Origin of the sequence: Streptomyces sp. NPDC059718 (assembly GCF_042733315.1) — a bacterium.
Classification (GTDB): domain Bacteria; phylum Actinomycetota; class Actinomycetes; order Streptomycetales; family Streptomycetaceae; genus Actinacidiphila.
Genome location: NZ_JBHWGA010000030.1, coordinates 1 through 56863, shown reverse-complemented (window position 1 = coordinate 56863; position 56863 = coordinate 1). Strand labels below are relative to the sequence as shown.

Annotated in this window: 50 protein-coding genes and 1 pseudogene (1 of these 51 cut by a window edge); 23 read left to right on the top strand and 28 right to left on the bottom strand. The window is 69.5% G+C overall.

From position 1 onward, the window contains the following. Nucleotides 1–719, top strand: the final stretch of a protein-coding gene (locus ACFV3E_RS29810) for a helix-turn-helix transcriptional regulator (RefSeq protein ID WP_500537471.1). The gene continues 2098 nt to the left of window position 1, outside the view; 719 of the gene's 2817 nt are visible here — the last part of the coding sequence; the start codon falls outside the window, past its left edge; the stop codon is at nucleotides 717–719. Between the two features lie 129 nt (nucleotides 720–848). Next, nucleotides 849–1574 (top strand): sigma factor, encoded by a 726-nt coding sequence (locus ACFV3E_RS29805; protein WP_500537470.1) that lies wholly within the window; start codon nucleotides 849–851, stop codon nucleotides 1572–1574. Nucleotides 1575–1717: 143 nt separating this feature from the next. Here the strand turns inward: ACFV3E_RS29805 and ACFV3E_RS29800 are convergent. Beyond that, nucleotides 1718–2053 (bottom strand): annotated as a pseudogene (locus tag ACFV3E_RS29800) (sugar phosphate isomerase/epimerase and 4-hydroxyphenylpyruvate domain-containing protein); the annotation flags it as partial. On the opposite strand from ACFV3E_RS29800, the gene ACFV3E_RS29795 reads away from it, so the two are divergent. Further along, complete coding sequence (locus tag ACFV3E_RS29795; protein WP_500537532.1) at nucleotides 2051–2305, top strand: DUF4333 domain-containing protein; 255 nt, start codon at nucleotides 2051–2053, stop codon at nucleotides 2303–2305. The pseudogene ACFV3E_RS29800 and the gene ACFV3E_RS29795 overlap by 3 nt on opposite strands. A 461-nt stretch (nucleotides 2306–2766) precedes the next feature. Here ACFV3E_RS29795 and ACFV3E_RS29790 read toward each other — a convergent pair whose 3' ends face one another. Together ACFV3E_RS29790 and ACFV3E_RS29785 are read right to left on the bottom strand one after the other, a co-directional pair. Further along, complete coding sequence (locus ACFV3E_RS29790) at nucleotides 2767–3489, bottom strand: cation efflux transmembrane domain-containing protein (RefSeq protein ID WP_500537469.1); 723 nt, start codon at nucleotides 3487–3489, stop codon at nucleotides 2767–2769. A gap of 2 nt (nucleotides 3490–3491) precedes the next feature. Continuing rightward, entirely contained in the window at nucleotides 3492–3827 is a 336-nt protein-coding gene (locus tag ACFV3E_RS29785; protein ID WP_500537468.1) for an ArsR/SmtB family transcription factor, read from the bottom strand. Nucleotides 3828–4242: 415 nt separating this feature from the next. Between ACFV3E_RS29785 and ACFV3E_RS29780 the strand changes: the two genes are divergently transcribed. Both ACFV3E_RS29780 and ACFV3E_RS29775 read left to right on the top strand, forming a co-directional pair. Further along, nucleotides 4243–6972, top strand: coding sequence for a glycosyl hydrolase family 95 catalytic domain-containing protein (locus ACFV3E_RS29780; protein WP_500537467.1), 2730 nt, complete (start codon nucleotides 4243–4245; stop codon nucleotides 6970–6972). Nucleotides 6973–7122: 150 nt separating this feature from the next. Next, a complete protein-coding gene (locus ACFV3E_RS29775; protein WP_500537466.1) occupies nucleotides 7123–7548 on the top strand; it encodes a VOC family protein in 426 nt (141 codons plus the stop codon). A 33-nt stretch (nucleotides 7549–7581) separates the two neighbouring features. Here ACFV3E_RS29775 and ACFV3E_RS29770 read toward each other — a convergent pair whose 3' ends face one another. The 3 genes from ACFV3E_RS29770 to ACFV3E_RS29760 are packed head-to-tail and all read right to left on the bottom strand — an operon-like array spanning nucleotide 7582 to nucleotide 11515. Further along, on the bottom strand, nucleotides 7582–8376 hold the full coding sequence (locus ACFV3E_RS29770; protein WP_500537465.1) for a ferritin-like domain-containing protein: 795 nt from the start codon (nucleotides 8374–8376) through the stop codon (nucleotides 7582–7584). Beyond that, nucleotides 8376–10688, bottom strand: a complete 2313-nt coding sequence (locus ACFV3E_RS29765; RefSeq protein WP_500537531.1) for an SDR family oxidoreductase — start codon at nucleotides 10686–10688, stop codon at nucleotides 8376–8378. The genes ACFV3E_RS29770 and ACFV3E_RS29765 overlap by 1 nt, the downstream gene beginning before the upstream one ends. Beyond that, nucleotides 10688–11515 carry a hypothetical protein gene (locus tag ACFV3E_RS29760; protein ID WP_500537464.1) on the bottom strand — a complete coding sequence of 276 codons (828 nt, stop codon included), beginning with the start codon at nucleotides 11513–11515 and terminating at the stop codon, nucleotides 10688–10690. Before ACFV3E_RS29760 ends, ACFV3E_RS29765 begins: the two co-directional genes overlap by 1 nt. A 330-nt stretch (nucleotides 11516–11845) precedes the next feature. Here ACFV3E_RS29760 and ACFV3E_RS29755 point away from each other — a divergent pair, with 330 nt between their 5' ends. The 3 genes from ACFV3E_RS29755 to ACFV3E_RS29745 all read left to right on the top strand — a co-directional run bounded on the left by ACFV3E_RS29755 (nucleotide 11846) and on the right by ACFV3E_RS29745 (nucleotide 15220). Next, the gene (locus ACFV3E_RS29755; RefSeq protein WP_500537463.1) at nucleotides 11846–12760 is read left to right on the top strand and encodes an SDR family NAD(P)-dependent oxidoreductase; all 915 of its coding nucleotides are present in this window, start codon (nucleotides 11846–11848) and stop codon (nucleotides 12758–12760) included. Nucleotides 12761–12904: 144 nt separating this feature from the next. Then, a complete protein-coding gene (locus ACFV3E_RS29750) occupies nucleotides 12905–13507 on the top strand; it encodes a lysophospholipid acyltransferase family protein (protein ID WP_500537462.1) in 603 nt (200 codons plus the stop codon). A gap of 12 nt (nucleotides 13508–13519) precedes the next feature. Beyond that, a complete protein-coding gene (locus ACFV3E_RS29745) occupies nucleotides 13520–15220 on the top strand; it encodes an FAD-binding oxidoreductase (RefSeq protein WP_500537461.1) in 1701 nt (566 codons plus the stop codon). A gap of 95 nt (nucleotides 15221–15315) precedes the next feature. On the opposite strand, the gene ACFV3E_RS29740 is transcribed toward ACFV3E_RS29745, so the two are convergent. The 3 genes from ACFV3E_RS29740 to ACFV3E_RS29730 form a co-directional block, all read right to left on the bottom strand. After that, nucleotides 15316–15744 carry a cupin domain-containing protein gene (locus ACFV3E_RS29740; protein ID WP_500537460.1) on the bottom strand — a complete coding sequence of 143 codons (429 nt, stop codon included), beginning with the start codon at nucleotides 15742–15744 and terminating at the stop codon, nucleotides 15316–15318. 166 nt (nucleotides 15745–15910) lie between these two features. Beyond that, complete coding sequence (locus ACFV3E_RS29735; RefSeq protein ID WP_500537459.1) at nucleotides 15911–16381, bottom strand: winged helix-turn-helix transcriptional regulator; 471 nt, start codon at nucleotides 16379–16381, stop codon at nucleotides 15911–15913. Nucleotides 16382–16656: 275 nt separating this feature from the next. Next, nucleotides 16657–17556 carry a PIG-L deacetylase family protein gene (locus tag ACFV3E_RS29730; protein ID WP_500537458.1) on the bottom strand — a complete coding sequence of 300 codons (900 nt, stop codon included), beginning with the start codon at nucleotides 17554–17556 and terminating at the stop codon, nucleotides 16657–16659. A gap of 309 nt (nucleotides 17557–17865) precedes the next feature. Here ACFV3E_RS29730 and ACFV3E_RS29725 point away from each other — a divergent pair, with 309 nt between their 5' ends. Beyond that, nucleotides 17866–19314, top strand: a complete 1449-nt coding sequence (locus ACFV3E_RS29725; RefSeq protein WP_500537457.1) for an MFS transporter — start codon at nucleotides 17866–17868, stop codon at nucleotides 19312–19314. Nucleotides 19315–19479: 165 nt separating this feature from the next. Here ACFV3E_RS29725 and ACFV3E_RS29720 read toward each other — a convergent pair whose 3' ends face one another. Both ACFV3E_RS29720 and ACFV3E_RS29715 read right to left on the bottom strand, forming a co-directional pair. Further along, complete coding sequence (locus tag ACFV3E_RS29720; protein ID WP_500537456.1) at nucleotides 19480–20001, bottom strand: hypothetical protein; 522 nt, start codon at nucleotides 19999–20001, stop codon at nucleotides 19480–19482. A gap of 93 nt (nucleotides 20002–20094) precedes the next feature. Then, nucleotides 20095–20511 (bottom strand): VOC family protein, encoded by a 417-nt coding sequence (locus ACFV3E_RS29715; protein WP_500537455.1) that lies wholly within the window; start codon nucleotides 20509–20511, stop codon nucleotides 20095–20097. A 152-nt stretch (nucleotides 20512–20663) separates the two neighbouring features. On the opposite strand from ACFV3E_RS29715, the gene ACFV3E_RS29710 reads away from it, so the two are divergent. Beyond that, nucleotides 20664–21122 (top strand): winged helix-turn-helix transcriptional regulator, encoded by a 459-nt coding sequence (locus tag ACFV3E_RS29710; RefSeq protein WP_500537454.1) that lies wholly within the window; start codon nucleotides 20664–20666, stop codon nucleotides 21120–21122. A 68-nt stretch (nucleotides 21123–21190) separates the two neighbouring features. Here the strand turns inward: ACFV3E_RS29710 and ACFV3E_RS29705 are convergent, their stop codons facing one another. Genes ACFV3E_RS29705 through ACFV3E_RS29695 form a run of 3 tightly spaced genes read right to left on the bottom strand, consistent with a single transcriptional unit; the run spans nucleotide 21191 to nucleotide 23339 of the window. Next, a complete protein-coding gene (locus ACFV3E_RS29705) occupies nucleotides 21191–22258 on the bottom strand; it encodes an MBL fold metallo-hydrolase (RefSeq protein ID WP_500537453.1) in 1068 nt (355 codons plus the stop codon). Between the two features lie 39 nt (nucleotides 22259–22297). Beyond that, on the bottom strand, nucleotides 22298–22840 hold the full coding sequence (locus ACFV3E_RS29700) for a carbonic anhydrase (protein WP_500537452.1): 543 nt from the start codon (nucleotides 22838–22840) through the stop codon (nucleotides 22298–22300). Between the two features lie 55 nt (nucleotides 22841–22895). Then, on the bottom strand, nucleotides 22896–23339 hold the full coding sequence (locus tag ACFV3E_RS29695) for a carbonic anhydrase (RefSeq protein ID WP_500537451.1): 444 nt from the start codon (nucleotides 23337–23339) through the stop codon (nucleotides 22896–22898). Nucleotides 23340–23468: 129 nt separating this feature from the next. Between ACFV3E_RS29695 and ACFV3E_RS29690 the strand changes: the two genes are divergently transcribed. Next, nucleotides 23469–23894, top strand: a complete 426-nt coding sequence (locus ACFV3E_RS29690) for a winged helix-turn-helix transcriptional regulator (RefSeq protein WP_500537450.1) — start codon at nucleotides 23469–23471, stop codon at nucleotides 23892–23894. A 166-nt stretch (nucleotides 23895–24060) separates the two neighbouring features. On the opposite strand, the gene ACFV3E_RS29685 is transcribed toward ACFV3E_RS29690, so the two are convergent. Continuing rightward, nucleotides 24061–24564, bottom strand: a complete 504-nt coding sequence (locus tag ACFV3E_RS29685) for a GNAT family N-acetyltransferase (protein ID WP_500537449.1) — start codon at nucleotides 24562–24564, stop codon at nucleotides 24061–24063. Nucleotides 24565–25051: 487 nt separating this feature from the next. On the opposite strand from ACFV3E_RS29685, the gene ACFV3E_RS29680 reads away from it, so the two are divergent. Both ACFV3E_RS29680 and ACFV3E_RS29675 read left to right on the top strand, forming a co-directional pair. Continuing rightward, nucleotides 25052–25486, top strand: a complete 435-nt coding sequence (locus ACFV3E_RS29680) for a VOC family protein (RefSeq protein ID WP_500537448.1) — start codon at nucleotides 25052–25054, stop codon at nucleotides 25484–25486. A 136-nt stretch (nucleotides 25487–25622) separates the two neighbouring features. Then, nucleotides 25623–26357, top strand: a complete 735-nt coding sequence (locus tag ACFV3E_RS29675) for a translation initiation factor IF-2 (RefSeq protein WP_500537447.1) — start codon at nucleotides 25623–25625, stop codon at nucleotides 26355–26357. A 69-nt stretch (nucleotides 26358–26426) separates the two neighbouring features. Here the strand turns inward: ACFV3E_RS29675 and ACFV3E_RS29670 are convergent, their stop codons facing one another. From ACFV3E_RS29670 to ACFV3E_RS29655, 4 genes are read right to left on the bottom strand one after another with little or no spacing between them, the layout of a single operon-like run. Beyond that, complete coding sequence (locus tag ACFV3E_RS29670; protein WP_500537446.1) at nucleotides 26427–27335, bottom strand: fatty acid desaturase family protein; 909 nt, start codon at nucleotides 27333–27335, stop codon at nucleotides 26427–26429. Between the two features lie 25 nt (nucleotides 27336–27360). Next, complete coding sequence (locus ACFV3E_RS29665) at nucleotides 27361–28275, bottom strand: pyridoxal-phosphate dependent enzyme (RefSeq protein WP_500537445.1); 915 nt, start codon at nucleotides 28273–28275, stop codon at nucleotides 27361–27363. A gap of 9 nt (nucleotides 28276–28284) precedes the next feature. Next, nucleotides 28285–30774: an MFS transporter gene (locus ACFV3E_RS29660; RefSeq protein WP_500537444.1), complete on the bottom strand. Its 2490-nt coding sequence runs from the start codon at nucleotides 30772–30774 to the stop codon at nucleotides 28285–28287. Further along, nucleotides 30719–35404, bottom strand: coding sequence for an amino acid adenylation domain-containing protein (locus tag ACFV3E_RS29655; protein ID WP_500537443.1), 4686 nt, complete (start codon nucleotides 35402–35404; stop codon nucleotides 30719–30721). Before ACFV3E_RS29655 ends, ACFV3E_RS29660 begins: the two co-directional genes overlap by 56 nt. 432 nt (nucleotides 35405–35836) lie before the next feature. On the opposite strand from ACFV3E_RS29655, the gene ACFV3E_RS29650 reads away from it, so the two are divergent. Then, a complete protein-coding gene (locus ACFV3E_RS29650) occupies nucleotides 35837–36589 on the top strand; it encodes an aspartyl/asparaginyl beta-hydroxylase domain-containing protein (RefSeq protein WP_500537442.1) in 753 nt (250 codons plus the stop codon). A 34-nt stretch (nucleotides 36590–36623) separates the two neighbouring features. Here the strand turns inward: ACFV3E_RS29650 and ACFV3E_RS29645 are convergent, their stop codons facing one another. Further along, nucleotides 36624–37529 (bottom strand): RNA polymerase sigma-70 factor, encoded by a 906-nt coding sequence (locus ACFV3E_RS29645; RefSeq protein ID WP_500537441.1) that lies wholly within the window; start codon nucleotides 37527–37529, stop codon nucleotides 36624–36626. A 352-nt stretch (nucleotides 37530–37881) separates the two neighbouring features. Here ACFV3E_RS29645 and ACFV3E_RS29640 point away from each other — a divergent pair, with 352 nt between their 5' ends. Beyond that, the gene (locus ACFV3E_RS29640) at nucleotides 37882–38637 is read left to right on the top strand and encodes an SDR family NAD(P)-dependent oxidoreductase (protein ID WP_500537440.1); all 756 of its coding nucleotides are present in this window, start codon (nucleotides 37882–37884) and stop codon (nucleotides 38635–38637) included. A 4-nt stretch (nucleotides 38638–38641) separates the two neighbouring features. Here ACFV3E_RS29640 and ACFV3E_RS29635 read toward each other — a convergent pair whose 3' ends face one another. Next, entirely contained in the window at nucleotides 38642–39493 is an 852-nt protein-coding gene (locus tag ACFV3E_RS29635; protein WP_500537439.1) for a helix-turn-helix transcriptional regulator, read from the bottom strand. Nucleotides 39494–39580: 87 nt separating this feature from the next. Here ACFV3E_RS29635 and ACFV3E_RS29630 point away from each other — a divergent pair, with 87 nt between their 5' ends. Then, nucleotides 39581–40381 (top strand): SDR family NAD(P)-dependent oxidoreductase, encoded by an 801-nt coding sequence (locus ACFV3E_RS29630; protein ID WP_500537438.1) that lies wholly within the window; start codon nucleotides 39581–39583, stop codon nucleotides 40379–40381. 92 nt (nucleotides 40382–40473) lie between these two features. On the opposite strand, the gene ACFV3E_RS29625 is transcribed toward ACFV3E_RS29630, so the two are convergent. Then, complete coding sequence (locus tag ACFV3E_RS29625; protein ID WP_500537437.1) at nucleotides 40474–41025, bottom strand: TetR/AcrR family transcriptional regulator; 552 nt, start codon at nucleotides 41023–41025, stop codon at nucleotides 40474–40476. 119 nt (nucleotides 41026–41144) lie between these two features. Here ACFV3E_RS29625 and ACFV3E_RS29620 point away from each other — a divergent pair, with 119 nt between their 5' ends. Next, nucleotides 41145–42191: an aldo/keto reductase gene (locus ACFV3E_RS29620; protein WP_500537436.1), complete on the top strand. Its 1047-nt coding sequence runs from the start codon at nucleotides 41145–41147 to the stop codon at nucleotides 42189–42191. A gap of 226 nt (nucleotides 42192–42417) precedes the next feature. Here the strand turns inward: ACFV3E_RS29620 and ACFV3E_RS29615 are convergent, their stop codons facing one another. Beyond that, nucleotides 42418–42753, bottom strand: a complete 336-nt coding sequence (locus ACFV3E_RS29615; protein ID WP_500537435.1) for a hypothetical protein — start codon at nucleotides 42751–42753, stop codon at nucleotides 42418–42420. A 334-nt stretch (nucleotides 42754–43087) separates the two neighbouring features. Further along, the gene (locus ACFV3E_RS29610; protein WP_500537434.1) at nucleotides 43088–46327 is read right to left on the bottom strand and encodes a family 78 glycoside hydrolase catalytic domain; all 3240 of its coding nucleotides are present in this window, start codon (nucleotides 46325–46327) and stop codon (nucleotides 43088–43090) included. 1268 nt (nucleotides 46328–47595) lie between these two features. Here ACFV3E_RS29610 and ACFV3E_RS29605 point away from each other — a divergent pair. Next, entirely contained in the window at nucleotides 47596–48609 is a 1014-nt protein-coding gene (locus tag ACFV3E_RS29605; RefSeq protein ID WP_500537433.1) for an aldo/keto reductase, read from the top strand. A gap of 12 nt (nucleotides 48610–48621) precedes the next feature. Here ACFV3E_RS29605 and ACFV3E_RS29600 read toward each other — a convergent pair whose 3' ends face one another. Next, complete coding sequence (locus ACFV3E_RS29600) at nucleotides 48622–48756, bottom strand: hypothetical protein (protein WP_500537533.1); 135 nt, start codon at nucleotides 48754–48756, stop codon at nucleotides 48622–48624. On the opposite strand from ACFV3E_RS29600, the gene ACFV3E_RS29595 reads away from it, so the two are divergent. Continuing rightward, nucleotides 48713–49075: an SRPBCC family protein gene (locus ACFV3E_RS29595; RefSeq protein ID WP_500537530.1), complete on the top strand. Its 363-nt coding sequence runs from the start codon at nucleotides 48713–48715 to the stop codon at nucleotides 49073–49075. The genes ACFV3E_RS29600 and ACFV3E_RS29595 overlap by 44 nt on opposite strands. 124 nt (nucleotides 49076–49199) lie before the next feature. Here ACFV3E_RS29595 and ACFV3E_RS29590 read toward each other — a convergent pair whose 3' ends face one another. Next, nucleotides 49200–49961 (bottom strand): SDR family oxidoreductase, encoded by a 762-nt coding sequence (locus ACFV3E_RS29590; RefSeq protein ID WP_500537432.1) that lies wholly within the window; start codon nucleotides 49959–49961, stop codon nucleotides 49200–49202. 191 nt (nucleotides 49962–50152) lie between these two features. On the opposite strand from ACFV3E_RS29590, the gene ACFV3E_RS29585 reads away from it, so the two are divergent. The 3 genes from ACFV3E_RS29585 to ACFV3E_RS29575 all read left to right on the top strand — a co-directional run bounded on the left by ACFV3E_RS29585 (nucleotide 50153) and on the right by ACFV3E_RS29575 (nucleotide 53109). Continuing rightward, nucleotides 50153–51016: a helix-turn-helix transcriptional regulator gene (locus tag ACFV3E_RS29585; RefSeq protein ID WP_500537431.1), complete on the top strand. Its 864-nt coding sequence runs from the start codon at nucleotides 50153–50155 to the stop codon at nucleotides 51014–51016. A gap of 340 nt (nucleotides 51017–51356) precedes the next feature. Beyond that, a complete protein-coding gene (locus ACFV3E_RS29580; RefSeq protein ID WP_500537430.1) occupies nucleotides 51357–51920 on the top strand; it encodes a TetR/AcrR family transcriptional regulator in 564 nt (187 codons plus the stop codon). A 301-nt stretch (nucleotides 51921–52221) separates the two neighbouring features. Next, a complete protein-coding gene (locus ACFV3E_RS29575; RefSeq protein ID WP_500537429.1) occupies nucleotides 52222–53109 on the top strand; it encodes an NmrA family NAD(P)-binding protein in 888 nt (295 codons plus the stop codon). 53 nt (nucleotides 53110–53162) lie between these two features. On the opposite strand, the gene ACFV3E_RS29570 is transcribed toward ACFV3E_RS29575, so the two are convergent. Both ACFV3E_RS29570 and ACFV3E_RS29565 read right to left on the bottom strand, forming a co-directional pair. After that, nucleotides 53163–54257, bottom strand: coding sequence for a PP2C family protein-serine/threonine phosphatase (locus tag ACFV3E_RS29570; protein WP_500537428.1), 1095 nt, complete (start codon nucleotides 54255–54257; stop codon nucleotides 53163–53165). Between the two features lie 387 nt (nucleotides 54258–54644). Further along, on the bottom strand, nucleotides 54645–55610 hold the full coding sequence (locus tag ACFV3E_RS29565; protein ID WP_500537427.1) for an SMP-30/gluconolactonase/LRE family protein: 966 nt from the start codon (nucleotides 55608–55610) through the stop codon (nucleotides 54645–54647). Nucleotides 55611–55746: 136 nt separating this feature from the next. On the opposite strand from ACFV3E_RS29565, the gene ACFV3E_RS29560 reads away from it, so the two are divergent. Beyond that, on the top strand, nucleotides 55747–56757 hold the full coding sequence (locus ACFV3E_RS29560; RefSeq protein ID WP_500537426.1) for a winged helix-turn-helix domain-containing protein: 1011 nt from the start codon (nucleotides 55747–55749) through the stop codon (nucleotides 56755–56757). The last annotated feature ends 106 nt before the right edge of the window (nucleotides 56758–56863 follow it).

Below are 56863 nucleotides of genomic sequence, written 5' to 3'. Positions count from 1 at the left end.
ACGGCCTGGCACGCTACGACCAGGCCCTGGTGGCCGCTCGTTCGGGCATCGAGCACGACGGGTTCAACTTCACCGGCCTGTCGCTGGTCGAACACGTCGAGGCCGCCACCCGGTGCGGCGAGCTCGGCCAGGCCCGGGCCTCGCTCGCCCGGCTGGTCGACCTCACCCGCGCCGCCGATTCCGGCTGGGCCCGTGGCGTCACCGCGCGCAGCCAAGCTCTCCTCACCGACGGCGACGAGGCCGACGGCCTGTACCGGACCGCGATAGAGGAACTCGGCCGCGACCGCGTGGTCGTGGCCGTGGAGGTGGCACGCACCCACCTGCTGTACGGCGAGTGGCTGCGCCGGAACCGTCGCCGTTCGCTGGCCCGGGAGCACCTTCGCACGGCCCACCAGATGTTCGACGGAATGGGGGCGAAGGCGTTCGCCGAGCGAGCCCGCCGCGAGCTGCTCGCCACCGGCGAGCACGTCCGGGTGAGGGAATCCCAGCCGGAGAGCGCCCTGACCCCGCAGGAGTCGCAGATCGCGACCCTCGCCGCCGCCGGCATGACGAACCCGAAGATCGGTGCGGAGCTGTTCATCAGCCCGCACACCGTGGAGTGGCACCTGCGGAAGGTGTACACGAAGCTCGGGATCAGCTCACGCCGTGCGCTGCCAGGCGCCTTCACGAAGGCCCCGGCCACGGACACCAAGGGCGCGGGCACGGTGCGATCCGGCTGAGATCCGGTGCGGGACCCCCGGGATCCCCACGGACTCGACCACGGACTTCCAGGGCGCGGTGAGCGGGCCTGCGAACCGAGGGTGGAGGCATCGCCCTCGATGGGCGCTGTCCACGAAGAGGAGTCCTCAATGTCCGCGCCCAGCCTGGAGACGACCACGCCGACCGAACCCCCGGTCGCCCGGTCGGCCCCGGACGACCTGGACGACCTGGACGTCGCACTCGACATTTACCTGGCCCAGCGGACGCGACTGTTTCGTCTTGCCTACCACGTTCTCGGCGACGTCTCAGGAGCCGAAGACGTGGTCCAGGAGATATGGCTGCGCTGGCAGCGCACCCAGCGCACGAAGATCGAGAATCCGGCCGCGTTCCTGACCGCGGCCACGACCCGTCTGGCGATCAACGTCATCCAGTCCGCACGACACCGCCATGAAACCCCGACCGAGTGGCAGTTGGTCGACCGCGTCGACCGGGCCGCCCAGGATCCCCTGCTGCGTGCCGAGCAAGCCGCGGCGATCAAGGAGGCCTTGGCCCTGCTCATGGCGAAGCTGACGCCGGACGCACTGGCCGCCTACGTGCTGCGCAAGGGCTTCGACTACACCTACGCCGAGCTTGCGGGGGTGCTCCGGACCAACGCCCCGAACGCACGGCAACTGGTCCACCGCGCGCAGGCCCGCCTGCGGAGTGACCGCGAGCGGCCGGTCCCCACCGACTCACACCGTCGCCTCGTCGCCGCCTTCCAGACCGCGGCTGTCACCGGCGACCTCGAAGATCTCACGCAGCTGCTCGCCCCCGACGGCCATGTGCACCGCTTGCCGTCGCCTGGGTCGCCTCGTCTGGGCCACCGGCCGGGCTGAAGGCGCTCCGGTGGGAACCAGCTGATCACAGCCGTGTCGCCTGCCGGCGTCCGACAGCCTTCGTCTCCTCACGGGTCTGGCACCAGGCCACCCACAGAGATTCGTACTCTCCCCCATGTGCAGGCAGTGCGCAGTCGTCGGAGTCAGCTCGCGGGCAGATGGCGGCCCGCGTGTTGCGCGGCGAGGCGCATGGGGGCGTTGGGAGCGCCGTAGCCGCGGTAGGCGTCGCGTTGGACGATCTCGAAGAAGACGCGTCCCACCGTTTCGGTGTAGCAGTGCAGGAAGGTGCCGTTTGCGTCGCGGTCGTAGAGGATGCCCAGTTCGCGGTGGGTCGCCAGTTCGTCGGGGGAGAGGCCGAAGCGGGCCGTGAGGTCGTCGTAGTAGTTCGCGGGCACGGCCTGGAGGCGGCCGCCCGCAGTGCGGATGTGGTGGGCGGTGGCGAGCAGGTCGTCCGTGCCGAGGGCGATGTGCTGGGCATGGTGACCTCGAGCCCCATCTCCGTCGAACCACCGCGCGTGCTGGATCAGACAGCGCTGGAGAAGCGGCTGGCGGGTGAAGTCGGCGGCCTGAAGAAGGACAACTCGGGGGATTACGTGGCCTGCCCTCTGTCCGTCGTGGTCAAGGAAGGCACCAAGTTCGACTGCCGTGTCTACGGAGACACCAACCCTGAGACGGTGTACGTCGAGATCACCAGTGATCAAGGAGACGTCTCAGTGTCGTCCAACGGCTAGCAGAGGCCGCGTAGCGGAATCGGCCCGCCACCGCCCTCGCCTTCGCTTGAGCCCTGCAGCGCGCAAAGCGCCCGCCTCCACCGCTGGGACGGGCGCTTCGATGCGCCGGGCCCGCTCCGTGCCGGGCCGATGGCGCGCAGCACGACCGATCACCGTGCTGGCGCGGACTGCCCTGTCATGCAGCCTGCGCCAGCTGAGACCGGACGGCCCGCCGATGTGTGACAACCGGCCGTGAAAGCAGGCGATCTGACGGCGATTTCATCATCTGGGGCCCTATCCGACGCTCACTGCTTCCGGGGAGAACCGTGAGGCCGTGCACCCGCCTGCGCGAGGCCGTCGAGAGCGCGGTCCCGCTGTCCGCCCACGACACGTTCGACGAGCCGAGCGCAACCTGTACCTGAGTACCGGTTACAAGGGACGAAGGGGTTGCGTGCTCAACCCGGCACACGCTGCGGGGGAAGTCAGTTGCAGCAGTCGCAGCCGGGGCGGCAGCCGCACGCGTCCGGCTCGACTGCGCCCGGCCGGAGAGCCCCGGCGGCGGTGGGCGGGCAGCATCCCTTGCCCTGCCAGGCGTCGCGGCCTTCCTTGACGGCGATGGCGGCGATGACGAGGGCGGCGATCGGGTCGGCCCAGGACCAGCCGAGGGTGGCGTTGAGGACCAGGCCGGCCAGGAGCACCGCGGACAGGTAGGTGCACAACAGGGTCTGCTTGGAGTCGGCGACCGCCGAGGCGGAGCCGAGTTCGCGACCGGCGCGACGTTGGGCGGCGGACAGGAACGGCATGACGGCCAGGGACAGGGCGGCGATGACGATGCCGGGGATGGAGCGTTCGGCTTCGCCGGTGCCGGTCAGGGCGCGGACGGCGTCGATGGTGACGTATGCGGCGAGCGCGAAGAAGGAGACGGCGATGATCCGCAGGGTGGTCTTCTCGCGTGCCTCACGTGCGGCGTGGTCGCGGGCGGAGAACTGCCAGGCGACCGCGGCGGCGGAGGACACCTCGATGATCGAGTCCAGGCCGAAGCCGACCAGGGCGGTGGAGGAGGCCAGGGTGCCGGCGGTGAGGGCGACGATCGCCTCGATGACGTTGTAGGTGATGGTCGCGGTGACCAGCAGCCGTATCCGGCGGGTGAGCGCGTCCCGGCGGGCCGGGCTGGGGCCGGGCGTGAGGGATGTCGGGATGGTCATGGTCAGCAGCACCCCTTGGCGTCGGCGTCCGCGCAGGTGCGGTCGGTCTCGACGGCGACCACGGCGGTGCGCAGATCATCGAGCGCGTGGCCGAGGCGTTCGTCGGCGAGCTCGTAGCGGATGCGGCGCCCGTCCGGCACGGTGACGACCAGGCCGCAGTCGCGCAGGCACGCCAGGTGGTTCGACAACCGGGTGCGGGAGACGCTCAGGGCATCGGCGAGGGCGGCCGGGTAGGCGGGGGCCAGGCGGAGCGCGAGCAGGATGCGGCAGCGGATCGGGTCGGCGAGCGCGCGGCCGAATCGGGCCAGCACTTCTATGTCGGAGGCAACGGTCAGCACCTGTTGAGAGTACAAGGAATCCTGAATTCACGGAAACCTGAATCGTTGGCGACGCCCCGCCCGCCTTATCGGCCGACGTTTTGCGCTGAGTGTTGACCGACCAAGACATCCGATGTTCACTTCATTTGACGCGGCCATGCCGATGTCGTGCCGCACCCGTACGCCGTACCTCCGCTTGCCGTAGGCGCTTCGAAGGCGACCAGCCGTCGTGCACCTTGCTTTGGGTATTCGATTACATGTCCTGCTCGGCGCGCCGCTTCCCCGTGCCCTCATGCGGCACGGGAAGCGAGTGCGCCGAAGAGGTAGTCCCGGCCAAGTCATCCGATCAATGGAGCTCCACGTCGACCGGTCTCACTCCAGCCCCGCGCTGTCCGGCACCGGTCGTCGCCCCCATGACCAGCAGGGAGGGCAATCGATGAGACTGCGCAGACTCGTGCGAGCCGCGCTCGCAGCCGTCTGCATCATGACCGCGACCGCCGTCGGCCTCTCGGCCCCGGCTGCTGCGGCACCGACGGACGCCGCGTTCGACTCCGCCACCGGAGCCCTGAACGTGGATCGCGCCGCCTACCTGTCCAAGCACGACCTCGTCTACAACCGGCCCACCACCAACCCGCTGCACGGGTTAACCGTCGGCAACGGCCGTACGGGTGCGATGGCCTGGCAGAGCAACGGGCTGACCATGCAGGTGTCCGGTGTGGACACCTCGCAGCAGACGGCGTTCGGCGCGGGACTGCTCAACCTGTCCACGACCCCGGCGCTCGAGAGCGGCTACAGCACCTATCAGCAACGCCTGTCGCTCTACGACGGCACCCTGACCACCACGTACGACGCCAATCGCACGGTGACGGTGATGGGCGTACCCAATTCCGAGGTCATGGGCGTGCACGTCGAGGACTCGCGCTCCGGGGTCTCCGCGGTCAACCTCGACCTGAGCCTGTGGGACACCTCCCAGCTGGGCAACAGCGGAGACGTGCCCGACCTCAACACCTGGAAGACGGTCTCGACGTACGCCGACTCCACGGGCGCCGGACTCAGCCGCGGCCAGTCCGACGCGCAGAACTTCGGCTACACCCTGGCGGCCACCGTGGAGGGAGCGGCCTACAACGCACGGGTCGTCGACGGCCGGACCGTCCGGCTCTCGATCACCCCGTCACGCAGCTACACCGTCTGGTTCACCGCGAGCAGCCGGCTCAACGCGCCCTCCCACGACTCGGTGACCGAGGCGAAGCGCGCGCTGGCGTCGGCCAAGAGCCGCGGCTACAGCGCGACGCTCGGCGACTTCCGGTCCTGGTGGCACGACTTCTGGGGCAAGTCGTTCGTGCAGTACTCGGGGCTGTCCGGGGACGCGGACTACCTGGAGAACGTCTACTACCTGAGCACGTACATGATCGCTGCCGGTGGATACGGCACCAATCCGTTCCACTTCATCAACGGCGTGTTCCGGGCCACCGGTGACCAGACCAAGTGGAGCAACGCCTACTGGTTCTGGAACCAGCGCGACGTCTACAACTCCTTCCTCGCCTCCAACCACGTCGACCTGCTGGCCGGCTTCAACCGCCTCTACAGCCGGAACGCGGCCGCGCTGAAGGCGTACACCCGGACCCGCTACAACGTGGACGGGCTGTGGGTGCCGGAGACCATGGGCTGGGACGGCAACGCCCGGGGCACCGTCAACAGCGACTTCACGAAGAACATCTGGTCGACGGGCACCGAGGCCGCGTACAACATGTACCTCCAGTACGCGTACACCAACGACGCCGCCTACCTGCGGAACACCGCCTATCCCTTCATGCGGGACGTGGTGAAGTTCTACGCGGCGAAGCTGTCCTACGACTCCGCCTCCGGCACGTACTACGTCGCGAGTTCGCACGCGCACGAGACGTACTGGAACGTGCCGAACGCGATCACCGACCTCGCGGCGGTGCGCACCCTGTTCCCCCTCGCGATCCGCGCGTCCCAGTCCCTGGGTCTGGACGCCGACCTGCGGCCGCAGTGGCAGCGGATCGTGGACAACCTGATCGCCTACCCCTCCACCGCGGACGCCTACCTGCCGCACACCCCGCCGCTCGCACAGACCCGCAACGGGGAGAACGTCGCGGCCGAGATCATCTGGCCCTACGACCGGACCGGCATCGGCTACCCGGACCAGCAGAAGGCCGTGAACATCTTCAACGCACGTCCCTTCCCGTACGGCAACGTCTGGGCCAACGACGCCGTGCAGGCGGCCCGGTTGGGGCTGGGCGACCAGGCGTACCAGGGCATGAAGACGATGCTCCGCAAGTACCAGACCTATCCCAACGGAATGACCGACAACACCAACGGCGTCTTCGAATACCTCGGGGTGCACCTGGCCGCCCTCAACGAGTCGCTGCTCCAGTCCTACAACGACAAGATCCGGGTCTTCCCCGCGGCGCCGAGCGACTCCTCGTTCACGGGACGATTCACCCTGCTGGCCAAGGGCGGATTCACGGTCAGTTCGGAGCGTGAGGCCGGCGAGGTGAAGTACATCGGCATCAAGAGCCTGTACGGCAACACCACGCGCATCGTGAACCCGTGGGGGAGCCAGCAGGTGAGGGTCCGCGACGTCTCCGGCGGCACGACCGTGCTCACCACGAGCGCCGCCGAGTTCGACCTCCCCACGGTCGCCGGAAGGGTGTACGTGGTGGAGCGCACCGCCAAGCCGCTGTCCTCCTACACCCCCGTACGCCTCACCGGATCCGCGAACCAGGGGGAGAAGGCCCTGAGCGGCACCACCTCCACCCTGGGCATGGCCCAGACCCCCAACCCCATGGTCAACAACACCCAGTTGACCTACGACAGCAACTGGTACGCGACCAGCGGGCGAGGCTACGGCGACTACAACGACGACACCCACCACAGCACGACGGTGAACGCCGTGGCCCAGTACACCTTCACCGGTACGGGAGTCGCCTACATCTCCGAACGCAACGGCGACATGGGACCGGTCGACGTCTATCTCGACGGCGCCCTCCAGGCGACGGTGGACCTGCGCGTCTCCGGCGCGCGGCAGGTGCAGCAGACCGTCTGGCAGCGCAGCGGCCTGACCCGGGGAACGCACACCATCCGCATCGTCAACGGCAGCACCTCGGTGGGGATGGTGGACGCCCTGCGCATCACACCGTAGGACGCCCGTGGACCGAGGGCCGGACGCGCCCCCGGTCGGGTTCCATGGGCTCGGCTGATGTCCGGCCGGGCCCATGGAACCGCAGGGAGCGTCCTGGAATCGCCGACGTCCGCTGATGCGTCCGCCGGGCGCCGCCGGTACGGTCGCCCCATGTCGGCCTTCCGGACGCCTCAAGTGATTCTGTTCAGTGATGATCTCCCGCGGGCCGTTGCCTTCTACGTCCGGCTGGGATTCACCGAGACGTTCCGCGTGCCCACGGAGGGCGAGCCGATTCACGTCGACCTCATGCTGGACGGATACAAGATCGGCATCGCCTCCGCTGCTTCCACCCGCGATGACCACGGCCTGGACCCGCTCGTCCACGGCCAGCGCGCGGCCGTCATCCTCTGGACGGACGATACGACCGCGGCCTACGACGCTCTCGTCGCGGACGGAGCACCCGCCCTCGCGCCCCCGCATGCCTGGCTCGATCGGCTGCTGATCGCCTGGACAGCCGACCCCGACGGCAACCCCATACAGATCGTGCAGTCCATGGCGCGACCGGCCGCAGGTCAGAACCCGGACGGGCCTTCTTGATGCAGCGCCGCCTGGGGCGTGGCGTCCGCGGACTCAGGCGGCGATGCCGCGCTTGTCCATGGAGTCCTCGACTATGCGCAGCCCTTCCAAGCCCGGCAGCTTCGCGATGTGCGAGTCGACGTCGCGGACGAGTCGGCGGCCCTCGGCGCCTGCGAAGAGGTGGGTCATGACGTGTGTGACCTCGCTTTCGGGCATGACGCCCGAGCCGACCGGGCCCCAGGCCTTCTCGAGCGCGAACCTGGCGACCACACGGGCCTTCTTGCTCGCCGCGAGCCGGTCACGGGCCTGCGAGGCGTAGAACGCGACGTGCTTCGTCTCCTGCTGCGCGATCCGCTTCAGCAGCGGCACCAGAACCGGGTGGCTCTCCAGCGCCGCGAGCCGGTGGTACGCGGCGTGCGCCGACCACTCGTTCGCCGCGCCCCACGCCATGTGCACCGCGACGAAGTCATGTCCGATGAGGCGGCTCATCGCCGTCTGCTTCACCGTCCCCAAGCGGTCCTTCCAGCCGAGCTTCAGGCGGGTCGCCTTGAGCTCGTCGAAGTCGACGCGGACGCCGTGGCGCTCCAGCACGGCCGCGAGCGCTTCGCCGTGCCAGAACTCCTCGCGGTTCCACATCGTCATGAAAGTGCCCACCGCGGGCTCGTTGTGGGACGGGGTCGTCAGCAGATCACGCATGTAGCAGACCGTGTGGTACTCGATGTCGCACATGTAGCGCAGCGTGCGCAGCGTCCCCTCGGGGAGCGGGTCGCGCTCGAACTTGTCGAAGTCGAGGTCGGACCACTGCACCGCGGTGGAGTTCTTCGCGTACTTGTCCATGTCGAAAGCCATCAGGCACTCTCCTCTTCGGTCCGCGCCGGAATCGTCACCCGTGCGGCGATGACCTCGCCGCGCACACCCGAACCGCCGCTCTTCCAGCGGTGGATGTCCCAGTTCCTCTTGTGCGACTCGCGCGCCAGTTCGGCGTCGGGGTTGATCGCCGAAGGCTTGCCCAGCAGGGACAGCCACGCCAGGTCGGAGTGGCTGTCGCCGTAGCCGTAGGAGGCGGCGAGGTCGTAGCCGCCCTCCTCGGCGTACCGCAGAAGCCATGCGGCCCTCGCCTCGTCGACGAGCGGCGGCTTCGCGAGGTAGCCGGTGAGCACACCGTCCTTCGCGTGCATGGAGCTTCCGACGACCTCGTCGAACAGGCCGGCGAGCGGAGCGGCGAGCAGGCCGATGGAGCCGGTCACCAGGACGGTGCGGTGACCCGCCGCACGGTGCTCGCGGATGCGTGCCAGGGCGTCCGCGCTCGTGTGCCGCAGCATCGTGTCGGCGTAGCCGCGCCGCACGACCTCCTCCAGACGAGCGACGGGCAGGCCGCGGTAGCGGCGCAGGAACGCACGGATGAACTCGCCGCGGTCGCGCTTCTCGGCGCGGAGGTAGCCGGGCAGCGAGGCGAGCAGGTCCGCGACCTCCTTCGGCCAGGCCGCCTTGCGGAAGCCCGAGGTACGCACCCAGAGGTACTGCTCGACGATGTTGGAGTCGACGACGGTCCGTTCGAGGTCGAAGACGGCGAGCACGTCGGTACGCTCCGGCAGCGCGGGTCTCGGGCGGGCGCTCTCCGGCCGGGCGGCCGCGGCCTTCCGGCGACGGTGGGCCGCTGTCAGCTCGCTCAGGGAGGGGAGGTGCACCTTCTGCAGGTACTCCTCCCAGTCGATCCGCTCCACATCGAAGCCACGGTCCTCGCGCACCTCGGCCGGAAGGGCGTTGTTCAGCGCGCGGGCGTTGCGGTCGTCGAAGATGATCTCGGTCTGCACATAGGCGCGGTAGAGGTCGGTGAAGTTGCTCAGGGTGGCGATGCCGGCGCGCAGCTTGGCGTTCTGGGCCGTGAGGGCGCGCTTGCGCTCGTCGTTCGGCATCAGCCGCAGACCGGCGTCCCACAGGTCGGCCTTCTTCTTCGCCAGCAGAAGGCGTCGGTTGAACTTGCGCTCGCCCGCGAACTTCCAGGTCGGCACCTTGACGAAACCGTCGTCCTTGGGCAGCGGGTGCTGCAGGTAGTAGTCGCGTACGTTCTCGTACATGCGGTGGAACGGCAGCGGATTCGACGCGCCCGAGGCGATGTGGAAGTACTCCGGCTGGTCGACGGGGGTCGGGTTGGCCGCCGCGGCGAGGATGGCGTTGACGACGAAGTCGACGGGGATGACGTCGAGGATCGAGTCGGGCAGCCCCGGGAAGTCAGGGAGCTGGCCGCGGCCGTAGGCGAAGATCAGCGGATCGGCGACCTTGAAGCCGTCGATCCAGCCGGGGAACGGATGCTCCAGGGCGCTCTCGATGATCGCGGGCCGGACCACCGAGAGCCGGTGTCCGGCCTCGCCCCACAGGTCTTCCGCGGCACGTTCCGCGAGTGCCTTCGTCAGTGTGTAGACGTCGGTCCACCCCAGGCTCTGGGCGCGCCGCCGGCCGGCGTCGACGAGGTGGGAACGCACCCACTCGCGCCGGGCGTCCTCGCTCGCGCGGGCCGCCGCGATCGGGCCCTCCTTGCCGTGGTCGCCGCGGGCGCGGGACATGAACCGCTCGAGCCGCGCCGGTTCCCGTGAGGTGAGCTCGGTGCGCTCGTGGGCCTGTGTCGCAGAGCGCCACTCGGCGCGCCAGTCGACGTCGTGCTCGAGCCTGGCCTCGGGCACCACACCGCGGCGGAGTCCCCCGACGTAGCAGGTCGACACATGGACGACGTGCGGGTCCGATCCGGAGGCGATCAGGGCCTGGTAGAGGCTCACGGCACCGTTGACGTTCGTGTCGAACGCCTCGTGGATGGGCGGGTCGAACGAGACGGTCGATGCCGAGTGGATCACGACGTCAAGGTCGGAAGGCAGCTGGGGAATGCTGGTCATACTGCCGTCGAGCACGGTGATCCGCTCACGGACGATGCGTTCGGCCTCTTCGGCCCCCACGGCGTCCCGCCAGCGCCCGAACACGGGTTTGCGCAGCAGCCGCCGGAGCCGGTCCTGCCCGGTCTGTGTGCCCTTCCCGCGCACGAGGAGCGAGATGTGGGTGGCGGGGTGATCGGCGAGCAGCCGCTCGAGGACGGCTTGCCCGACGAAGCCGGTCGCGCCGGTGAGCAGGACGTGCGCGTTGCCGAGTTCGGTCTTCGCGCTGTGCGGCATCACGGAAGGAGCCTCGATTCCACGGTGGATGCGACACCGGGACCGATGCCGGGGAGCGCGGCGAGCATCGCGCGGATCCGGCCCGCCTCGGCCCTTCCGCGCTGGTCGCCGAAGACATGGCGTTCGAAGAAGGTGCGCTCGTGCCGGGAGCGATCGACCGAGCCGAGGGGCCAGGCGGAGTGCCGGAGGGCGCGACGGGTGATGCGCTGGGCGCGGACCGAGCGTCCGAGCCGCAGTTCCGCTTCCTCGGCGAGGAAGCGGATGTGGCGCTGCTTGATCTCCACGATGGGGTCGATGATCGACGCCATGGCGGGCGACACACCGGCCAGACGCCGGTGGGCCGCTTGTGTGATCCATTCGTCCACGAGGCTCGTCGTCACGTGTTCGGCGACGATCTGCGTGCCGGTGATGTTGGCGATGAGGGAGCGACGGATCGGGCCACGGCGCTCGCGCCGCTCCGCCAGTACCCACCGTGCCCGTCCGGCGCTCGAAGGGAGGCCGCGGCCGGCAGGGGAGGCATCCAGGACGGCGTCGAGGGCGTCGGCGATCCAGAATCGCTCGAACATCCACGTGGTGAGGAACGCGGTGACCCGGGCGTCCTTGTGCGTCGCCGTCACGAGGAGGTCGCGCACGCGGGGCAGCGTCGCACGTTCCATGTCGCGCAGTGCGCGAACGAGCCGGACGGATTCGGCGTCGAGCGGCTCTTCGGCGAGCGACCCGAGGTCGAGCCTTCCGCGGTGGCTGCCGTGTGCCGTGCGGGCGAACTCACGCATGTCGAAGCCCGCTGTCCCGGGCGGCGCGGTCGTCGCCTCGTCGTTTGAGTTCATGCGCGGGCTTTCTGGGGCCGGAGGAGGGGGCAACTCTGTAGCGGCCCCGGGACGTGCGAAAGGCTGTCGGGGGCTATGACGTCCGACCGGGAACCATGCGTATGTGTGACACGTGGTGTGGTTCCGCTTGCAGGCGGCTGGTGCGGCCGCAGGGATGATTCAGGGCAAATCATCAGATCGTAACGGATGACTGCTTGCCCGGTGTCGATGATCGGTGGGCGGTGACGCAGGGATCCTGCGGCCCTCTGAGTCCGCATGAGCATGTGCGGAAAGTTCGTGTCACACGGTTGATGCGTGCCCGGTCGTACGTAATGAGCCGGGAAAAGAAGGGTGCGTCAGGCGCGAGGAGTCAGCCATCGGCTGCTGCCGTGCCCGACGGCGCGGACCCGCTCGCCACCCATGGGAAAGCTACGAGCGGGGAGTTCGGATGCCGAGCAGATGGCATGGGAAACCGTGCTGAGCCCGACGGGAGTCGCACTTGTCACCGGTGCGACGTCGGGCATCGGAGCGGCGTTCGCGCGCGCTCTGGCAGACCGCGGATGGGACCTCGTCCTGGTGGCGCGCGACAGGGAGCGGCTCGGCCGGATGGCAGTCGAGCTGGAATCCCGGGGCCGTGCCGTCGAGGTGCTGCCCGCCGACCTGTCCGGTCGCGCCGACGTCGAACGTGTCGTCGCCCGGCTGGAGGACCCCGCCCGTCCGGTGGACATGCTCGTGAACAACGCCGGTTTTGGCGTGCACGCATCGATCACCTCGGCCGACACCGCGCCGCACGACCGGGCGATCGAGGTCATGGGACGCGCGGTGCTGGTGCTCGCCGGAGCCGCCGGGCGGGCCATGCGCGAACGCGGACACGGTGCGATCGTCAATGTGTCGAGCACGGCCGGATTCGTCACGATGGGGAGCTATTCGGCCGTCAAGGCCTTCGTGACCTCGCTCACCGAGGGCCTGGCGAACGAACTGCACGGAACGGGCGTCACCGTGACGGCGCTCTGTCCCGGCTGGGTCCGCACGGAATTCCACGCCCGGGCCGGAATCCGGGCATCGAGCATTCCGGACTTCCTCTGGCTCGACGCCGATCGACTCGTGGAGACGAGTCTGCGCGACGTGCGGCGCGGACGGGTGATCTCCCTGCCGAGCCTCCGGTACCGGCTGCTCATCTGGTTCACACGTCATCTTCCGCGCCACACCGTGCGGTGGATCTCGCGACGGATCTCGTCCAGCCGCAACGACAGTCCCACCCACTGAAAGAAGCAGTGCGGGCGAGCCCGCACCGGAAGGAAGCGGATGCCCGCGACGATGCGCGACCGTTTCACCTCACGCTCTCACGCCGCGGCGCGTTTCGTCGCGCAGCGGGGGCTGCTGAAGCCCGTCGTGTGGAGTGTGACCAGCGTGACGGTACTTGGGCGCGAGTGCCTGGAAAGGGTCGAGGACGCCTATGTGGTCGTCGCCAACCACACGTCCCACCTCGACACGCCACTCATCATGGGTGCGCTGCCCCGCCGATTGGCGCGTTACCTCGCGGTGGGCGCCGCCGCAGACTACTTCTTCGACGTGTGGCGGCGGCGCGGTCTCACGGCTCTCTTCTTCAACGCCTTCCCGGTCGACCGCACCGGAGCGAGCGCGCGCAGAGTGAGCGCCAGGGCTCTGCTGAACCGGGGAGTGCCGCTCCTGATCTTCCCCGAGGGCACCCGCTCGCGCGACGGATCGCTGGGGGCGTTCAAGCCCGGGGCGGCGGCGCTCGCCTCGTCGGCCGAGGTGCCGGTGCTCCCCGTCGCGGTCATCGGGGCGTACGCGGCGCACCCCCGCGGATCGAATTGGCCGAAACCGGGCCGCCTGCCGGTCGGGGTGGTCTTCGGCGAACCGCTCACGGCCCTTCCCGGGGAGTCGGTGGACGAGTTCACCGCACGCATCCGCTCGGCGATCGTCAGCCTGACCGAGGAGAACTCCGACCGGATCCTCGGCGCCCATGCCACCTCACGTCGTCCTATCTGAAGGAGACCGTCCGTGACCGAACCCACCTCCCGCACCGACGCAATGAGCATCGGCGATGTGAGGCACATGAAGTGGTGGGGCTGGGGCGTGGAAGGCGTCGGCTTCCATCACGAGGACAAACCCGGTTTCGCGCCGTTCGTGCACAAGGCCGTCGGTCTCGATCTCCGGGCGGGCGAGCGCACCGAACAGCCCGACTTCTCGCAGTTGAAGGTGCCGGCCTCGACGGCGCCGGAGGAGTTCGTCGCAGTCCTGAGCGGGATCGTCGGGCCCGGGAACGCCGTCGTCGACGACCTGTCCCGGGTCGTCCACACGTACGGCAAGAGCTTGCGTGACCTGGTCCGCCTCCGAGCCGGTGAGATCGCGCGTACTCCCGACGTGGTCGTCTACCCGGCCGACGAGACGCAGGTGCAGAGCGTCGTCGACGCGGCCCTCGAGACGGACGCCGTGATCATTCCCTTCGGGGGCGGCAGCAACATCGCGGGCAGCCTCGAGCCGCACCCGGACGAGTCGCGGGTGGTCGTCTCGCTCGACCTCGGCCGCCTGGGCCGCGTGCTGGAGATCGACACCGACTCCGGCCTGGCGCGCATCCAAGCCGGGGCGCTGGGCCCTGATCTCGAGGCCCAACTCAACCGGCGCGGCTGGACGATGGGGCACTTCCCCGACTCGTTCACCCACTCCTCGGTCGGCGGGTGGGTCGCCACGCGCTCGTCCGGCATGCAGTCGGACAAGTACGGCGACATCGCGGACATCGTCAAGGGACTGCGTGTCGTGCGGGCCGGCGGGGTCCTCGTGATCCGTGCCGTTCCGAGCGCGTCGACCGGGCCGAGCGTGCGGGAGATGGTGGTGGGCTCGGAGGGGCGGCTCGGCGTCATCACCGAGGTCACGGTGCAGGTGCACCGGCTCCCCGAGAGGCGTGGCATCTACGCCTACTTCTTCAAGAACTTCGACCACGGCCTCGCCGCGATGCAGGAGATCGCCGAGAGCGACGCCTCGCCCTCGGTCACCCGTATCTCGGACGCGCACGAGACGGGCTTCTCGCTCGCGACGACCAAGGAGTCGAAGGGCGTCGCCAAGAAGGCGCAGGCCGGCCTCATGGCGTATCTCAAGCGGCGTGGTTGGGACCTCGACGAAATCTGTCTCTCATTCATCGGCTTCGAAGGAGGCACGGCGCACGCGAAGCGTCAGAAGTCGATCGTCGACCGGATCGTGCGCAAGCACCACGGCATCGGCGTCGGCAAGGGACCCGGTGCGCTCTACGACCAGAAGAAGTTCGACACGCCGTACATCCGGGACTTCCTGCTCGACCACGGTGCCGCCGGCGATGTGAGCGAGACCGCCGGTCCGTGGTCGAAGCTCCGTGGCATCCATGCGGCGGTCTACGACGCGGCCGACAGCGCCTACGAAAAGCTCGGCCGCAAGGGCTGGACGATGTGCCACATGTCGCACTCGTACCACTCCGGCGCCTGCCTCTACTTCACCTTCGCCTTCGTGTTCGGCGACGACCCGCTCGGCGAGTACGACACGGTCAAGCGCGCGATCCAGCAGGCGTTCGTCGACGCCGGCGGCACGATCTCGCACCACCACGGGGTGGGCCTGGAGCACGCGCCCTGGCTGGAGGAGGACATCTCGGCGCAGGGCGTCGCGGTCATGTCGGGCCTCTTCGACGCTGTGGACCCGGGTGGCAACTTCAACCCGCGCAAGATCGTGGTCTGAGCCCCGCGGTCCCTGCTGCCCGATCCCGGGGGAGCTGCTTACCAAGTGTCATGGCGCTGAAGCTCTTCGCGATCGCCGAACTGTCGTCCCGCGTGTCAGCCCGCGGCGGGGCGCGGAGCACGCAGATGGGCGCGCTGGGCCAGCTCATCCTCATCGACCACGGTGAGCATCGGCTGGCCCGGCGCGCAGAGCATGGTCACGAGGAATTCGGTTCGCTCGTCTTCCAGGGCATTGCCGTCCTGGTAGTGGATCACGTCCCCGCCCGGCTCCCAGAACGTCTCACCGGCCTTGATCACGCGCTCCGGCTCGCCCTCCAGCTCAAAACGCACCGCACCCTCGGTGACGTAGCCGAAAGCCGGTCCCGAGTGCCGGTGCGGAGGAGCGCCGGGGTCGCCGGGCTCCCGCCAGACGATGATGGTCATGGATGTGGCGCCCTCCGGGACGAAAGGCGGCTTGACGTCTTGCAGCGTCTTCAACTGCGACTTCCACAGCTCCGAGCGGGGCTGCTCATCGGTCCTGTCCACTGATGTCTCCTCCGACACGGTGCTGCACCTCCGTGTATCACCATGCGCCGCCCGTGCCACTGCGCGGCGGCCGTACCCGTTTCCAGGTTCACACCCATCCTTCGAGTGCACGACCGGGGTGGCCGCCAGGCCGAATCGGTGAGGGGGTTGCTTCCGGCCCGAGTGGTCAGCACCCCTCGGGTGCGTGGTGGACCGAGAACTCCCCCGACCGGATCGGCTTGCCGCATGCCCGGCAGCAGACCTCTGCGACGAACACTTCGCCGCAGACGTCGTGGATGAAGTCGATCCGGGGCACGGCGTCCTCGCCATGGGTGTCGCCCCAGCGCTTGAGCACCAGGATCACCTGTCCGAGGTCCCGCCCTTTCTGGGTGAGCTCGTACCCCGCCAGTCGCCCCTTTTCGGGCGAGTGGGGCTGGAGAATGCCGGACTCGGTGAGTTTTCGGAGCCGGGAGGACAGGACGTCCCTGGGAGCTCCGACGTCTCGGAGGATGTCCGTGTAGCGCGAGGCGCCGAAAGCCACGGCCCGCACGATGTGCAGGGACCATCGATCGCTGATCGCGTCCAGGGCGACCGCGAGGGAGTCTCTTGTTGGTTTGGTTTCCAAACCACGACGTGTATGCTGCGTTTGGTTTGACATTCAAACCACCCTAGTCGAGAGCTCCGCGAGCGCGGTGGTCAGGAGCCGATCCCGAGTGCCCTGCCTGCGGACCAGGGCCACTCTGTGCAGGCCCACTGAATTCGTCCGGCCGTGTGACCCAGCGAACGCCGCAGGGTCACACGGCCGGACGGCCCGACGGTGTTGTGGTCGAGGTGATGGGAGGAATGCGCCGTGACGTCGTCGCCAGGAAGGACGTCCGCGGCGGGCCCGCCGCCCCGCCCGCGTCGAGGAACCGACGCTACGGGGAGCGGGGCTCAACGGCCCCCGAGTGTGCCCTGGAACAGGTCGCTTTCCAGTTCGCCGTCGGTCCGCGGGGGATCGGCGAGGATGTACTCCTCAACGGGGTTCTCATGACCGGCCACGCTCAGCACTCGGTGCAGGGCGGAGGCATCCCCCTGACTGGCGTGTGCCGCAAGCGCCTGCAACTTGTGGGTCCAGAATCCGGATATGTCCACGACCGTGGTGAGGCTGTCATCGGTGACGCCGATTTCCAGCGGAGGAGTCCAGGTGCCAGGCCCCAGGATCGCTTCCGTCCGGGTTCGTGCCGCCCTGAGACGTGAGACGGAGAGGGCGATGTAGTAGAGCTTCGGCATGCGCCGGTACGGAGCCGTGCCACCCTCGCGCTGAACCGGAAATCCGCCGCCCTCCCGGATACGGCTGTGCGCGGCGACCGTCAGCTGATGCGTACGGATGTGATCGGGATGGTTCGAGAGCCCGTTGGGCGGATAGGTCACGACCACGTCCGGCTGGTACTTCCGCATGAGCGCTTCGACTTGCCGGATCATCGGCTCGCCTTCGAGTCTGCTGAACGCGCGAGGATCGATGTCGTTCACCGATTCGGGCATTCCCGAGTCAGGATGGCCCAGTTGGACCACGTCGCTGATGCCCAGCGCACGTGCCGACTTCGCCAGCTCGTCGGACCGCCGCGCGGCGACCTGCTCCGGCCGATGGTCACGGTGGCCCGGCTTACAACCACCGACCCCGTCACCCTGCCCACCGTCGGTGCAGGTGACGAGAACCGTTCGATACCCCGCCGCCGCATATCGGGCAAGCGTGCCGCCCGTCTGGCTGGCCTCGTCGTCCGGGTGCGCGTGAATGACCATCAGCGTCGGTCGCCGGATCTCCGATGTGTTCAACTGCACGAGCCCTTTCATCTGAAGCGGCAGAAGCGGATTGCCGCCTGACCGCTTTGCTTACGGTAGTCACTGATCGTGCGGTGAAGTGCCTGAGTGGACGCGACAGCAACGCCTGATCCGCGATGCGACAAAACCCGGCCCCGGGCTGGTTTCAGGGCTGCGGGTGGGGCGTATTCCCGACGTCCACGAACTCGAACCGGCTATGCACCCTGAACCTCTCATCGCCGCTGCATCCGTTGACCATGCATGGTTTGAGTTTCAAACCATGCGCTGCTACCGTACCCGAGCAAGCTGCACATCACAACAGCACACTAGGAGTGGTGCACCATGACCAATGCACAGCGCGCCTCTGTCAAAGAGAGTTCAAGACCCCCTGACGGCAACTCTCAAGGTGGGGCGTATGAAGTCAATCGGCGGGCCGGTTGGGTGCTCGCTCTGGGAAGCCTCGGTGCCTTCGTTGTCTTTCTGGACACCACGATCGTCAACATAGCTTTCGAGACCATCAGTCATAGCTTCAACACCACAGCCGGACACCTCGCTTGGGTCCTCAACGCCTACAGCCTGGTGTTCGCGGCCATGCTCATCCCGGCAGGCCGACTCGCCGACCGGTACGGGCGCAAGAACGTATTCATCATCGGCATCGCTGGATTCGCGCTGATGAGCGCCCTGTGCGGCCTGGCTCCGGGCGCCGGAGTGCTGATCACCGCGCGTGCCCTGCAAGCGGTCTTCGCTGCACTCGTCGTGCCGTCCTCGCTGGCGCTGGTCCTTCACGAGTTCCCTGCCGCTCGCCGGCACGTCGCGATAGGCGTCTGGGGTGCCATGGCCGCCGCTGCGGCAGCTGTCGGCCCCACGCTCGGGGCGCTTCTGACCGAATACGCCTCATGGCGATGGATATTCCTGGTCAACATTCCGATCGCAGCAGTCATCGTGGGATTCGGCAAACCTCTCCTGCACGAGTCCCGCGACCCGCGTGCTTCCGGGATACCCGACCCCATCGGGGCACTCCTTGTGGCTGCGATCCCCGCACTTCTCAGCTTCTCCATCATCGAGGGACCGTCACGAGGATGGTCTGATCCATGGGTGGTGGCCGGGTTCATCGGAGCTGCCGTCGCACTTCCCGTCTTCCTGTGGCGCACCTCGAAGGCCACACGGCCGGTGATGGACCTCACTCTCTTCAAGGAGCGTCAGTTCAGGGAGATAAATGTCGCAACGTTGCTGTTCTCGACCGCATTCTTTGGTCTCCTTCTTGCCAACTTGATATTCCTGCAGACCGTGTGGCACTACTCGGTACTGCGTGCGGCGCTCGCAAGCTCCGCGGGACCGGTTGTCGTCACCGTCATCGCGCGTTCCACCACGAAGCTCGCCACGGTCGTCGGACACCGACGCGTGCTGGTCGCCGGCGCCGTCACTTGGGCCCTCGGCTGCCTCGGGTTCGCCTTGTTCGTCGACGGCTCGCCGCACTGGGTCGCTCATTGGCTCCCCTGGACGCTGCTCACCGGCCTGGGTATCGGTTTGACCCTGCCGGTCCAGTCCGGCGCCGCCGTCGCAAAACTTCCCCCGGCTCAGTTCGCCGTTGGCTCCGCGATCAACTCCAGTTTCAGGCAACTTGGCGCGGTCTTGGGAGTGAGCATCTTCGTCGCCCTCCTGGGAACCTCGAGGACGGGCCCGGGGGTCGACAACTTCCAGCACATCTGGTGGGTCTTCGCCACCCTTGGCCTTGCCGCGGGTGTCGTCCAAGCCCTGCCCCGTCTGAGAGCGGGATCCGACCCTCGATGAACTGAGGGCCGACCATCCCCACCGGGCCATCCCCGGCAGGGGCCCTCGCGGCTCGGACGTCGAGTGGCTCGCTACGGCACGGCCGTTGACGTATCGAGCCACTCGGCATGAGCGGTGAGTACCGCATGGGCCGCCGCTCCAGGACTGCGAGAGACGAGGGCGGCCTCACTTGCTTGGACGCCACCGGAACCAGTGGTCGACCCCGTCGACTCGGTAGCGGTCGCCATCGTCGAACCGCACCTCACCCACGAGCCGTCGAGCACCGTCCGGTGCCTGACGATGAGGCGCGAGCAGCACATCCAGTTCGTCATAACGGGCATCGACCCCGCCGAGGGCTGGATGACTCTCCGTCTCGACCATCCCGGCGGCTTCATGCCGCTCGTTCCACCTGACGAAGATCGCCCACTGCTCGCGCTCCATCGCCACTGCCGCTTCGCTCGCGGGCCATACGTAGTACTCGTCGGCCTCGTCTGCGTGGTCGTAGTCGCGACCCTCGTAATAGTGCGGAAGGCCATCGATGTCTGCGAGCCCCTTGCGGGGCCCGTCGTACCACTCCAAATCGACGTGCGTACGCTCGAAACCGTCCGCGATCAATTGCTGCTCGTCCCAGGTCTCGGCCACGTCGCCAGAGTAGTGACCAGTGGTCTCGCCATCCATGATCGCGATCTGCGGCTGGAGGGGAACCACGGTCCACTCATCACGCTCAAGCCCTCTTGCCCGAGATCTTTCCTTACGGCTCGGGCAAGAGGGCTGAGGTGCGCGGCACCGCTGATGGTGAGTTCAGGCGGTGGCCGGGGCAGTCACGTTGACCAGCCAGGCTGTCCCGAACTTGTCGACGCACTGGCCATGCAGTGCACCCCAGGCAGACCTGGCGAAGGGCACTGAGACGGTCCCGCCCTCGGTGAGCCTGGACCAGTACCTGGTGAGGTCCGCCTGGTCACCGCCAAGGGCCACGGAGAAGGAACCGTGGGGCTTGTGGTCCTCCGGGGCCGGGGTGTCCGATGCCATGAGGGTGACGCCGGCGTCACCCTTCAGCATCGAGTGAGCGACCAGGTTCCGCTGGCCGGCGTCCTGGGCACTGTGGAAATCCTCGAACGTGGTGATGTCCAGTGCACCGCCGAAGACCGACTGGTAGAACTCCATCGCTTCGCGCGCATTGCCGCCAAAATTGAGGTAGGGGGTGACTCGAGCAGTCATGGACCGTCCTCCATATGGTTTGGTTTTCAAACCATAACAGCGTGAGTGGGGTGCCTCCAAGTCAAGCCCGCGACTGTCCAACGGGCCTGAAGTCGAGATCAAGCCGACGGCCGACGGTTTGATGGGCAAACCATGGATTGTTATGCTGAGACATGCCCGAATTTCCCGTAGTCCCCGGAAGGCCTTGCGCAGCCGCGGCCACGCTCGAACTCGTCGGCGACCGCTGGTCGTTGCTGGTGGCTCGCGAGATCATGTTCGGCAATCGGCGGTTCAGCCAGATCGCCCGCAACACCGGTGCGCCGCGCGACCGGCTGGCAGCGCGGCTCAAATCCCTCGTGGCCAGCGGCATCCTCGAAAAGCACGAATACCAGGCGACCCGATTCGAATACCACCTCACCGAGGCCGGCAAGGAGCTCTTCCCCTTGCTCATCAGTCTCCTGGCCTGGGGCGATCGCTGGGCGGTCAGCGAGCCTCCCATGATCGTGGAACACCATGGTCACCGTGTTCAGCCGACCACCGTGTGCGGCGTCTGCGGGGAAGGCATCGACGGCCGAGGGCTTCACTGGACACCCAATGCACCCGGCTGGTCGATAGCAGGGCCCGACGCCTGAGCGTCCCCACCGGCGCGGCCCAGGGCAGCCGATGCCTCACCACTGGATGGCCTCCCGCACGGCAGGGCTCAAAGAACGGACGCCTGAGAAGTGAGGCGGTGTGTGGTGCCGCTGCTGCCGGCGGCCCACGCGTCCGGCATGGCCGCTGCCAGGGCGTGCTGGGCCCGCCAGCCGGTGCAGTGCCCCGGGGCGATGAGATGTGGGGCGAAGTCCGTGAGTGCGCTGACCGTGGGAGCGATGACGGGTTCGAAGGCGGGGCCTGTCAGATGGAAGCCGCCCAGCAGGGCGTGGAGGGACCGTACGCCGGTCAGCCGCTGTGCGTGGCGGACGATGTTGATGACTCCCGCGTGACCGCAGCCGGTCAGTACGACCAGGCCGCGGCCCTTGAGATGCACCACCAGAGCCTGATCGTCGACGACGTGCGGATCGTGCTCCCAGTGGTCACCGCGCCACGCCTGGTGTGCGGCCGGCATGCCGTGCTCGAAATCGGTGGTGCGGTCCACCTCCCCGGTGATGAGCACGCTTCGGTCGACGAGGAGGGAGGGCTGACTGCGTTCGACGACCTCGAATCCCTCCGCGTTGAGCGCCCTTTTGCTGAGGGTGGGCATGTCGAAGGTGCTCTGCGGGGTGTGGAGACGGCGTCGGGTCCAGGCATGAGGGTGGACGACCATCGGCATCCTGGCGGCGCCGAGCCTGCGGGCGAGGCCGCCGAGGCCTCCCGCGTGGTCGAAGTGGCCGTGGCTGAGGACCACGCCCTGCAGGTTCCTCAGTCCGATTCCGAGCCGGTCGGCGTTGGTGACCAGACCTGACGGCGACAGACCCGCGTCGAACAGCAGCATGGTCTCGCGGTCGTCGCGGCGGACCGTGACCAGGGCGGAGAAGCCGTGCTCGGCCAGCAGGCCCACTGCCGTGTGGCCCGTTTCGAATTGGCCGGCCGCGGTGGTCGCGGGGCCGAATCCGGTCCTGGTGGTGTGTTCGTCGCCGACCAGCAGGGCGTCGAAGGTGTTGTCCATCAAGACCGTGACGCGGACCTCGTCGACGGGCTGGAGGGTGATCGGGTCCACGGCGCTGCCTGGGACCGGTCGCGGGGCGGACAGTTCCGCGTCGCGCGCGGAGGCGTGGGTGGTGTCGCACATGGCGGTCCGATGTCCGTTCGTGCTGCAGGGAGGCCGGGATCAGGCCGTCGGGACGGCGGTGGGCGGGACGACGACCTCGACCGTTCCGGAGGAGACGTCGTACACGAGGCCGGAGACCAGGAAGTCGGGCCTGCTGACCTCCCGTTGGATGACGTCGACGTCCACACGTACGGAACCGTAGGGGTCGCTGACGGACTTGGCGGCCAGTTCGGCGGGGGAGACCTCGAAGTACTCGGCGAGGAGGTCGCCGAAGGGTGCCAGGTCGGTCATGCCGCAGTCGGTGTGATGGAGGATCACCAGGTTCCAGGGCCCGCCGGCCTTGCCAGTGGGGTTGGCCTGGCCGACTTTGCCGAGCATCGTCATGGTGCGCAGCGTCGCCGGCGTGATGCGGCCTCCGACGTTGCGGATCACGGCCGCCTCGCCGCGCTTGAGGCCCAGGACGTACGACGGGTCCACCCGCGGGTCGACGCATCCGACGACCATCATGTTGCCGGTGGGGTTGATGGTCAGACTCGGCCCGGTCGGAAACTCTTCGGCGACGAAGTCGGCATTGCGCCGCACCAGCTCGTCAACGTCGGTCATGACAACTCCAGGCGCTTGATCGCGGGGGGTGACGGACCCGGCCCTGTCGGCGGGCCTACGGGGCGACGACGGTCTCGACCTCGCCGGTGGACACGTCGTACAGGAGACCCGAGACACGCACCCCCTCCAGGCGGGCCTCCGCGCGAAGGGCGGCGACGTCGTGGGCGATGGCCGCATGCGGATCACTGACCGCCTGCTCGGCCAGCCCCGCCTCATCGGTCGCGAAGTAGGGGGTGAGCAGTTCGGGCTGGTCCTCCAGCAGGATGATGCCGCAGTTCGTGTGCTGCAGGACGATCAGTTCCCACCCCGGACCGAGATCGGCGCCGGCCGCCTGCGTCACCCTGCGCAGCATCACCAATTCTTCCAGCGTCCGCTTCGTGACGCGGCCGCCCACGTTGCGGATGACCGCGATCTCCCCCTGCTGCGCACCGAGAACCGCCTCGGGGTCGACACGGGGGTCCACACAGCCGATGACGATCGTCTTGAGGGCCGGCATCATGCGCAGCCCCTCGGTGAACCGCGTCTTGGTGACGTGCCCCTTCAGCTGGCGAGTCCATTTTTTGTACTCACTGACGTGTACCGTAACAGTGTGAGTCCGGAATCGATACCAACCCCGCGGGAATGCTCGATGAGCGACGCACTCGAGATCCTCGGTGACCGCTACTCGCTGCCCGTGCTGCGCGAGCTCCTCTACGGTTTCCACCGTTTCTCCGACCTCGTGAAACTCACCGGCGCCCCCCGCACCCTGCTGACCGGCCGCCTGCGACGCCTCGAAGAGGCCGGAGTCATCGTGCGGCAGCAGTACTCCGAGCGCCCCGCCCGCTTCGAGTACCACCTCACCCAGGCCGGGGTGGACCTCATCCCCGTGATACTCACGCTCAAGGAGTGGGGCGAGCGCCACACCGGCGACAGCGAGCCCAAGGCCGTGTTCCGGCACAGTTGCGGCGCCGAACTGCACCCGCTGACGACGTGCAGCCACTGCCGCGAGGAAATCCGCCCCGGAGAATTCGACGTCGCAGGCGGCACACATCCCCCGGTGCTACAGGGTTGGTAGGCCGGCCGCAGATCATGATCTTGCCGGTAAAGGCCGTGCAGACATGGGTGCGCCGCCGTTGATCATCGGTATGCGAGGACAGACGATCACGTGGCCGCTGGTCACAGCGCAGACCCTGGCCGGTTCACGCGGGTCGAACCCCGACGCCGGATCCGGCGGTTGGCACTCACGGCAACGAGCGGGTGAGCCACACCACTTCGCCGTTGTCCTCCATGGAAACGTGATCCCGCTCGAACCCGAGCTTCTCGAGGACACGCAACGAGGCTGTGTTCCACGTACCGACGGTCGACCAGAGTCGTTTCCGCCCGGTCGCTGTTGCGGCGTCGAGTACCGCGCGGGCCGCCTCGGTGGCGTAACCGTGCCCATGCGCGCGCTGGAACAACTCATAGGCGATTTCAGGTTCGTCCAAGGTGGAGCGGCCGATGATCAGCCCGCAATAGCCGATGAAGTCGCCTCCATCGCGACGCTGGATGGGCAGCAGGGCGATCCCCGTGCTCTCCGTCGCGGTGAGCAGCTCCGCGATGGCCGTCCGGATGCGCTCGACCGTGGGCGTGCCGTTGCCGCGTTCGGAGAGGAGGGCGCTGAACTCAGCGGCGTCCGACCCGGCCCACGGCCGCAGTATCGGCCGCTCGGTCTCAAGGTGGAACGACATCGTCTCGTACGTAGACATGCCCCTACTCTGCCCCACGGCTCATCACGCACTGCGGCTGGAGTACCGGACGCACCGCCGGCGCCCGCACAGCCGCACCCGGAGGCGCAGGGGACCCCCACCGCTGCCCTCCCCCCTCTGTGATGCCGTGGACCCACGAGAAGGGGGACGGGAAGCGGCGTGCGAACAGCCGCGCGAATCGGGCAGTCTGGTGCACCGGGTGGAGCGGGCGGGACCTTGCTCGGGCAGGCCGTCTGCCGTTGGGCGCTGGCCCTCGGTGATGCCGACCCCGGCGCCACGGACCGACCCGCACCTACCCCTTCCGACCGCCTACGGCCACCAACTCTTGGCAGCCGTCATCTAGAAGAACCAGTAGCCGTTGCCGCTGTTCAGCCTCCACAACAGCAGGTCCCGGGTGATCTGCCCGTACACCCCCTCGACGACCGGTGCGGATCCGTCTGGGGAAATGAGCGGCGGAGTCCGCGAGTCCGCCTGCTATGGTGCGCCGATGTCAGCGATCAAGAAGTTCCAAGTCACCTTTGACTGCGCGGAACCTGAGCGCCTCGCTCGTTTCTGGTGCGAGGTGCTGGGGTATGTCGTACCGCCGCCACCGGAGGGGTTCGCCACCTGGGAGGATTTCAACGGCACCCTGCCTCCTGCGGAGCAGGGTTCATGGTTCGCCTGCAGTGATCCCTCAGGCGTGGGCCCGCGCCTGTACTTCCAGCGCGTCCCCGAAGGCAAGATCGTCAAGAATCGGGTGCATCTCGACGTCCGGGTCGGCACCGGGCTCGTGGGGGACGAGCGCCTCGCCACGCTCGAAGCTGAGTGCGCACGACTGGTCGCGCTCGGCGCCACCCATGTGCAGACGCTCTATGCCGATGAGGAAAACGAGTCGTGCATCCCCATGCTGGACATCGAGGGCAACGAATTCTGTATTGACTGAGCATTCTCACGCGCGCCGCCGGAACCTCACGGGGTGCGCCCACGTCTGATCGCCGCACCGGCTGAGTACGATCGCCCACGCCGGTCTGAGTACGCGAACCGTTACCCGCCGCGTGCGGTGCCGAAAGGGTGGACGCATGCGCCGACTACTGCTGCTCGCCCCACTGTTGCTGTTCACCGTCGGTTGCGGGGTGGTGCAGTCCTCCGAGGACGAGGCGACGGACGCCGCACGGGAGGTGGCCAGGAATGCGGGTGAGCGGCTCTACGGCCAGCGTCCGCGCACGGCCGAGGAGGTCGGGCGAGCCGCTTCCGGCATCGACGGCGTGGAGGTGATGCGGGTGACGGGTACCTCGACACACGATGGGGACGGTGTCGACGTGGTCGTCCGCACGTCCGGATCGGCGTACAACGGATGGTTCGACCCCGAGGAAGTCGTCGTGCGGCGCTGCTTTGCGGTGCGGGTGTCGCCCAGGTCGGAGTGGCGTGAGGATCCCCGTGACGTGGAGTGCCCGGATGGCCCTCCGCTGACCTTCGCCCCACCACCCGAACCGCCACGGTTGCCCTACGAGGAGCTCCGCGCGAAACTTCCCCGGGTACCTGAGGGCGGCCGGGTGGACGAAGCCGAGGTGCGCCGTACGCTCGCCGCCCTGGACCTGGATCCGGCGATCCGTACTGAAGTGAAGGCGGACGGCGGCCTGGTCGGCGTTCTCCTGTCGGTGAAGGGCAACGGCTTTGACGCGCAGGACTGCCTTCTTGCCCGCGTGGGCCCCGGCGCCACCGAGGTGTGGGTGCCGCCCCGGATCCAGCGGATGCCCGGAGAGGGCGGCTGCACCGTCGGCAACGCCCTGGACCCGGCACCGCCACCGCACTGAACGGGTTGCTGCCAAAGGCGGATAGCTGGGTGGTGGCAGCCGGAGGACGCACCTTCGGCTGCCTCCGGTTCAGCGCCGTACCGCCTGCCACAGGGCGCGGTAGAAATCGAGGTAGGTCCGTTCCACGTGCACGGCGTACCGGACGGTTTCCGCGTGGCGGGTGGGAAGCCGGTTGATCGGGACGCTCATCGCCGCGTGGTGCTCGATGTGCAGGTTGTTGCCGTTGGTGAACCAGGTGCTGAACCAGCTCCCGCGGATGGAACGGGTGTTACGAAGGACATCCGCGGTGTCGGTGTCGCAGAGGATGTGTTCCGGCAGTTCCACGAGGAAGTGCATCGGCACTGCGAGCACCAGGGGCAGCAGCCACAAGAGCAGCACCTCCTCGTGGTAGCCGGCGGCGGTGAGGACGCCCACCAGGGCGATGACGCCGCCGAGGACGAGGTGCTCGGTGATCACCCGGCGGCGCATCTTCCGGCTGATGTCGCCGAGTTCGTACTGCCAGCGACCGGTTGCCGCGCGGGCGACGTCGCGGACGACCACCGCGAGCCGCCGGTAGTCGAACAGTCCGCGCAGGAGCATCGCCTTCGTCAGGGGTTCACGGGTGTCGAAGCCGAAGAACTCGGTGTCCTGCGGCGTACCGAGGTAGCGGTGGTGCTGCAGGTGCCGGACCCGGTAGTGGCTGTAGACCACGAGCATCGGGATGCCGAGCGGCACTCCGACGAGGCGGTGCGGCCATGCACTCCGGAAGGCCGAGTGGTGCAGGGCCTGGTGCTGCAGCTCGACGGCGTGGGTGTACATGGCGGCCAGGAGCACCACGCCGATGACCACGGCCGGCGGCTCGGACCGCAGTGCGAGGATGGCGCCGAGCGTGGTCAGCGCGGCCAGCAGGGCCAGTTTGGCAAGGAAGATCCGTTCGTCCCGCGCGGCCGTTCGCGTCCGGGCGAACAGCAACGTGGGGGACGGTGCCACGTGGGTCATCGAACATCCTCCGTGAGAGGTTCACTCAGCGTCCGCTGAGCAGCACGACGTGGGTTCCGGCAAGGGCGGTGGTCCGGGCATGGCCGAGGAGTCCCGCCAGGGCGACCGATCCGGCGGCGGTGGGGCGGGCACCCCGGGCGGCGAGCACCGCCGCGGCGGCGCGCAGCTGGTCGTCGTCGACTCCGTGGACGGCACCGCCGGAGTCGGCGACCGCCGCCATCGCCTCGGGCCCCTGCAGCGCGTGCCAATTGACCAGGGGCTGGTTGTGGTCGGTGGTGACGACGCCCTCGGGCGGCAGGGTCCGGTACTCCCCGGGCCAGCTGGTGACGACGGGGTTGTTGGCGGCGGAGCCGACCCCGTGGATGGGCACCGACCAGCCGAGAGCCCGAAGCTGCCGATGCACGGCGATGATCGTGGTGCCGTTGCCGACGGGGATCCACAGCGCCGCCGGGGGCTCGCCGAGTTCCCGGTGCAGCGCGTGGGCGACGACGCCGTGTCCGGCGAGGACCGCGTCGACGTAGGGGCCGTCGACGTTGCCGTCGACCGATCCGTCGAGGAGTGCGAGCCGGCGTGATGCGTCGACGGCGTCCTCGTAGGTGCCCGGGACCGGGTGCACGTCCGCGCCGGCGGCGCGCATGAAGGCGCCGCCGTCGCTCCAGCCTTCCGGCAGCACCACGGTGCAGGCCATTCCGGCTGCGGCGCTGGCCATGGCCATGGCCCGGCCGTAGTTGCCGCAGGTGGCGATCACGATCCGGTGGTAGCCGTCGGCAGCGGCGCGCTCCACGACGGCCCGGGCCGCGGGTTCCTTGTGGCTGCCGGAGGCGTACCGGGTCTCGTCCTTGATCAGGACCCGGGTGCCGGGCACCAGTTCCCCGGCGTCGATGAGCGGAGTGCCGTAGGCGTCGACGGGTGCGTCAGAGGACAGTTCGTACAGGGACAAGGGGATTCCTTACCGGGTGAGCAGGGCGTCGGCTTCGCGCTGCAGGTCGTCGCGGGAGCCGATCTCGGCGGGCGGGACGGCGTTGGGCAGGTGGTCCTCGAGCAGCCGCAGCCGGCGGTTGAACCACCCGCGCACCGCCCACGCCAGCTGGAGGAGGCCGCTGATGACGACGAGCAGTGCCAGACCGCGGCCGGGTCCGGTACCGAGCAGGTGCCCGACGGTGCCGGCGAGCGCGCCGCCGGGTTCGAGCAGGGGCTGTACGTAGCGTTCGGCGAGTGGTCCGACCACGAGGTAGCCGAGCGGCATCGTCAGCAGCATCACCGTGATGAAGATCGACAGGACCCGGCCCTGGAGCTCGAAGCCGACCTTGCTCTGCACCAGGGCGATCCAGTGGCCCTCGGCGAGGGATTCACCGAAAGCCACCAGGAACATGCCGGTCATCACGAGGGCGGGTGCCGTTCCGGCGCCGACGACCGCCATCGCCAGACTGCCGACGCCCATGAAGATGATCAGCCCGTTCGCGCGCCGTGCGGTGCCGCCCCACAGGCCCATCAGCAGGCTGCCGGCCAGCCCGCCGAGGCCGCCCGCCGCCAGCGCGAGGCCCAGGACCGCGGGGCTCTGTTCGATCAGCAGCATCGGCGTGATGACGGCGAAGCCGAGGGTGTAGAAGGCGTGGTCGATGACGAAGAAGCGCAGCGCCGCGCGCAGCCCCGGTCGCCGGGCGATGTAGCGCCAGCCCGCGGTGACCTCGGTGCGGAAGGGCTCTTCGCGGCGGCGGAACATCAGGTCCGGGAAGCGGACCGGCAGCAGGGTGAGCACGCCGACGGCGAAGGTGAGCATGTCGATGACGAGTACGCCGGGCACGCCGATCAGGCCCACGAGGCCGGCACCGAGCATGGGGGCGAAGACCAGTCCGACGTTGATGCCGAGCTGGGTGACGCCGCTGACGTGCCCGAGGTACCGCTTCGGCACGAGTTGGGCGACGGCGGCGAGGTAGGCGGGCCGTTGGAACGCTCCCGCGAGCGAGGTCACCGACACGGCGAGGTAGACGTGCCACAGGTGCATCCCGCCGGTGAACATGAGGGCGCCGAGGGTGCCGATGGCCGCCGCGGCGGCACCGTCGCAGGCGAGCATGATCGTGCGGCGGTCCCAGCGGTCGGCGACGACTCCGGCCAGTGGTCCGGCGAGGATGCCGGGCAGCAGTCCGATCGCGTTGACGGTGGCGAAGTCGGTGAGGGATCCGGTCTGCTGGAACACCCAGATGCCGAGGACCAGCGCGCTGAGCCCACTGCCGATCATGGACACGAACTGGCCGAACGCCACCAGCGCGAACCGTTTCAGGCTCGGTTCGAGCAAGCGGCTCCGCCGCATGCCGAGACCCGCGGGGGAGGGGCGATCCGGTTCAGGAGCATGATCCCCCTGAGGCGTGCGGTCTCCCTCAGACGTACGGTCCCCGCGAGACGGGCGGTCCGGCCGGGGCTCGCGGTCGGGGCCCGGTACGTGGTCCGCCGCCTGCGGTTCCTGCGGTGCCGGCGTGGAGCGTCCGGCGAACGAGACCAGTTCCCGCGCCAGTGGCTCCGCATGGCTCTTGACGAAGAAGTGACCGGCTTTCGGAAGGACGGCCAGGTCGACGTCGGCGGAGAAGTGCCGCCACTCCTGGTGGCGTTCCTGGTAGTGCTCGGTGACCCGGTCGCGGGCGCCGACGACAGCCAGCACCGGCGCGCTCAGGGGCTCCGTGCGGGTCCCGTACGCCGCGGTGAAGTACTCCTCGGCATCGCGGGCGTCGTGGCGCACGTTGCGCAGCACCAACGCCTCCTGCTCCGGGTCGTCCAAGTCCGTGAAGCCGCCACGCCCGCGCAGGTAGGCGAGGTACTCGCGGTCGGAGGTGAACCGGTCGGTGGGTACCAGGCGGTAGAACCAGTCGAAGAACCGGCCGGGCAGCCGGGCCGTGGGGAAGCCGGCGCCGAGCCCCACGCCGACCAGGGGCAGGCCTGCCTCCTCCGCCCGCCGGGCCAGCTCGACGGTCACCGCGACGCCGAGGCAGTGGCCGTACAGCAGAACCGGTCCCTCGATCGCCTTCATCTCGGTCAGGACCAGTTCCGCCACCTCGGCCGCGGGCAGCAGCGCGTCGTCGGGCCGGGTCAGGTCGTGGCCCGGCAACTCGACGGCGTGCAGGGCCCAGCCGTCCGGGAGGGCGGCGGCGAGCGGCTGGTACGCGATGGCGCTGCCCCCGGAGTACGGGACGGCCACGACGGTGATCCCGCCGGTGGACGGGTCGGCGTCGGCGGGCGTCAGCCGGTGCAGCAGCCTGTGTTCCCCGGCCACCGCGGGATCACGCGCTTCCAGCAGGGCGGCGAGCCGGCGTACGGTCGGGTGCTGGTACAGCTCGACCAGGGTCGGTGCGGGCTCGATGCGCCTGATGAGCCGGAGGGCACCGAACGAGTCACCGCCGAGGGCGAAGAAGCTGTCGTCGATGCCGACCCCGTCGATGCCGAGCACCTCGCTCCACGCGGCCGCGATCCGCCCCTCCAGCGGCGTGCGGGGGCGCCGTGCCGGACGCCTTGCCGCCGTCGTCGCCGGGCGGCGGCAGCTTGCGGCGGTCGAGCTTGCCGTTCGGCGTCAGCGGCAGTGCCCGCAGGCCCATCAGCCGGGCCGGAACCATGTGCACGGGCAGCGTGGCGGTGAGCGCGTCGCGGATCAGCGTCTCGTCCGGCGGCTGGGCGGAGTGGGTGACGACGTACCCGACGAGCTGGGCGATGCCGGAGGGCAGCGGATGGACCGCGACCGCGCACGCGACGACGTCCGGGAGCGCGCCGAGCGCGGCTTCGACCTCACCGAGCTCCACCCGGTAGCCGTTCACCTTGACCTGGTCGTCGAGACGCCCGAGGAAGTCGACGTCGCCGCCGAGGTGGTAGCGGGCGGAGTCGCCGGTGCGGTACATGCGGGCGCCGGGTTCGGGAGCGTACGGATCGGGCACGAAGCGGTCGGCCGTCAGCTCGGGGCGGTCGTGGTATCCGGCCGCCACGCCCAGACCGCCGAGGTAGAGCTCGCCGACCACGCCCGGGGGCACCGGCCGGCCGTGCGTGTCGAGGACGTAGACCCGGTTGTTCGGGAACGGCCGGCCGATCGGCAGCGGGGCCTCGTCGGCGAGGTGGTGCACCGGGCCGTCGAAGTACACGTTGTCGACCGTCGCTTCGGTGACCCCGTACGCGTTCACGACCCGGTTTCCGGGTCCGCCCAGCCGCCGGGCCAGTTCGTACTCCCGGACGTGCCACTTCTCGCCGCCACCGATGAGCAGGCGCACGAAGTCCAGGCTCCGCCCGGACCGCTGGACGTGCGCGAGCAGGTTGCGCAGCACCGCCGGGACCAGTTCCGTGCACTGGACGTCCTCGGCGCGCATCAGGTCGTACAGCTCGGCCGGGTCCAGGAGGGTCTCCCGGGGGACGACGACCAGCCGGCCGCCGGTGCACAGGGCCCGCAGGGTCTCCCCGACGAACATGTCGAAGGAGAAGCTGGCCGCCTGCTGGTACGTCCAACCGGCTTCGAGGCGGTAGGCGTGCTGCCACATGGCGACGGCGTGCACGAGGTTGCCGTGGTTGACGACGACGCCCTTGGACTTGCCCGTCGAACCGGAGGTGTAGATCACGTACGCCGCGTCGGAGCCGCTGTTCACCAGCGTGAGGTCGCCGCGGTCGGACGGGAGCGGTCCCCGGAGGTACTCGGTGTCGACAAGCACCTTCGACCGGCTGTCCCGCAGCATGTGGTCGAGGCGGTCCTGCGGATAGGCCGGGTCGAGCGGTACGTACGCCGCGCCGGACTTGAGCACGGCCCACATGGCGACGAACAGGTCGACGCCACGGTCCAGGCTGATGGCGACCCGGTCGCCGGGGCCCACGCCCTCGGCCCGCAGCCTGCGGGCCACCTGGTTCGCGCGGCCGTTGAGCTCGCCGTAGCTGATGGTCGCCGAGCGGAAGGTCACGGCGGGTGCGTCCGGAGAGACCGCGGCATGGCGCTCGAAGAGCTGGTGCAACGCGGTCGCGTCCGGAAGGGCGATGGCGCTGTCGTTCCAGTCGTGCAGGATCCGCTGCTGCTCGTCCGCGCGGAGCAGGGGCAGACGGGCGACCGGTGCTCCAGGGTCGGCGGCAGCCGCTTCGAGCAGGGTCAGCAGGTGCCCGAGCAGCGCCTCGATGCGGGCGGCGTCGAACAGTTCGGTGGCGTAGTCGACGCTGAGCTGCGGCCCGCCGGCGGGGAAGTCCAGGCTGACGGAGAGGTCCACCAAGGTCGCGGCCGGAGCGACCTCGCCGACGTAGCGCACGGCCTGCTGCCGCGGCGCGGGCGTGTTGTGGACCGTGAGTACGACCGGGCTGAGGCGGTTGCGGTTTCCGCTGCCGGGCTGCCCCAGCGTGCCGACCAGGTCGGGCAGGGCGAGGGCCTGGTGATCGAGATCGCGCAGCGTGGCGTCGCGGACCCGGCCGAGGAGCTCGGCGAAGGAGGGGTCACCCGCCACGTCACCCCGCAGCGGCAGGATGTTGAGCAGGGGCCCGACCACGGCCTCCAGGTCGGGGCTGCTGCGGCCGGCCACCGGCGACAGGACCGTGATGTCGGTACGCCCGGTGTAGCGGGCCAGCAGGGCCTGCAGGCCGGTGAGCACCACCATGAACAGGCTGGCGCCATGGGCCTTGCCGCAGTCGGTGAGCCGCTCGAGGAGCTCCGGGTCGAGCCGTCGGCCGATGCGGGCCGAGGCGAAGGAGCGGGCCGCGGGCCTCGGCCGGTCCGCCGGCAACTCCAGTTCCAGGTCGGCGCCGTCGAAGCGTTCCCTCCAGTACGCCGCGAGGCCGGCGTCCTCCCTGGCGGTGGCGGAACGGGCGGCCAGGTCGGGCACGGCGACGGGCGCGGGCAGCCCCGCGGCCGAACTGAGTCCGTCGACGGCCCGGGGGTGGCTCAGCGCCGCATCGTAGAGCGCGGCCAGCTCGTCGCACAGGACCGCCCCGGACCAGCCGTCGTACACCAGGTGGTGGATGAGCAGCACGAGTTCGTCGTCGTTGTCGCCGCGGACGACGAAGGCCCGCGCCAATGGCCCGCCGACGAGGTCGGTCTTGTCGACCGTGACGGCGCCGTCCGCCCCGGAACGCTCGGTGAGCGGAATGCGCCCGTGCTCGCCGATGACCATCCGCGGCTCGGTCCCGTCGTCGGGAAAGCGCGCGCGGAGCAGCGGATGCCGCCGGACGAGTGCGTCGAGGCTCCTGGTCATCGCCGCCATGTCGATGCGGCCGTTCCACCGGAACCGCACGCCGAGGGTGTGCGCGGGCAGGTCGGCGCAGATGCGTTCGGCCACCCAGAAGTCGCGTTGCAGCGGGGTCAGTGCCAGGTCCACCCCCTCGGGCAGGCCGTCGGCCTGGCTCTCCTCGACCTCGGCAGGTCCGGTGATCAGCTCGGCGACCGCCGCCAGCGTCGGCGCTGCGAACAGCCGGCTCAGCGTCAACTCCACTCCGTACCGCTGCCGCAGGGCGCCGATGAGCCGGACCGCCGCGAGGGAGTTGCCTCCGAGTGCCAGGAAGTCGTCGTCCGGCCGTATCTCACCGACGCCGAGCAGGGCGCCCCACAGTTCGGCGATCTCGGCCTGCGCCGGCGTCAGGCCCTGGGAGGACGCGGGTGCCTCGTCGGTCACCTCCGACAGAGCCTGCCGGTCGATCTTGCCCTGCGGGGTGAGCGGGAACGACGTATGCCCGGTCAGCACGGCGGGGACCATGTACGGCGGCAGGCGGCGGCCGAGCCCGGTGCGCACCGCTGCGAGGTCGGTCCCCGGGAGTGCGACGACATGGCCGACCAGGCGTTGCTGCCCGGCGCGTTCCTCCACCAGGACGACGGCGTCGGCCACGGTGCCGTCCGCGCGCAGCGCGGCCTCGACCTCGCCCGGTTCGACACGGAAGCCGCGGATCTTCACCTGGTCGTCGAGCCGGCCGAGGAACACCAGGCTGCCGTCGGACGCACGCCTGACCCGGTCACCGGTCCAGTACTCCCGGCCGCCGTCGGGTCCGGGGCGGAACCGGTCCGAGGTGAGGTCGGGCCGGTGCAGGTAGCCCGTGGCCACGCCGGCGCCGCCGATCACCAGTTCCCCGGTGTCCGCCGGCCCGCCCTCGGCGTCGACGACACGGCAGGTGACGCCCGGCAGCGGGTGACCGATCGGCACCTGGTCGCCGTTCCACCGGGTCAGTTCGGCGACGGTGGCCACCACGGTGGCCTCGGTCGGCCCGTAGGTGTTGAGCAACTGCACGGAGGTGCCGACCGCTTCCTGCCAGCCGCGGACCTGGTCGGCGCGGGCCGCCTCGCCACCGATGATCACCAGCCGGACCGTCGCCGCGAGGGTGGCCTCACCGCGGACCAGGGCCGTCACGAGCTCGTGCCAGTAGGCGGTCGGCAGGTCGAGGACCGTGACCGCGAGGTCCGCGCAGCGGTTCAGGAACAGATCCGGTCGGCTGATCATGTCCTCGTCGCGCAGCACGATCGCGGCGCCGCTGACGAGCGCGGGGAAGATCTCCTCGATGCTGGCGTCGAAGCTCAGGGACGCGAACTGCAGCACGCGATCGCGGTCGTCGAGGCCGTACCGGTCCACCGCGGCGCGGCAGAAAGCGTCGAGGGCGGTCCGCGGTACCGCGACGCCCTTGGGCCGGCCCGTCGAGCCCGACGTGAAGATGACGTACGCCGTGCCCGGCTGTCCGGGCCCAGGCCCGGTCCCGGCGGGCCCGTACCCGGAGATCCCGTCCTCGTCGACGACGACGCGGGGACGGGTGTCCTCGAGCATCATCCGCGTGCGCTCCGCCGGATACGCGGGATCCAAGGGCACGTATGCGGCCCCTGCCCGCAGGACCGCCAGCATCGCGACGATCGCCCGGCGGCCACGTGGCAGGCGGATCCCGACCAGATCCCCGGCCCGCACCCCGGCGCCGTCGAGTTCCGCCGCAAGGGCCGTGACCTGCTCGGCCAACTCCGCGTACGTCGTCACGTCCGCCTGCTCGGCGATCGCCACCGCCTCAGGAGCACGACGTGCCCGCGCGGCGACGGCCGCCCAGATGTCGACCGGACCATCGTGCTCCGGTGCGGCCGCACGACCGACGACTGCCTCGCTCACGGAACTCCTTCACTGATTCAGGTGATCGGATTCCGCGCAACCATAGAGGTGATCTTGACCAACACGGTGTGACACCGAAAGAAACATGTAATGTCGGGGCGCGTCGCAGTGGTTGGGGAAGTGTTCACGGACCCGGCCATGGACATCCCGAGCGTCACGCACTTCCGAAGGAAACAGGGCAGCCGCGACGGCCGCCTCCCCCCGGCGTTCATCCCCCATCTCCCGTGCACGCGAGCGCTGTTCATGCCCCGGCCTCACGCATGCAGAGGATGAGTGCATCAAGCGCGCGATCAACTGACGTGGAAGTACCGGGGCTTGCGGTGCGCCCCTGCCCACGGCTTCCCGAGCGCGACGATTCCCGCATGGTGTGCACCTCGAGGCGAGGTGACACGCATGGCGAACGCGGTGACGAACAGCCCCAGGGAGAGAGCAGTGACACCGGAGATCGACGAGCACTTCGCCGCCATCAAGGCGGAACACGGCGCCGACTCACTGGCCCGGGTGGAGCAGATGCTGGAGCCACGAGGCCTCACCGAACAGCGCCACCCGCTCCAGCAGGCAGCGAAGTGGGTGCTGCCGGGCATCCCGCAGATCCCGTGGCACGACCCGTACGCCCACCCCGAACTGCTCCCGCTGGTCCGCGCGCTGGAGAGCAACCACGCGCAGATCAAGGCCGAGCAGGAGGAAGCCTGGGCACGTCAGCGGGAGAGCTTCTCCGACTACGAGCACTACCTGGTCCGCCAGCGAAACTGGCAGGCCCTGTACCTCTACCGTGAGGGCGCTCTCGTGGAGGAGTCCGCACCGATAGCGCCGACCGCGTTCCGGGTGCTCGAGGAGAACGCCGTGAAGCCGGGCATCATCTGCCCACTTCTGGAGTCGCACTTCTCGACGCTGCTCGCCGGCGCCTCCATCGCACCCCACTGCGACCTGTGGAACTTCAGCATCAACCTGCACCTGGCCGTCGACATCCCGGAAGGCGCGGGCATACGTGTCGCGGACGAGACACGGCAGTGGCAGGAGGGCAAGAGCCTCCTGTTCGACTACTCCTTCGAGCACGAGGCGTGGAACCACGGAACGCGGACCCGGACGTGCCTCCTCGTGGACCTCTGGCACCCGGACACCACGCTGCCCGAACGGACCGCGCTGGTCACGCTCATGACGGAGATCCGCAAGATGATGGGCTGATCGTGTGCGGGATGGAGGTGGTGAACACCCGCCGCTACCGGTGGGTGGGGGCCAGTGATGCCACGTAGGGGGCCAGTTTGGCGGGGCTCACCACCCACATGATGCGTTCGATGCCTCGCTCCGACACATCGGCGGTCACGAGCGCCACCGCGTCACCACGGTTCGAGACAAGGGCAGCCGGCCTGCCGTTGGCCTCCACCCAGCGGATCTCCGTCCCAGGCCAGAAGCGCGGGGAGTAGGCGACAAGGGTCCTGGAGACGTCTGCTCGGCCGACGACCGGGATCCTGGATGCGCCGCGCATGCCCGCACCGTCGGCGTAGCTGACGACGTCCGCGGCGAGAAGTTCCTCGAGCGCCGCCAGATCACCGGTTCGCGCCGCCGATACGAACGCCTTCAGCAGACGCCGGTGTGCGGCGGAACTGGCCGGCTCCCTGCGTTCCGCCGCCAGATGCTTCCGGGCACGGCTCACCAACTGGCGCGTATTGGCTTCGCTGGTCTCCAGGATGTCCGCGACCTGCATGTACGGATAGTCGAAGGCTTCCCTCAGAACGTAGGCGGCCCGCTCCACGGGGTTCAGCTTCTCCAGCAGGAAGAGAACCGCCATGTCGAGTGCCTCGGCCCGTTCCGCTCCCAAGTGCGGATCCGCGCTGGTGTCGACCGGCTCCGGAAGCCAGGGCCCGACGTACGACTCGCGCCGCATCCTGGCCGACTTGGCGCAGTTGATCGCGAGACGGCTGGTGATCGTGGCAAGGAACGCCGCCGGATCCTGGACGTCGGCACGGTCGACGGTCTGCCACCGCAGCCACGCATCTTGGACGATGTCCTCGGCCTCCGCGGCGCTGCCCAGCACGCGGTAGGCGATACCGAAGAGTCGGGGACGCGCCGCCATGAAATCCCTCGCGGTCTGCTCGAGGGAATCCGCGTCATGACCCGCATGCATGAGTCGCCTCCAAGTTCGCATCACCACGGCTGATGGCAGGCCCAGTGGGACACGCGCTGAGCGGTGTGGTCCTGCGTGCCGCAGGATCCAGGTCGGACCACCCTCTGAACTCAATGCCGGATGAACGTATCACACTGTCCGATCATCGCGATGGGCGACCGTTTGCGCGGGTAGGCGTAGGCATCGCACCAGGTAGGCGGGCGTATGGGCGCGCTACCGGCGTCGTTTCGGGGGAGGGCTGCCCACTCTTGATGCGGTTCCTCCATGACACTGTTGTGATGCTCACAGTCTGCCGTGTCACGTCGTGCCCGGGCGAGCCGGTCACGCTCATCCCTCCATGTACGCTGCATCCATGTCCGAGGGTGTAGCCGTCACCGGCACCGCGCTGGTCACCGGGGCCTCGCGTGGCCTCGGCGCCGTGATCGCCCGACGTCTCGGGGCCGACGGACACCCGGTCGCCGTTGTCTACCGGTCGGCGGCCGAAGCTGCTCGCCGGGTGGTGACGGACGTACGCGCCGCGGGCGGCACCGCCGAGGCCTTCGCCGCAGACGTGACCGACGAGGCCGCCGTCACCCACCTCGTGGCGGACGTGACGACCCGCCTCGGCCCGGTCGCCACTCTCGTCGTCAACGCAACCGGCCCGCAGCCCGACGTGGATCCGGCAGCGGTGACCTGGCAGGACCATCTCGCCCAACTCGTGTTCTTCGTCAAGAGCCCCACACTGCTGATGCAGGCGGTGCTGCCGGCCATGCGCGAGCGCGGTGGCGGCCGGATCATCCAGATCGGTTCGGATGTGCTGGAGCGCGCTGTGCCCGAGATGTCGGCCTACGTGGCCGCCAAGGCTGCCCAGCACAGCCTGACCAAGTCCTGGGCCCAGGCACTCGGCCCGTTCGGGATCACCGTGAACACCGTCGCCCCGGGTTGGATCCGGGTCGAACGGCACGCCGGAGCCGACCCCGATTCCCTGGCCGCATACGCCGCCGAAGTGCCCCTGGGACGCATGGGCCGACCGGAAGACGTCGCCGCCGTGGCCTTCCTCGTATCGCCGGACGCCGGCTTCATCACCGGCGAACGCATCAAGGTCAACGGTGGTATCGCCCTCGGCTAGCGGCTCAGCCGGACACGTCCATACGTTGCGTGCCGATCACCGACAGCAGCCGTAGCGCCTCCTCCGCGGGAGAGCCAGGGTCTGCCGTGTAGATCACGACTTGCTGGTCGCGGTCGGTGATGTCGAGGACATCGCAGTTCACGGTGATGCGGCCGATCAGCGGGTGGTGGACGGTCTTGCGCAGGGTGGGCTCGGCGCGCACGTCGTGGGCGGCCCACAGCCGGGCGAACTCCGCGCTGCCGGCGAGGAGGTCGTCCACCAGGGTGGCCACCTCGGGATCGTCGGGGTAGCGGGCGGCGGCGGCACGCAGGTGCCGGGCCGCGGCGTGGGCGAACGCCTCTGCCTCGGATCGGTCGTACAGCAGCCCCTCACGCGATCGCGGTGCGAGAAAGGCGCGGCGGACCAGGTTGCGCTCGGGCCGGGACAGAGCCGAGAAGTCCTCCAGCAGGGCTGCCGCCAGGTCGTTCCAGGCGATCACCTCGTATGTCGCGGACAGCACGATCGCCGCGGCGTGCGGCAGCCGCCGCAGTAGGTCGAGGATGCTCTGCCGTACTTCACGCGGGGGCCCGGCCGGCGGGCCGGGCGGGGCGCCGGCGAGGTGGTGCAGGTGGTCGTGTTCGGCGTCCGACAGGCGCAGGGCCCGGGCCAGACCGGCGAGCACCTCGCGCGACGGGCGCGGGCCGCGGGCCTGCTCCAGCCGGGTGTAGTACTCGGTCGAGATGAACGCCAGCTGCGCCACTTCCTCGCGGCGCAGCCCCGGGGTGCGGCGGCGCGGCCCGGCGGGCAGACCCACGTCGGCAGGGGTGATGCGCTCACGCCTGCCGCGCAGGAAGCCTGCGAGCTCTCGTCTGTCCACGTCCCCCAGTGTGCGCGGTGCTCCGGAGCCGATCCAGGTACCGCCGGTGCCTGGATCGGCTCCGCGGCCGGACGCAGGCTCGATGCCATGAACAACGCACAGACCACCGACACCTCCACCCCCGCCGCCATGGGCCTGCTGGCCGGCAAAGTCGCCTTCATCTCCGGTGCCGGTCGCGGTATCGGCGCCGCCGCAGCGCGGCTGTTCGCCCGGGAGGGCGCCCGGGTGCTGCTCGCGGCCCGCACGGAGGACCAGCTCAAGGCGGTGACCGAGGAAATCCGGGCGGCCGGCGGCACCGCCGGGTACGCGGTGTGCGACCTGGCCGACGGAGCCGGTGTCCGTGCCGCCGTCGACCGTGCGGTCGACCTGTACGGCCGGCTCGACGTCGCCTTCAACAACGCGGCGACCAGCGTGCCGCCGGCCCCGATGGACCAAGTGCCCGAGGTGGATTTCGACCATGTCTACGCCGTGAACCTCAAGGGTCCGTGGCTGGCCATGTCCGCCGAGGTCGCCGCCATCCGGGCCACCGCCGGCAGGGGTGCGATCGTCAACAACTCGTCCGTCGGCAGCCTGAGGGGCAATCCCACACTGTCCGCCTACGGTGCGATGAAGCGCGCGGTCAACAGCCTCACCGAGTCGGCCGCCGTCACCTACGGCCCGGAGGGCATCCGCGTCAACGCCATCGCCCCCGGCACCACACTGACCGAGATGATCCGTGAGTGGAACGACCGCGCACCCGGCGTCGTCGACCAGCTCAACGCGCGCACCCCACTGCGCCGTGCGGCCGACCCCGACGAGATCGCCCAGGCCGCCGCCTGGCTCCTGAGCGACCGCGCCTCCTACGTGACCGGGGCCGTGCTCCCGGTTGACGGCGGCATGCAGGCATGAGCCCGGGACATGCCTGAAGGACCGGTCGCGGGCGGCTCCGGGGGCCGCCTTGCTCCCGCCCGCCACCGCGTCCCCTGGCGAACGGAACCGCTCTACGGCCGGAAGCCGTCGATCGCCAATTCCAGCAGGCGGTCGGCCTGGGCGGCGCCTTCGGGATTGTCGGGGGTACGCCACAGGCAGCTCATGAGCATGATGACGTCGACCGGGTCGATGCCGGGGCGTACCTCGCCGGCGTGTTCGCATGCGTCGAGGAGCCGGCCCACGGCCGTGGTGACAGGCGGCCACGAGGCGCTGACGACCTCTTGCGCGGCGGCGGAGTGCAGTGCTTCTCCCAGACCGTGCTTGATGCGCACGTAGGCGGCGAGGGTGGTGAACCAGTGCCTCAGCGCGTCCAGGGGGGCATGGGTGGCGAGAAGGCCCGGCACGGAGTCCACCAGGCGGTCGACGTCGCGACGGTGGACCTCCAGGATCAGCGCCTCCCGGGTGGGGAAGTGGCGGTAGAGCGTGCCGGCGCCGACGCCCGCGCGTTTGGCGATCGAGTTGAGCGAGGCGTCCGGGGATTCGGTGAGCGCGTCGTGGGCGACCTGGAGGATCGCTTCCCGGTTCTTCAGCGCATCGGAGCGCTGCCGTGCGGCGTCGGGCATGGGTCCTCCTGGCGTGCGGACGGCCGTCCGTTGCGAAACGGAGAGCTCTCCGCTAACGTGGCCGAGGTCAAGCGGAGAGCTCTCCGCTTAATGTCGTCCTCCATTGTAGGAGTCCCCTCGTGCGCTACATCAAGCTCGGCCGCACCGGCCTGGACGTCTCCCCGGTGGCCATCGGCGCCATGACCTACGGCGAACCCGACCGCGGCCACCCCGTCTGGTCCCTGGACGAAGAGGCCAGCCGGCCTCTGATCAAGCACGCCCTGGAAGCGGGCATCAACTTCTTCGACACCGCCAACCTCTACTCCTACGGCTCCAGCGAGGAGATCCTCGGCCGCGCGCTGAGGGACTACGCGAACCGCGACGACGTCGTCATCACCACCAAGGTCCGCCACGTCATGCGCCCCGGCAGCCCCAACGGCGGTGGTCTGTCCCGCAAGGCGATCATGAGCGAGGTCGAGCACAGCCTCCGCCGCCTGGGCACCGACCACGTCGACGTCTTCATGATCCACCGCTTCGACAACGACACGCCGCTGGAGGAGACGCTGGAGGCGCTGCACGACGTCGTGAAGTCCGGCAAGGCCCGCTACCTCGGCGCGTCCTCCATGCACGCCTGGCAGTTCGCGAAGGCCCTCCACCTCCAGGAACGTCACGGCTGGGCCCGGTTCGTCACCCTGCAGGACCACTACAACCTGCTCGCCCGCGAGGAGGAACGCGAAATGCTCCCGCTCTGTGCCGACGAGGGCGTCGCCACCATGATCTGGAGCCCCCTGGCCCGCGGCCGCCTCGCCCGCCCCTTCGACCAGGCGGGCGCCGGCGAGCGCGCCGCGACCGACGGCGCCTACGCCGACACGCTCTACAACAACACCGACAGCGACCGGCAGATCATCGACGAGGTCGGCGCCATCGCCGCCGCCCGAGGCAGCACCCGCGCGCAGATCGCCCTCGCCTGGCTGCGCCGCAACCCCGTCGTCGCGGCGCCCATCGTGGGCGCCCGCACCGTCCAGCAGATCGACGACGCCGTCGCGTCCCTCGACCTCGACATCACCGACGAGGAAGCCCGCCGCCTGGAAGCCCCCTATACCCCTCGCCACGACTTCCAGGGCGTCTCCGACGTGCGCGAACTTGAGCGCATCAAAGCTGGCATCCCCGGCTACGCCAACGTCTGACGCCGCGTCCGGCCGCACCGAGTCCTTGTCGGCCCCGAGTCGAGCAACCGTTCCTGTCCACGTCGCCACGGTCCGTGCAGAGATCACCCGAACGGGAGACCTTGAGATCGGGTCATGGGTTGGTGCAGGGCTCCCGCGGGGCACTCGGCGCCCGCCGCAGGCGATGAACCGCCCGGTGGTCACCGTGCAGGGGCCGCGGATGTGCCACCGTCGCCTGGTCGACGGTTCAGTTTGGTCGAGTGCCCGCAGGTGGCCGCGTCTTGTGCTCGAGCGTGGCGAGGAAGCTTTCGGCCGCGTAGTGGACGCGGTCTCGATCGCCGGTGGCGAGGAGGTCGAGCAGGAGACCGCGGATCGTGGCGATCACCAGGGTGGCCGTGCGCGTTGCCGTCGCCGGGTCGGTGTCCGCGCCCTGCGCGTCGCGTAGGGCGTTCATCCAGTCGGTCACGACGTGCTCCAGGAAGTCCGCGAACTGATCCGGTGCCTGGAGAGCGCGCCCGTAGACCGCGAAGAACAGCCCGAACTCGGCGCCCCGTTGAGGGTCGGAGGCCCGCTCCCAGATCACCCGCGACCTGCTCGGGTGGCAGCCGACCCGTCCCGGACTGATCGTCGACCTGAAGGACGGCCACTACTTCGCCTGAGCGCGCCCCGCACATCCCGCACTCCCGCTCTCCGCCACCCTGCTCTCCCGAGTCCGCCGGCCTTGAGGCCTTCGCGGGGTGTGGGCGCTCAGCCGGCCGCGTGCTCACGGGTGCGCCCCGCGCTCGGATTTACGAGCGCGGGGCGCGGCGAGAACCGCGCCGGCCGGCGGTGGATGTCGCAATCCCCACCGAACCGGGACGGCCCTCGCCTCCTCCATCATCGGGCGCGCGCACCACCGCCCACTTGGGACGACACACCTACCCCGTGACGCGGAACTGGTGGCTCCCCGGGCCGACGGTGAAGCGGGTGTAGCCGCCGCCGCGTTCGCCGGCCGCCGCGGCCGCGGGTGCGTGCACCGTCTGCCGGCCGCTCACCGGTACGAGGACTTCGGCGGTCGACCCCACCGGCACGTCGACGCGCAGGGTGAAGCGTCCGTGCGTCCGGGTCCACGACGAGGCGATCCGGCCGAGGGGTGACTCGACGTGGGCGGAGGCGTGTGTCAGGTCGCCCACGGCGTGGGGGCGGATCGTCACCTTCGTGTAGCCGGGTGCGGCGGGTTCGATGCCGGCGACATCCTGGTAGAGCCAGTCGTCCACCGTGCCCATGAAGGCGTGGTCGTGCGAGCGCGAGTTCGCGTTCCACTCCTCCCACATGGTCGTGGCGCCCAGGCCCTCGAACCAGTAACCCCAGCCGGGGTAGGTCGGGTTGGTGGCCACCGTGTAGGCCAGGTCGGCGTGCCCGGCGTCGGTGAGGACCGGAAGGAGCGCCTTGGTGCCGAGCGCGCCGGTGTCCAGGTGGTCGCCGCGGGCGTGGATGTCCTCGACGAGGTTGTCGACCACGGCTTGGCGGTGTTCCTCGGGCACCAGGCCGAAGCTCAGCGGCAGCAGGTTCGACGTCTGCCGGTAGCCCGCGGCCTTGTTGTCGTAGTAGGCCTCCTTGTCCTGGTCGTAGAACGTGGCGTTGAAGGTGTCCTTGACCTGTGCGGCGAAGGCGCGGAAGTGATGGGCGTCCGCGTCGTGGCCCAGCGCCTTCGCCATCGTCGCCAGCCGCGTCGCGGTGAGGTAGATGTACGCGGTTCCGGACAGCCGGGTGCCCTCCGGCGCGTTGGCGCCTTCCGGGGAGAGCCAGTCGCCGTAGCTGAAGCCGGTGTAGATGCCGCCGGTGCCGGCGATGTCGTGCTCGTAGTGCTCGAGCCAGGCCTTCATGCCGTCGTAGTTCTCGGCGACCGCCTTGGTGTCGCCGTAGTACCAGTACAGGTCCCAGGCACCGAGGATGAAACTGGCGGACCAGATGGGATCCTTGACCTGCTTGCCCGACTCGGTGGTGGGCACCGTGGGCCCGATGGACCCGTCCTCGTTCTGGTCGTCGCGGTGTGAGCGCAGCCAGCTGTCGTAGAAGTTCTGCATGTCGAAGTTCGCGATCGCCGAGTCGGCGTACAGGAAGCCGTCGGCCGTGTAGGGCCGCTTCTCGTACATGGGCGTGTCGGTCGGGATCGAGTGCAGGTTGTTGAGGATCGTGTCGGCCTGCGCGTCCTGGTAGCGGTTCAGCAGGTCACTGGAGCTGGTGAAGTCGCCGGTGGACGCCACCGCCGTGTGGACCCTCATCCCGTCGACCGACCGGAGGGCGACCCCCTGGGGGACGACGACCTGCGCGTAGCGGAAACCGGCGTAGCTGTAGCTCGGCTGGTAGTACTCCACCCCTTCGCCCTTCAGGGTGTACGAGTACTTCTGCAGGCCCAGTCCGAAGGCGCCGGTGTTGTCGACGGTGCCGTCGGCGCGCAGCTTCTCGCCGTAGGTGACGGTGACCGTGGCCCCGGCAGGTCCCTGGACCCCGATGCGCGCCCAGCCGGCGGTGGGGCTGCCGTAGTCGTAGACGTGCGTGCCGTCGGCCGGGGCGCTGGTGTGCTCGGCCTTGAGGTGGTCGGTCGCCTTGACGGGCGGGAAGCTCTCCGAGCGGAGCGTGCCCTTCGGGCCGTCGACCGTCAGCGCACGGCGCCAGGTGCCGTCGTCGAAGCCCGGACGGTCCCAACCCGACTGCTCCAGGCGGGCGTCGTAGGTCTCCCCGAACCAGAGCGACTGGGTGGTCGTCGGTCCGTCGGACACCTTCCAGGAGTCGTCACTGACCACCTGCTGGTGCGTGCCGTCGGTGTAGGTGATGTCCAGCTCCAGCTTGAGCTTGGGCTCGCCCCACCAGGACGACGCCTTCCACTCGTCGGGGTCGGTCATCGCGTAGAAGCCGCGCCCGAGGCTGACCCCGATGGCGTTGCCACCGGTGCGCAGGGCGTCGGTGACGTCGTACGTCGAGTACAGGACGGTCTTGTCGTACACCGTGAACCCGGGCTCGAGTTCCCGGTCGCCGACGCGCCGGCCGTTCAGGTAGAGCTTGTTGTAGCCCAGGCCCGCGATGTGGGCGCGCGCCGACGCCACGTGCTTCTTCGCCGTGAACTCGTCGCGCAGCAGCGTCTCGGGCGGCGGCGGCGCCGACACCGACCGGCCCCAGGGGCCCGAGCCGTAGCGTGCGGCCACGCGCGCGTTCGGCCACGCCGCGTCGTCGTACCCGGGCTGCTCCCACCCGTCGCCCGCGGTGGCCGAGGCCTTCCAGCCGCTGTCGGTGACGAGGTCGGCGGGCGATCCCGCCCCCTGCAAGTGCAGGCTCCCGAGCACGCCCGCCGGCCCCTGATTGGTGTTCGTCGCCTCGACCGCCAGCACATTGGTGCCCGCGTGCAGGTAGGGGGCGATGTCGATGACGCTCGCCGTCCTCCAGGAGTCGGCGACGCGCGGAGAGCTCGCCACCTCGGTGCCGTTGACGTACAGCGAGAAGCGGTCGTCCGCGGTGAGCTGCAGCTCCGCCGAGGTGATCTGCGCGTCAGCGGGCACATCGAAGCTCCGGCGCATGTAGCGCGTCCCGGCGGGCGCCGAGTCGGCCGGGTCGCCCTCGGGGTACCAGATCCAGCTCGCGTCGTCGAGCCGCAGCGAGGGCGCCTTTTCGTGGGCCCCGATCCAGGCCCCGCGGAAGTCACCGGGGTTGACGAAGGCCGTCTCGAATCGCGCTTCACCACTCCACGGCGACGCCTTTCCGGACCCGTCCCAGACCCGTACACGCCAGTAGTAGCCCGAACGCGACGCGAGAGCGGGGCCGTCGTACGCCACATCGAAGGATTGGGAAGAGCGCACGCGCCCGCTGTCCCAGACGTCCGCCCGGCCGCCGCGGGACGTGGACACCTCGACCTCGTAGGCCACTTGCCCGGCGGCGGTTCGACCGGCTGTGCCATGGCCCGGTGCCACGTGCCAGCTCAGCCTCGGCCGGGGGACGTCGACACCCAGGGGCTGGACCTGGTGCTCGACCTCGAGCCCGCTCACCGCGAGCGCCGACCCGCCCGCGGCCGAGCCTTGTTGGAGGTCCGGGACGGGCGCGCCCGCCGCGCCGGGCGCCGCTTCCAGCCCCCACACTGCCGCGAGTGACAGCACCAGCCCGGCAGCGATTCTTCGCTTCCTCACGCTTGCTCCCATCGATCACACACGGTTCGGCGTACGGCGCGCACGCAAGCCGGTAATGAATCGTTTCAGTTGTTTCGCGTGTTACTCAACCACAGCTGTCAGGAGGGAGACAAGGTGTCGTCAGCGGGTCTGTCCACCCGGAGCGGCGGCCCCGTCGTGGCGTGGCGAGGTCGCCGGGGTGACCGGCGTCCGGTGAGGGGACGTTCGGTCTGTGCGGTGCGGGCTCTCGCCCTGCTGGGGTGCTCACGGGTACGTCCCGCGCTCGGGTTGGCGAGCGCGGGACGCGTGTGTGCGCCGTGCGTCGGTGCGGGTGGTCGCGCCGACGGTGATCGCGGTGGTCACCCGGGCGGGGGAGCAGCCGGAGGCGGGGGCCCCGGAGTGGTGCGCACATCGGTGCAGAGGGTGCTGGCATGTTCGGCGAGGTGCCGACGGTAGCCGCCGTCGACCCAGGCCTTGCGGACGGTGGGGCGTTCGGTGGCGGTCTGCCCGCGGTCGGCCGGTACTGCCCGTCTCTTCGGCTATAGGGCCGGATGGCGCGGCTGCGGAGGCGAAGGTCACGCTGAGCAGTGTGCCGGCCTCGCCAGACGTCGCTCCGCCAGCGCTCAGCCCGGTCGCCGCCCGATGAGGTTCACTACCTCAGCGGTGGTCCGCACATCGCCGAACGACCGGTAGATCGTGTGCAGCGCCGCATTGTGCTCCACTCTCCGTCATGGTGAAGGCGCATAGCCCCAAGCCTTCCGGTTGCGGGGGCTTCCACCCCTCAGCCCATAAGCGGACCACGCGCCCCTCACGCAAACCGCCTTCGCACCCTGTACGACCGCCGTCTCCTGTCGGCTCCTGGTCGGACGCAGAAAGAGGGGCTCAAAAAGTCCAGCCGCCAAGATGCACTTCTGGAGCATCCGTACCTACGATCGATAAGTCAAGCACCGTATGCGGCAGGTAGCCGGGAGATCTTGGATCGCCGGCGCGAAGGTCTTCCGGATCGGAATGAGTGGCTCATCCGAGGGGCGGGCCTCAACCTCCCCGCCCACATACCTGATACGCCCTGCGGAGATAGCGCGCCTTGTCACGTACGTCGCGTCCGATCAGGCTTCGACTACTACCGGTGCGGCACGAGGCGTGGGCGGCGGTTTGGTGCCCACGATCTGCCCCTGACCTTCCCGGCTGGATTGAGATAGGCCTCATGGTGTGGATTTCGACAGGGGGCATTCCCTAAGACGGGATGGGTAACGGGGGCGCATTTCGGCATCCTCCAGGAAGGATATGCTGTGAAACTCGATCAGATCCTCCCGGCGCACATAGGGTTTGGTAGTGCGCCGCTCGGAAACATGTTCCGCTCGGTTCCCGAGGAAGAGGCCATGGCAACTGTCGACGCTGCCTGGGAACAAGGGACACGCTACTTCGACACCGCGCCCTTCTACGGTTCCGGACTGTCGGAGATACGTCTCGGGAAGGCACTGTCCGGTCGTCCGCGCGACGATTATGTGCTCAGTACAAAGGTCGGCCGTGTCATCCTGGACGAGAAGGAAGACCCTTCCGCACGTGATCTTGGCGAGAAGGGCAATCTTTTTGCCTATGGGCGTCCGAACAAGATGCTTCACGTGTGGACGGCCGACGCCACGAAGCGTTCGATCGAGGACAGCTTGAAGCGCCTGCAAACCGACCGCCTGGACATCGTCTGGGTGCACGACATCGCCCAGGACTTCCACGGCGACGTATGGCTGCAGAAAATCGAGGAGGCCCGCACGGGCGCCTTCCGCGTCCTCACCACATTGCGTGACGAGGGTGTCATCAAGGCTTGGGGATTAGGCGTCAACCGCACCGAGCCCATCGAAATCACTCTCGCGCTCGAAGAGCCACAGCCGGATGGGTTCCTGCTGGCCGGCCGCTACTCCCTGCTCGACCATGCGCACGCCTTGCAGCGGCTGCTGCCCATGGCGGAGGAGCAAGGCGTCGGCATGGTCGTAGGAGGTCCCTACAGCTCCGGCATCCTCGCCGGCGGCACCCACTTCGAGTACGTCACCGCCCCGCCCGAGATCGTGGCAAAGGTCGAGCGGCTGAAGGAACTCACCAACAGGCACGGCGTGACCATCAAGGCCGCTGCCCTGCACTTCTCGCTGGCGCACCCGGTCGCCGACGCGGTGATCCCGGGCGCCACCCAGCCCGCCCACACCATCGAAGACCATGCCGCGCTCAACGAGAAGGTGCCGGCCGAGTTCTGGACCGATCTGCGCGCCTCCGGCCTGGTCAGCCCCATGGCGCCGCTGCCGGGCGGGGCGTAGGTCGCATCGCCGTCAACAGCCGTCCAACCAGTCCTGGAGGAGCGACATGGCGTCCACATCGGTGAGCAGGGTCGTCCCGGCCTCTCCCGCACGCGTTTGGGAACTGATCGGCGGGTTCGGATCGCTGCCCGACTGGCTGCCGTTCATCCCCGAAAGCACCTTCTCGGAAGGTGGCCGAGTGCGGCACCTGAAGAACCCCGAGGGTGAACCCATCGTGGAGCGCCTGATGGCGTTCGACGAGGAGCAGCGGTACTACAGCTACCACATCCTGCAGGCGCCCTTCCCGGTCGTCGACTACCTGTCGACCCTGCGGGTCTACGAGATCAGCGGCAACGAGAACGCCGCCGAAGTCCAGTGGTCCGGCCGCTTCGTTCCGAGGGGAGCCACGGACGAGGAGGTCGTCGACCTCTTCACGGGCATCTACCGTGACGGCCTGGAGGCTCTGGTCAAGACACTCGGCGGATAGGAGCACCGTCCCGATTGCCGAGGGCGCGCGGAGCGGATCAGTGCGGGATGTCCTCGATGAAGCCTGACCCTGCGGCGCCCTGTCCGCGCGACTGTCATGAAGGCGACAGATCGCAGGAAGGGCGTCAGTCCTCGCGGCCGGCGAACATGGCCAGGGCCTGGGAGCGCTGTGCGACGAGGCCGTCGTAGGTGCCGTCCCGCTCGGCCCAGCGGTGCATGAGAACGCCCTTCACGAGGACTTCGTGAGGGGTGGGGTCCTCGGAGAGCAGCTGCATGACCTCGGTGGCGAAGTCGTCGAGCGGCCGCGCGTGCGGGTTCACCTTCTCCTGGCCCGCAGTGGCGACGGCCGGGGGAACGAGCTCCACGACGCCGACACCTGTGCCGTCGAGCTGCGCGCGCAGTGCCTCGGAATAGGCGTGCACCGCGGCCTTCGACGCGGCGTAGCTGGGCATGGGCGGGAACGGCAGGAAGGCGATGCCGGAAGTGACCGTGATGAAGGTGCCGGCGCCGCGCCGGACCAGGTGCGGGGTGAAGGCGTCGATGACACGGATGGTGCCGAGCAGGTTGGTGTCGATCGTCGTCTCCGTCGCCTCGAAGTGCGCGGGGTCGCGCAGATCCTCCAGGAGCATGACGCCCGACATCGTCACCACGGTGTCCAGCTCGGGGTATCGGGCCAGCACGGCGTCACGGGCAGCCGCGATGGAGGAACCGTCGGTGACGTCGATGTCGAACGTGCCGAAGCCTTCCCCGGAGAGTTCCGAGAGCGCCTCCGGGCTGCGGCCGCCCACCGCCACGGTGCTGCCCGCCGCGGCGAACCGGCGGGCCAGCTCCCGGCCGATTCCCGATGTCCCGCCGACGATGAGAACGGTGCGATTGGAGAGATCCACGAGATCTTCCCCTTCCAGTGCAGGGCGCCGACGGAACTCAGGGCCGCGGCGCAGACAGCGATGTCCGCTGTCTCTTTCGAAACAGCGCTACCGAAGTCTCGACGGCATCCGCCGAGCGAGGCAGTGCCCCCGTCTTCCCTGGTCCTGCCAGGGCCCCCTCCGAGACGCACGCACCGCACTACGGTGTCGGTATGAAGGACGAGGAATCCGGCAACCGGCTCGGCAGCTACCTACGTGCCCGGCGCGAGCTGGTCTCCCCGGCACAGGCGGGGCTCCCGCCCGGCGGCAACCGCCGGGTACCGGGCCTGCGCCGTGAGGAAGTCGCCCTGCTCGCCGGAATCAGTCCCGACTACTACCTGCGCCTGGAACGGGGCCGTGACAAGAACCCCTCGTCGCAGGTCCTCGAATCACTGGCACGCGTCCTGCAGCTCGACGACATCGAGCGGACGTACCTGCTCGGCCTCGCGGCGGCACGCCCCAGGGCGCCGCGCCGCAGGCGGCCCGAGCACGTGCCGGCGCGGGTGCACGAGCTGCTCGCCCACCTGCGGATCCCCGCGTTCGTCGAAGGGCGCGCGTTCGACGTCCTGGCCTCCAACGAGATGGCCGCCGCACTCTCCCCCCGCCTGCAACCCGGGCAGAACCGGCTTCGTTCGCTTCTCCTTGATCCCGAGGAACGAGCCTTCCAGCAGGACTGGACGAATGCCACCGCCGATTTCGTCGCCGCCCTCCGCACCACCATCGGTGACGACACCGACAACCCCCGGTTCGTCGAGCTCGTCGGCGAGCTCGCACTGTCCAGTCAGCGGTTCCGCACCCTCTGGGCCCGCCACGACGTCCGCAACCTGGACGGAGGCACGACCACGGTGAACCACCCCGTCGTCGGCGAACTCCGCCTCCACCGCGACAAACTCCCGATCGGCGATGTCATCCTCGTCGTCTACTACCCCGACAAGGACAGCGACAGCGACGAGAAGCTGCAGCTCCTTGCCGCACTCTCACGCACCGGGTCAGCCGGCACAGCCCCCGACAGGCCGACGGACGCCCCGCACCCGTAGACCCTGACCTGCAGGCGCCGTCCTGGACATCAACCGGTTCCTCCATCCCACCCATCCACGCATCCGCGAAGCGCGGGAATTGCCGGCCCACATCACCGCCGGGGATCCTCCGCCCGAAACGCCGGGCGCGGGCGCCGGATCCTCGCAAGGCTCGGGCGGGCTCACTGGTGAGTGGCGTCGCGTGATCGCCCGGCACGACGGGGGCACCGACGGCGGCACGCGACATCCCGTGCTGGGGCGGCGGCATGACGTGCGGCGGGCTGTGCGATGCCGGGCCCGCTTCTGCCGGAGCACCCTAAAATAGGTTACACTCGACATCTAATTGTCCGAGGAGTATCCGATGGGGCGTGTATCGCAGGCTCAGGCGCAGGAGAACCGGCAACGCGTGGTGGCCACCGCTGCCCGGATGTTCCGGGAGAAGGGCACCGGCATAAGCGTCGCCGACGTGATGCAGGCGGCCGGATTGACCCATGGCGGGTTCTACAAGCAGTTCGCATCCAAGGACGCGCTCGTCGGTGAGGCCACCGCCCGGGCCTTTGCCGACCTGGAGGGGCGCCGCACGCAGGCGGACGATGAGCACGATGGGCAGCGCGACGCCGCACGCCGGGCACTGATCGACTGGTACCTGTCGGCTGGGCATCGTGACGACCCCGCCGACGGCTGCGCCTCCGCCGGACTCGCCGTCGACATGGCCCGTGACGCGGGCGACTCGGCGGCGCATCGGGTGTACGACGACGGGGTGCGTGACTTCGCGGAGTGGCTCGCCGTCGACAGTGAGGACGATGGCCTGGTCCGTCTGTCCACCATGGTGGGGGCGCTGCTCCTGGCCCGGGCCACCCACGGCTCCCCGCTGTCCGACAAGCTCCTCCACGCCGCACGTGAGGCCCTGTCGGCGCGCGACTGATCATGCGCCGCCCGCCGGAGGTGGTGGCCCTTGCCCTTTTTGGATGGCATATGTAATCTATTTTTGCGAGGCCCGGCCGCAGGCGGTGACATCCACCCGTGGAGGCCGCTTCCTCGGTACGTGACCGGTCTCCGTACGACCGACGACCGGCCTCGCGCGGGTGATGTCAGAGATTCCGAGCCCGCACGGGCGGAGCGTGTGCTCGCTACCGCCGCCCTTCTGCAGGGCCCTGCTGACCCGTGTCGGACCAAGCCCGGGCCCCGTGCACCGGCCACACCGGCGAAGCAATGGAGAAAGTTCGATGACCACGATTTTGATCACGACAGCCAACGGCGAGACCGGCCGACCGATGGTCGACTACCTGCTCACGGCGGGCTTCCACGTGCGCGCCATGGTCCGCACGGACGACGAGCGGGCACAGCGACTGCGCGACAAGGGCGCCGACGTCGTATTCGGAGACCTGCTCAACCTCCGCGACGTTCGCAAGGCCATGGAGGGCGTCCAGCGCGCCTACTTCAACTACCCGGTCGGTGAGGGACTGGTGGAGGCCGCCGTGATGTTCGCCCAGGCCGCCAAGGAGGAGGACCTCGAGCTGATCGTGAACATGTCGCACTTCCAGTCCCGGCCCCACGCGCGCAGCAAGGCCACGCAGAACCACTGGCTCTCCGAGCAGATCTTCGACTGGTCGGGAGTCCCCACCACTCACCTGAGGGTCACGTTCTTCATGCAGTGGCTGCTCTACGTCTCCGGGCTGATCCGCTACGGCCGCTACGCGATGCCGTTCGACAAGGAGAGCCGCTTCGCCCCGATCGCCGGCCGCGACATCGCGCTGACCGCTGCCAACATCTTCGCCTCGCCCGAAGAGCACGGTGGGCAGATCTACGCGCTCACCGGCCCTGTGGAATACAGCCACGAAGAGCTCGCGGCCGAGGTCAGCCGGGTGCTGGGCAAGGACCTTCCGTACGAGCAGGTCACCGTGGCCACCTTCCTGGAGCTGCTCGGTGTCGGGCAGGACATGGCGAAGCTCAAGCACTTCGAGGCTGTGACCCTCGACCAGCGGGAGGGCCGCCTGGCGGGCGTCAGTGATACGGCCCCGCGCATCAACGGGCAGCCGCTCACGACGGTCGAGGAGTTCGTCAATGAACACCGCTCGGCGTTCGAGCTCGACTACACCAAGCCGAGCGCGTAGTCGGCCGGCCCGAGATCACGGCGCCGAGGCCCCTGAGGACTGAAACCCAGGGGTCAGCCCGTTCCTCTCCGGCGGGCGGGATCGCCGGAGTCGCCGTCGGGGAGGTCGACGAGGATCACTGCCACGTCGTCGCTCAAGTGGCGCTCGGTGTGGCGGAGCAGTTGCTGGTGCAGTTGTTCGAGGAACTCCTTCGGGGTGGTGGCCTGCAGCGCTTCCATGGCTTCGGGCAGGGCGAAGAATTCGTCGTCGCGGTTGCGGGCTTCGATGACGCCGTCGGTGTAGAGCAGCATCCGGTCGCCGGGGAGGAAAGGATAGCTTTCGGCTTTGGGCGGAGGTCCGGTGCAGAGGTCCTCCAGACCGAAGGGCGGCAGAGGGCAGGAGGGCGTCAGGGCCCGCACCTGGCCTTGGTGCAGCAGCAGCGCGGGCGGGTGGCCACGGTTGATCAGCTCGACCACATGTTCACCCGGGGTGTCCGGCACCTGGGCCAACAGGGCGGTGGTGAATCCCTCGAGCGCGACCTCCTGCCCGAAGGCCCCCGGCACGTCCGCCTCCCTCAGCAACGCGGCCCCGCAGTGGTTCATGACCTCCACCAGGTTGTCCTCGTAGTGCACGGCTTCCCGGAAGGCGCCCAGCGCCACCGCGACCGCCCGCATGGCGTTCAGCCCCTTGCCGCGGACGTCTCCCACGATCAGCCGGACGCCGTAGCGTGTCAGCACCGCCTCGTACAGATCACCGCCGACCAGCGCTCCCGTCCCCGCCGCGAGGCTCAAGCTGGCGGCCCGTACCGGACCCAGCCGCTCCGGAACAGGGCGCAGGATGACGTCCTGTGCCGCCACGGCGATACGGCGAACCTGATCGAGCTCGCTGCGGCGACGCGCACGCACCGCCTTGCTCAGCATCACACTGGCCACCGACACCACCAGCAGACCCACGAGGTTGCCGAAGACCAGATGGGTTCCCCACGCATGGTTGTAGGTGGCCGTGGTCAGGTTGACAACCAAGGCGGCAGCCGCCGCCGACAGGGTGCCCTTCGGGCCCATCGTCAGCGCTGCCAGCGCCGGCACGGCGGTGAGAAGGGGGCCGGTCATCAAGAAATGCGCAGGTGACAGTTCGATCCCCAGCACGCCCAGCGCTATCACGAAGGGCACAGCCTGCGTGAGTGTCAGGAGGACCCCGCTATGGCCGCCCGCTCCCGGCCCGGGAGACGAGCAGGACGGTGACCGCATGCATTCAGCCTGCCCCAGTGCGGCGCCGATCGCACCGTCGAGTGTCCGGCACGGCTGATTTGCGAAATTGACGTGCCACCCGCAGCTGCAGTTGCAGCCGTAGCCGTAGCCGTAGCCGTAGCCGTAGCCGTAGCCGTAGCCGTACAGGGAGGGCCCCGCGCCGGTGAAGGCGGTAGGCGACCCGGGGGCGTGGTTGCGACACCAGCGCCCATGTTGAGCGCGGCGCTCGCCTTGTGCGGGCCGCTGCCGCTCATCAGGCTGTGGCGCAGCGAGTGATCAACTGGATGAGTTCAGGGGCTGACGGGCCGGCTACCGGACCGCCTCCGCGCACACCGGGTCGTCGACCGCGCTCACGGTGTACGGGGGCTGTCCCGGCGGGTCGTCGTTCTGGCTGTTGACGACGTAGAGCCGGCAGCCGTGGCGGGCCAGGGTGGTGGGCAGGTCGAATGGCTCGCCGGTGATGCGGTGCGTCACCGTGCCCCTGTGCAGCCCCTGGTCGAGTTCGGCGATGTAGACGCCGTTCGGGGCGCCGTAATTGAGCACCGCGTAGAGCGTCCGTCCGCGGAGCAGCATCCCATCGGCCCCGAAGGACGCGCCGCCCAGATCGAGCTGGACGACCTCACCGGTGGCGACGTCCACCCGCCACACCGCCTCGGTCCCGTTGGACGCCACCAGCAGTGTGCTGCCCGACCGGTCCGCGACGATGCCGTTGAGCAGCCAGTACTGCGCGGGGAACTGCGGGAAGGCGGAGCGGATGTCCAGCCACGGTTCCAGGGGCCCGGGCCTGCCGTGGCGGAGGGCGGCCCGGTACACCACGGGGTTGGCCCAGTCCGTGACGTAGACGGCGTCGTCGGTGACCACCAGGTCGTTCAGGTCCGGCGCGCCGAGCGGACCGCCCTGCGCGGTGCGCGTGGCGAGCAGTCGGCCGCGGCGGTCGTGGACGGTCAGTTCGCCTCCCCCCACGGAGTACACCCGCCCCCGGCCGTCCGTGTGCACCCCCAGCGTGCTCGGGCGGTTCGCCAGGCCGTCAGCGCGAAACGACCGCAGGCGCGCGGACCGGACGTCGCCCCGGTACAGCGCGCCGGTGCCGTCGGAGGACACGTACATCGTGCCGTCGCGGTCGATCGCGATTCCCTCCGGCAGCACCCCGGGAGCCTCGGCGACGACGTAGGTGCGCGGCAGTTCGTGCGCGCTCGCAGGGACGACGGGCAGGGCCGCAAGGCCGGCCAGCAGGGCCGCGGCGCCGAGCCGCGGAAGTCGGGTGGAGCCGGGCATCGTGGCTACCTCCGGGGTGCGTGGTGGACGCCTCCGCGACCGCGGGGACGTCCGAGAGCCTGCCCGGGGCCGTACGGCGGCCGCATCGCCTTTCACGTCTAGGCGAAAGGCTTCGCCTGGCCCATAATCGGTCGGCGTGATCCGCTTACACTTCGACGCCGCCGACCTGCGCCGGATCACACTCGCCCCGGCGCCCAACGCCCTGTGGGAGGCGGTCCTCAGCGTGCGCGGCCTGCGCACCGCGACCGCCGGAGCGGGCCGGGCGCATCCTGCCGCCGGGCGGTGGCGCCGCCAGGTGAACGGCAGCTTCGCCGACCGCGCGGGGGTCCTGCTCGACCTGGTGCCCCGTGACGGCCACGTGCCCGACTTCCTGCTCCAGCCCGCCGCCGGGGACCTCGCCACGGCCGTCGACCTGGCCGGGCGCACCCCTGCCGCCCGCATCGCCGAGGACCTGCGGCTCCCGCGGGACCCCGGCGGCCGGGGCGGCGCGCAGGAGCCGCTCAGCCGCTGGTCGCTCGAACTCGCCGCCGGATCGGCATCCGCACGGCGTGTCCTCACGGCCGACCTGCGGAGCTACTTCGCCTCCTCGATCGCCCCCCTGTGGCCGCGGGTCCGCACCGACGGCGCGGCGGACCGCGCCCTGCGGGCCGAGATGCTGCTGCGCGGCGGCGTCGACGCCCTGCTGACCACACTCGGCCCCACCTGGCGCTGGGAACCCCCGGTGCTCCACCTGCCGTCCCGGAACACGTATGACATCCCGCTCTGCGGCCGGGGCCTGCTGCTCATGCCGTCCTGGTTCGCGACCGGCCCCATGATCAGGTACCAGCCCGGCGAACCGACCGTGCTGGCCTACCCGATGCACCTGCAGGAGCCCTCCACCGACCCGGCCGCCCCACCCGGGGCCGCCCTCGGACCGCTGCTCGGTCGGACCCGGGCAGCCGTTCTCCAGGCCCTGCGCGATCCGGCGACGACCACCGCGCTCGCCGAGCGGCTCGGGGTCTCGCTGGCGACTGCCAGCCAGCACGCCGGCGTTCTGCGCGACGCGGGGCTGGTGCGCACGACCCGGATCGGCATCGCCGTCCTCCACAGCCTCACCCCGCTCGGTACGGCCCTGCTGTCGGGCGAGCCGCCCGCGGCGGCCCGCTAGCCCGCGGGTTCGGACGCGAGCGTGTGCGCGGTCCGGGCGCCGGGGGGGAAACACCCCGGCCGGGCCCGCCGCCCCCCGGGGGGGGGGGGGGGGGGGGCGCGCCCCA

Coding starts and splice junctions, on each gene's coding strand:
- ACFV3E_RS29805 (WP_500537470.1), top strand. CDS start 849: ATGTCCGCGCCCAGCCTGGAGACGACCACGCCGACCGAACCCCCGGTC.
- ACFV3E_RS29795 (WP_500537532.1), top strand. CDS start 2,051: ATGGTGACCTCGAGCCCCATCTCCGTCGAACCACCGCGCGTGCTGGAT.
- ACFV3E_RS29790 (WP_500537469.1), bottom strand. CDS start 3,489: ATGACCATCCCGACATCCCTCACGCCCGGCCCCAGCCCGGCCCGCCGG.
- ACFV3E_RS29780 (WP_500537467.1), top strand. CDS start 4,243: ATGAGACTGCGCAGACTCGTGCGAGCCGCGCTCGCAGCCGTCTGCATC.
- ACFV3E_RS29775 (WP_500537466.1), top strand. CDS start 7,123: ATGTCGGCCTTCCGGACGCCTCAAGTGATTCTGTTCAGTGATGATCTC.
- ACFV3E_RS29770 (WP_500537465.1), bottom strand. CDS start 8,376: ATGGCTTTCGACATGGACAAGTACGCGAAGAACTCCACCGCGGTGCAG.
- ACFV3E_RS29765 (WP_500537531.1), bottom strand. CDS start 10,688: ATGCCGCACAGCGCGAAGACCGAACTCGGCAACGCGCACGTCCTGCTC.
- ACFV3E_RS29760 (WP_500537464.1), bottom strand. CDS start 11,515: ATGAACTCAAACGACGAGGCGACGACCGCGCCGCCCGGGACAGCGGGC.
- ACFV3E_RS29735 (WP_500537459.1), bottom strand. CDS start 16,381: ATGTCAAACCAAACGCAGCATACACGTCGTGGTTTGGAAACCAAACCA.
- ACFV3E_RS29730 (WP_500537458.1), bottom strand. CDS start 17,556: ATGAAAGGGCTCGTGCAGTTGAACACATCGGAGATCCGGCGACCGACG.
- ACFV3E_RS29725 (WP_500537457.1), top strand. CDS start 17,866: ATGACCAATGCACAGCGCGCCTCTGTCAAAGAGAGTTCAAGACCCCCT.
- ACFV3E_RS29715 (WP_500537455.1), bottom strand. CDS start 20,511: ATGACTGCTCGAGTCACCCCCTACCTCAATTTTGGCGGCAATGCGCGC.
- ACFV3E_RS29710 (WP_500537454.1), top strand. CDS start 20,664: ATGCCCGAATTTCCCGTAGTCCCCGGAAGGCCTTGCGCAGCCGCGGCC.
- ACFV3E_RS29705 (WP_500537453.1), bottom strand. CDS start 22,258: ATGTGCGACACCACCCACGCCTCCGCGCGCGACGCGGAACTGTCCGCC.
- ACFV3E_RS29700 (WP_500537452.1), bottom strand. CDS start 22,840: ATGACCGACGTTGACGAGCTGGTGCGGCGCAATGCCGACTTCGTCGCC.
- ACFV3E_RS29695 (WP_500537451.1), bottom strand. CDS start 23,339: ATGATGCCGGCCCTCAAGACGATCGTCATCGGCTGTGTGGACCCCCGT.
- ACFV3E_RS29690 (WP_500537450.1), top strand. CDS start 23,469: ATGAGCGACGCACTCGAGATCCTCGGTGACCGCTACTCGCTGCCCGTG.
- ACFV3E_RS29685 (WP_500537449.1), bottom strand. CDS start 24,564: ATGTCTACGTACGAGACGATGTCGTTCCACCTTGAGACCGAGCGGCCG.
- ACFV3E_RS29680 (WP_500537448.1), top strand. CDS start 25,052: ATGTCAGCGATCAAGAAGTTCCAAGTCACCTTTGACTGCGCGGAACCT.
- ACFV3E_RS29675 (WP_500537447.1), top strand. CDS start 25,623: ATGCGCCGACTACTGCTGCTCGCCCCACTGTTGCTGTTCACCGTCGGT.
- ACFV3E_RS29670 (WP_500537446.1), bottom strand. CDS start 27,335: ATGACCCACGTGGCACCGTCCCCCACGTTGCTGTTCGCCCGGACGCGA.
- ACFV3E_RS29645 (WP_500537441.1), bottom strand. CDS start 37,529: ATGCATGCGGGTCATGACGCGGATTCCCTCGAGCAGACCGCGAGGGAT.
- ACFV3E_RS29640 (WP_500537440.1), top strand. CDS start 37,882: ATGTCCGAGGGTGTAGCCGTCACCGGCACCGCGCTGGTCACCGGGGCC.
- ACFV3E_RS29630 (WP_500537438.1), top strand. CDS start 39,581: ATGAACAACGCACAGACCACCGACACCTCCACCCCCGCCGCCATGGGC.
- ACFV3E_RS29625 (WP_500537437.1), bottom strand. CDS start 41,025: ATGCCCGACGCCGCACGGCAGCGCTCCGATGCGCTGAAGAACCGGGAA.
- ACFV3E_RS29600 (WP_500537533.1), bottom strand. CDS start 48,756: ATGAACGGCAGCCAGTCGGGCAGCGATCCGAACCCGCCGATCAGTTCC.
- ACFV3E_RS29585 (WP_500537431.1), top strand. CDS start 50,153: ATGAAGGACGAGGAATCCGGCAACCGGCTCGGCAGCTACCTACGTGCC.
- ACFV3E_RS29580 (WP_500537430.1), top strand. CDS start 51,357: ATGGGGCGTGTATCGCAGGCTCAGGCGCAGGAGAACCGGCAACGCGTG.
- ACFV3E_RS29575 (WP_500537429.1), top strand. CDS start 52,222: ATGACCACGATTTTGATCACGACAGCCAACGGCGAGACCGGCCGACCG.
- ACFV3E_RS29565 (WP_500537427.1), bottom strand. CDS start 55,610: ATGCCCGGCTCCACCCGACTTCCGCGGCTCGGCGCCGCGGCCCTGCTG.